This window comes from Pseudomonas turukhanskensis (assembly GCF_027922365.1).
Lineage (GTDB): Bacteria > Pseudomonadota > Gammaproteobacteria > Pseudomonadales > Pseudomonadaceae > Aquipseudomonas > Aquipseudomonas turukhanskensis.
In genome coordinates, this window is the sequence record NZ_BSFN01000027.1 from 1 (window position 1) to 42,631 (window position 42,631).

The following is a 42,631-nucleotide window of genomic DNA, read 5'->3' on the forward strand; positions in this document are numbered from 1 at the left end:
ATGGCCTAAGGGTGTGCCCGGCTTTCAAACCCTCCCCCGATGATCAGTCGGAGACTATCTCCTCTTTCGAGGAGGAGTCGAGATACAAGGGTGTGCTCTGCGCACCGAGCGATCCGGCTGATATCGCAACGGTGCGCGGAGCACACCCTACTGAATAGGTTTATAGGGCGTTGTCATCTTCCGGGGTGTCGTCATCGGCGTCCGCGTTATCGGCATTGATCCCGGCCAGCGCTTTCAACTCATGGCTGCCTTTGTCGTCGCTGATGGCCCAGCTGTCGGTCGCGACGTTGTGCTGGGCCGCTGCAATCTGTTCCAGGCTGAACTGCCATTTGCGCAATTCGCGGCCGTCCATGCATTCGATACGCAGCGCCGGGCCCACATGGGCCGGGTCGCTGTGCAGTTCGAATTGCCAGGCATACAAGCCGTTGATTTCCAGCATGTCGGCGGTTTGCAGGACGGTCAGCAGGGTCATGGATTCTCTCGGGTAATAACGAAACAAGCGGCCATAGTGGCCGCTTGTTTATTGATAGACAACGGTTAGCGGCCCAGACGCCGCAGTTCGTCCGACTCGACAATACGCACGCCTTCACCTTCCTCCAGCGCCAGGCGCCACAGTGCGCGCGCCAGGGTGCAGGCGGGAATGCCGCGGTACTTGCCCGGCACCCAGCGCATGATCGGCGCCAGCAGGCGTTCGCCGAAGCGCGGTTCTAGGCGGTCGCCAATCAGCAACGATGGGCGGGCGATGGTGAGTTGCGGCCAGTTCTGCGCGATCAATGCCTGTTCCACTTCACCCTTGACCCGGTTGTAGAACACCGAGGATTTGGGGTTGGCGCCCATGGCGCTGATCAGCAGGAAATGCCGCGCACCCAAGTCCCGCGCGCGTTGGCTGACGGCCAGCACCATGTCGTAGTCCACGGCGCGAAAGGCTTCCTGGGAGCCGGCCTGCTTGATGGTGGTGCCCAGGCAGCAGAAGGCGATGTCCTGTTTGCCGCCCAGCATGGGCAGCAGCGTCAGCAAGTCGCCTTGCGGGTTATCCAGGTGGGTGTGTTCGGCCAGGGCCCGGCGCGTGGGTGCCAGCACACGCTGCACCGTCGGTTCGCTGAGCAAGCGGTCGAGCAGGTGTTCACCGGTCAGGCCGGTGGCGCCGGTCAGCAGGATATTTTGCGGGGTCAAATACATGGCTGTAGTCCCTCCTGGAGTCACAACAACCTGAGTTTAGTTGCTGCTGGCTGCTTTGTTGCCAGCACTTGCCGTCAACGCCCGCTTGGCCTGGCTCTCACGAAACGTGCGCCACTGCGTGAGCACGCCCTTGGGCGCCCATATCTGCGGTTCGGATGGCTCGAAGTCATCTTCCTGCTCGCGTTTGGCCACGCTGGCCTTGGCTTGCTCGAAGGCGCGTTCGAGATCGTCCGTGGTGCTCAATGCTTCAGCGAACAGGGCGCGACCGAAGTAGGTGAAGTCCGCCTCATCGGAGCAGCCGAACGAGGTGCGGTCGCTACGGGCCGCGGTCATCACCAACGTCTTGTCATCCTTGAGCTGCGGGATAAACCCGCCGGAGAAGCACGCCGATACCACTACCACTTTGTAGTGACTCTTTAGTGGCAAAAGCAGTTCCGCCAATTCGCTGGCTGGCATATTGGCAAGCTCGAGGCCCGGCTGCACCAGGCTTAATTGATGGTCGCGCGAGCCGTGGCTGGTGAGGTAGACGAACACCATGTCTTCGGGGCCAGCGCGTTCGGCCAGCACCTTCGCCGCGCGGCGCAGGTTTTCGCGGGTGGCCAGCGGGCGATCGAGCATATGGTCGCGGTGGTTCACCAGGGTGATCTGGCCGTGGGCGCCGAAGCGTTCGCGCAGCAGGGTGGTGACGTAATCGGCCTCGCGCAGGAATACGCTTTGTTCACCGTCGCCGGCCAGGGTCAGGGTGTAGAGCTCCACCGCCGGCGTGGAGGCGGGAACGGCGGCCAGAGCCTGGTCGAGCAGTTTGCCTTGTTCCAGCAGGCCAACTTCCAGAGGGTCGGGCAGGGCGTTGCCCTGGGCGTCACGCACTAGCGCGCCCTTTTTCCACGTGCCGGTTTTTACACTGCCGTCGGCGGCGGTCAGCGTACCGATGCCGTCGTATTCGCCGTGGGCAAAGTGACCTTGGTAGTGGCTGCCGTCGGCGAGCTTCAGCAGCCCTTCGCCGTGGTAGCGCCAGTAGCGGAAGTCGCCTTCGTAGTGGCTGCCGTCGGCACGGTCGAGCTGCCCTTTGCCGGTGAGGCTGCCTTTACTGAACTGGCCCAGCCAGGTGTCGCCATCTGCCGTCTGGTAACGGCCTTTGCCGTCGAAGTTGGAGTTTTTGTAGGTGCCGACGTAACTGTCGCCATCGTTGCTTTTATAGGTGCCTTCGCCGTCCAGTTTGCCCTTTTTGAATGTGCCGCTGAGCTGGTTGCCATTCTCGTCGGTGGTGGTACCAAAGCCCTGTGGCTCGCCCTTGCTGAAACTGCCTTCAAAACTGCTGCCATCGGCGCGCTGCAATTTGCCGATGCCGTGGTAGAGGTCGGCCTTGAATTCGCCCTGGTAGGTATCACCGCCTTTGATCTGCAGCTTGCCGACGCCGTCTTTGAGCCCCGCCTTGAAGCCGCCCTCATAGCGGCTGCCTTCGCTGTAGGTCAGTGTGCCCTGGCCGCCGAAGTCGCCGGCGGCAAAGCTGCCGACGTAGTGTGTGCCGTCGGCGTGGTGCAACTCGCCCTGGCCTTCCATCTGCCCATCTTTGAACGAGCCCTCGTACCAACTGCCATTGGGGTAATCGATGCGACCTTTGCCTTGCAGCAGACCGTCGACCACCTCGCCGCGGAAGCGGCCACCGTCTGGAAGCACGGCGTTGGGCGGGGTGATGGGTTCGCCCTTGCCGCAGGCGGCGAGCAGAAGGGCCAGGGCGAGGAGAGAGAGGCGGCGCATGGGAACGTCCATGTTGAATGTGGCTTTGGGCGGAGTATGCCTTTACGCCAAAGGCTTCGCGAGCAAGCTCGCTCCTACAAAAGCGTGCAACCCGTAGCTGCGAGCTTGCTCGCGAAAATACAAAGGGCGCCGAAGCGCCCTTTGTATACCCAAGCAACTGATCAGACGAAGTACAGGCTCAGCGATTCAGCGATATACGCCGGCTTGGCCTGGCCTTCGATTTCCAGGGTGACCTTGGCCTTGAGCAGCCACTGCCCCGGGTTTTTCTCGGTGACATCCATCACGCTGGCGGATACGCGAACGCGGGAGTTGACCTTCACCGGCTGAATAAAACGCAGGCTGTCGAGGCCGTAGTTCACCGCCATTTTCAGGCCTTCGGGCGCCAGCGCGATCTGTTCCATCAGCACTGGAATCAGCGACAGCGACAGAAAGCCGTGGGCGATGGTGGTGCCGAATGGCGTCTTGGCGGCTTTTTCCGGGTCGACGTGGATGAACTGGTGGTCGCCGGTGCATTCGGCGAACTGGTTGATGCGGTTCTGGTCGATGGTCAGCCACTCGGAGTGGCCAAGTTCTTTGCCGATGTAGGATTTCAGGTCAGCGACGGGTACCAATGGCATATGTCCTCCTTGAGGAGACGGGTTTTGTTTTTGTTGAAACGTCCATTGACGCTAGATCATCACGCACGGTTTGGTCGGTCAACCCTGCATCGCTAGCGCGAATAACACGGCATACAGCGAGCGCACCGGTCTGGTTGGGGCGTTTTGCTTAGCATGCTTATAATGGCCACCGCTGTTTTTGCCTGGGTGCCTATCGCGCGCCCGGTCCGGATTGGAGAACTCCATGCTGTTACGTGGCCTGACCTGGTTGGTGGTTTTCCAACTGCTTGGCACGGTGTTGAACGTGCTGTTCCTGCATATGCTGCCGGGGCCGATCATTGGCCTGGTACTGCTCCTGGTTTACCTGATCTGGCAGGGCGAAGTGGCTGAGTCGATCTCTGTGGCTTCCAGCAGCCTGCTGCGTTACCTGCCCCTGCTGCTGGTGCCGGCCGCCGTCGGCGTGATGGTGTATGCCAAGGCCATTGCTGCAGATTTCTGGGCGGTGGGCGGCTCTCTGGTGTTGTCGGTGCTGCTCTCGATGCTGTTCGCCGGCTGGCTCATGCAGAAGCTGATCGACCGCCAACAGCGCAAGCGGGGTGAGGCCGATGTTTGATGTTGCCGGCGCCTGGCAGGCGCTGATCCACCATCCGCTGTTTGGTGTGGGCGTCACCCTCGGTGCCTATCAGTTGGCCCTGGCCGCCTACGAGAAAACCCGCTGGTTTTTCCTGCAACCGGTGCTGGTATCGATGCTGGCGGTAATCGGTGTGCTGGTGGCTTGCGGCCTCAGCTATGAGGAATACAAGGTGAGCGCCCAAGCCCTGACCATCTTCCTGGGCCCTGCCACCGTGGCCTTGGCGGTGCCGCTGTTTCTCAACCTCAAACGCATTCGCCAACTGTTCTGGCCGACCTTGCTGACGCTGCTGGTCGGCGGGGTGGTGGCAACCGGCATGGGCGTGCTGCTGGCCTGGTGGTTCGGTGCCGACCATATGATGCTGATGAGCATGGCGCCCAAATCGGTGACCTCGCCGATTGCCATGCTGGTTGCCGATCAGATTGGCGGCATTGCCGCGTTGGCGGCGGTGTTCGTGCTGATCACCGGGGTGATCGGCGCCATCCTTGGCCCCGAGTTGCTACGACGCATTGGCGTACGTCACCCGGCAGCGCAAGGACTGGCAATGGGCATGACCGCCCATGCGGTCGGCACCTCAAGGGCGTTGCAGGAAGGTGAGGAATGCGGCGCCTTTGCCGCGTTGGCCATGAGCCTGATGGGCGTGGGCACCGCCGTTGCGTTGCCGCTGGTGGTGGCACTTTTCAGCTGATCATCCACGCTTGAGCGTTGTCACAGCTTGGTAGCTGACCCAGGAGCAAAAAAAGATGGTGCCGTTGTTTCCCCTCAATGTGGTGTTGTTTCCCGGCAGCGTGCTCGACCTGCAGATTTTCGAGGCCCGCTATCTGGACATGATCAGCGCCTGCATGAAGCGCGACGAAGGCTTTGGCGTGGTGTGCATTCTCGACGGCGCGGAAGTCGGTGAGGCGGCGGGCGACTTTGCCCCAATCGGTTGTGAGGCGGTGATTCGCGATTGGAAACAGCAAGCCAATGGATTGCTCGGCATTCGCGTGGAAGGCACCCGGCGGTTTCAGGTGCAGCGCTCGGAGGTGCAGCGCGACCAACTGACCACGGCCGAGATTGCCTGGTGCGATGAGCCGGCGGATTTACCGCTGCTGCCGGAGCATGCCGATTTGGCGGCGCTGTTGCAGGCGCTGGCGCAGCACCCGATGGTGTCCGAGCTGGGCATGGGGGATGAGGCGGTCAGCCAGCAGAGCCTGGGCTATCAGCTGGCTTATCTGTTGCCGTTTGATACTGAGCAGAAGCTGAAGCTGTTGGCGGTGGATGATCCGTTGGAGCGGTTGGATCTGATTCAGGCGATGCTTGATGACTTGCAGGGTGAGATGACTGCTTAACGGGTTCTGTCGTTCTTTTCACCGCGTGTGCGGGGAGATTTTGTTTCGCGCCTTACGTGCAAGTTTCTTTTTCCAGTCAGGTTTTTCACTGCATGAAAACTCCCCCTCGCTAAAGGGGCGGGTAGATCAAATCAAAAGCCCCTCACCCCAACCCTCTCCCGCACGCGGGAGAGGGGGCCGCTTTTCGCAGAAGCCAGGGGGCGGCCATCCGATTGCTGGCGAACCCTGGGAAAGGTGATTCGCGGCCTGCGTTTGCAGGATTCGCCAGCAAGCTGGCTCCTACGGGATCGAGACCAAACGTCACCCCTCGCCCGCGCGTGCGGGGCTGTTGATCTGGCTTTTGATCTACCGCTTGTGATCTACCCGCCCCTTTAGCGCCAGGCCGAGTGGAGTCGTTGCGTAAGGGGTCGTAGCGGCCGGGAGCCGCGCAGAGGGATGAGGGCCATGGATGGCCCTTCAGCCCGGCCCCTGGAGCGACGACGCAGCGAGGGAACCCGAAGCGCAGCGTAGGGCCCAGGTAGGGGCAAGCCCTTTTGGTTTCTTTTATGGCGACTGATAAAAGAAACTCGCGCGTAAGGCGCGAAACAAAACGCCCAGCACACGCGGTAAAGAAGAAAATCACCGCCCGCCAGGAAACCGAAAAAGGTGCGCGGACCAGCCAAAAAACCTCAATACCGATACCGCTCCAACGCCTGCGGCAACGCCCAACTCGCATAAAACCCCAACACCGCCACACACGCCGGCACAATCAACCACCACACCCTCGGCGACATTGCCGGCAACGGCTCGCGCCATTGCGAAACTGTCAGGCTGATCGCGCACGCCGTGGCCGCCAGCAGTGCGCCGGCAATGATATCGGTCGGCCAATGCACGCCCAGGTACACCCGCGACAAGGCAATCGACAACGCCGGAATCACCGCCAGCAACAGCCAGGTCAGCCTCATCCGCACCGGCTGCCCACGTGCCGCCAGTACTGCCAACGTCAGGAAAAACGCGAACGCCGCCGAGCTATGGCCGCTGGGCATGCTGAAGCTGTGCAGCGGTTCCAGCAGGATTTCCGGCCGGGCACGACCAAACAGCAGCTTGAGAAAATGATTGGCGATAGCGCAGCCCAGCAGCGTGCCGGTGGCAAAGAAAAAGGCGCGGTATTGGCGCGCTACCAGCAGCATCAGGCACAGCATGACGCCGACCGTGACCTGGGTACGGAAGTCGCCCAGGCGCGTGATGATGGTGACGACACCGTCCATGGCCGGTTGCCGCTGTTCTTGCACCAGCGCCATCAGGCCCTGGTCCAGCTGCGCCAATAGTGGGTAGCCGATCAGCAAGGCAATCAGCAGCACCGCGCCAAGCCCGGCCATGATCGCCGTGGCCCAGCGTTGCTGGCGCCAGCTGGCTTGCAGGCTCACGCCAATGAGTACCGCCAGGCCTGCGGCCACCACGGCGGCCTGGCCCCAGAAGCCTTCTGGCAACGGCAGGCGCATGGCCGCGCCGGTGGCCCAGCCGGGCAGCAGATACGCCACCGACCAGCCGGCTGCGGCAATCACGCTGACGATGATAAAGCGCGGCAGCGGCATGTCGAGCATGCCCGCCACCATCGGCAGCATGGGCCGCAGCGGGCCGATGTAGCGACCCACCAGTAGGCTGATGACGCCGTAGCGCTGAAAATAGTTTTCCGCACCGGCCAACCACTCCGGGTGGCTGCGCAGGCCCGGAAGGCGGCGGATGTTCTGGTGAAAGCGCCGGCCAAGGCCGTAAGAAAGTGCATCGCCGAGCAGGCCGCCGGTGTAGCCCAGCAGTAGAGTTTCACCGAGGGTCAGCGCACCGCTGCCGGCCAATACGGCGATGGCGAACAGCAGCACGGTGCCCGGCACGATGATGCCGGCAATGGCCAGGCATTCGACGCAGGCCACGACAAAAATGGCGATGCCCAGCCATTGGGGGTTGGCGCTGAGCCAGCCGGTAAGTTGGTTGAGCCACTCGGTCATGGGGCAAGGTCCTGTTGCAGACGCATAAGGTAGAAGTCCTGATTTTCCAGTTGCCCGCGTCGCAGCGGATTGCGCGTGCAGTGGCGGGCGTAAGCAGCATCGACAAAGCGGTAGAGCAAATGTTCATCCCGGCCCGGTGGAATACCTAAACGGGTGGTTTGAATTACCTGCTCGGGGGTGTAGCCAACGTCCTCGACAAACAGCCGCTCGGGGTCGAAGCGCTGGGCATCCCAGGCCGGCACTTTAAGGCCGAGGGCGCGGCAGAGCAGGGTCTGACCGTTACAGAGTTTTTCCAGGGGGCGGGGTTGGCCGAGGCTATCGGGGTTGTTGGTGCGCAGTTGCGCGAGGCTTTGCGGGCCGCTGTGGGCGTCGGTGTACGGGAACGCCGATTTGATCAGCACCGCATTGCCCGGCCCGTGGGCGCTGAAGTTCAGCGAGTCGCCGCCACGGGCGTAGTACATATAAATGTGCCCGCCATCGAGAAACAGCGCCCGGCGTTTCTCGGTGTAGCCCAGGGAGGCATGGCTGCCTTTTTCGGCGAAGTAATAGGCCTCGGTTTCGATGATGCGTGCGGCCAGCCACAGGCCGTCGACCTTGTGGCGGATGACTTTGCCCAGCAGTGCCTGGGCCAGCACTTGGGCGTCGCGGTCGAAGAAACTGTCCGGCAGTGCACGACCTTCAGGCCAGTCAGACAAACTAAGGGTGGGTTCACTCGGCATGGGCTGTTATCGCAACGGGGCAGGGCTTAGGCTCGGGCGATCATAACAATAAGAGCTTTGGCCATGTCCGACCGCAGCCGTGCCGACAGTGCCCATATCAGCCCCAGCGCCCATTACACCGGGTACGTCTGGTACCGCCACCACCTCAGTGATGCCGCCTTTGCTACCCCCTTTGGGCGTTGGGTGCATGGCCTGCTCACGCCCATTGCCTGGGGCGCGCGCGTGGGCTTCGGGCTGGATATCGAACACCTGCTGTTGCAACGCCATCTGCTGCTGGATGCGCGGCTGACGGCAGCCATCGAAGAGCGCGGTGTGCGTCAGGTGGTGGAGATTGCCTGCGGGCTGTCGCCTCGGGGCCGGCGCTTTTGCCAGCGCTATCCCGAGCTGCGTTACCTGGAGGCCGACCTGCCGGGCATGGCGGTGCGCAAGCGGCTGCTGCTGCACAGCGAGGGTTGGCTTAACGGCCGCCATCAAGTGCGGTCGGTGGATATTCTCGCCGAGCAGAGTCTGGAGGCTCTGTTCGCCGGGCTGGACCGCACCGAGCCGGTGCTGGTGATCACCGAGGGGCTGGTGAACTACTTTGAGCGGCCGGTGATTGAAGGTTTCTGGACCGTGTTGGCGGCGCAGTTGAAAGCGTTTCCACAGGCGACGTACCTGACCGATCTGTACCCGGACCTCAAAGAGCACCCCCGCTACCGGCAGTTGCGCTGGGGTGTGGATATCGTCGGACGGCTGACGCGGGGCAATTACCCGCTGCATTACCGTAATGCTGGCGAAATTGTTGAGGCGTTTGCGCGGTGTGGGTTTGCGCGAACACAGGTGTTGGACCCTGCGCTGCATAGTCAGGGCTTACCGCCAATTACGCAGGCGACCTTGGTGCGGGTGATTGAGGCCTCAACCTGAATGTAGGGCGAATATCCGCTCTGCGGATATTCGCCTTGCGGTCTCGAGGCGATCGCCACGGCGGATATCGCCTGCGGCGATATTCGCCCTACAGCGTTGCGCCAACGCCGCGCTCCCGGCCGCATCGGTATGCGCAAACACCCACGCCAGCTCCGAGCTGCTATTGCGCAGCGGCAAAATCGCCAACGCCGGCATATCCATCATCTGCAATTGCCAGCCACGCTGCGGCACCTGGCTCGGCAAGTCGCCATGCAGTAGGCCCCCAAAAAAGCCCAACTCGCTAACGTCCACGGTCAGTTCGCCAACCTCGGCGTGCTGCAACCGCGCTCGACTGTGCAGCGGTGCATGGCGTGGCTCGTGGCGTTTTTCCAGTTGCAACCACTGGCTGCGTGGCAGGTGCGTACTGCCGGGGCTGATCAATGGAAGCGGTTCGCTGCGTAGAAATGGGGTGTACAGGCTGGCACAGGCAGTGCGTTGTTCGAAGTTCGCCAGGTGGTCGGCGTTGTGGATAAGGGCGCATTCGGCCGCCGCACAGGAACTGGCGAACAGGGTGTGTTCCCAGGGCTGGGTGAAGTGGTCGTATTCGCCAGCCAGCACCAGGGTCGGGCAGCTGGGGTGCTGGCGGAAGCCTTCGAAGTCGAGCAGGCGCTGGCTGTTTTGCCGGTAGCGCTCGATTTCGCTGGGCGACAGCCGCTGCAATTGGCGCAGCAGGGCCTTGCGAAAAATCGGAGCCACGCCGGTTTCCTGGGCGCGGGTAGGGTTGAGCAGCCCCGTGACTGCGCCGTGGGCAAATTCGGCGGCGCGACCTTCGGCGAGCAGCGCCAGGCTTTCTTCCAGCAACACCCGCGCGCCACGCCGGCCAAAGGCGGTGATACCGGCCAGCAGTAGGCGAGAACAATGCTGTGGGTGGCGCGCCGCGAACAGCGCGGCCAGCGCCGAGCCGTAGGAGAGGCCGATGGGCATCAGCGGCGGCAGGTTCAGCTCCTGGGCAAACGCAGCGATCAGGTCCGCCAGCGCGGGCAGGTTCAGCTCGGGGGCCAGTTGCAGGTTGCTGCCCTGGCTCGGCAAGTCGAGCAGGATTACCGGGTGATCGGCCAGCAGTTCTTCGACTTCGCTGGCGAACGAGCGAAAGCATTGGAACGCACCGCCGAGAAATAGCACGGGGTGACGCGCGTCTTCGGCGCGGGTGGAGTAGGCCTGGTAGTGCAGGTGCCACTCGCCCAGTTGCAGGTGTTGGCTGGTGTCGCCGAGCAGGGCCGAACTGTAGTCGGTGTGATAGCGCATGGCCGCTTCTCCTTGTTGTTGTGGGCGCCCGTCCTTGGGGTGGGCGGTTGGCTATGCCTGCAAGGTAGACATCTGCGGCCTGTTTGTTTACCTAACCTTCGGGCGGGCAATGGCTGGCCTGAGCGGGCAAGTGTCACCGTCTCCCGGCAAGCCCCGGCCGCTGCGCTTGCGAGTGTTACCGGGGCAGGAGTTGTAACGCCCTGTTTACCACCCGCCAGACGCCGCTGGGCGTGGGCCCGTCGCGCCGCTATAATCAGCCGCTTTCCCCACTGCCAGACCACCGAGACCATGACTGAGTCCGTGCTCGACTATATGACCCGCCTGGGTCGCACTGCCCGCGAAGCCTCCCGTGTGGTGGCCCGCGCCAGTACCGCGCAGAAGAACCGTGCCCTGCACGCGGCCGCCGCCGCCCTCGACGCTGCGCGCGCCGAGCTGGTTGCCGCCAATGAACAAGACCTCGCCAATGGCCGCGCCAATGGCCTGGAGCCGGCCCTGCTGGACCGCCTGGCCCTGACCCCCGCGCGCGTCGACGAAATGATCGAGGGCTTGCGTCAGGTGGCCACCCTGCCGGACCCAATCGGTGAAATCCGCGACATGCGTTACCTGCCCTCGGGCATTCAGGTCGGCAAGATGCGCGTGCCGCTGGGTGTGATCGGCATCATTTACGAGTCGCGTCCTAACGTGACCATCGACGCCGCCAGCCTGTGCCTCAAGTCCGGCAACGCCACCATCCTGCGCGGCGGCTCGGAAGCAATTAATTCCAACCGCGCCATCGCTGCCTGCATTCAGCAAGGTTTGGCCGAGGCCGGTTTGCCTGCGGCTGCCGTGCAAGTGGTGGAAACCACCGACCGCGCCGCCGTCGGCGCGCTGATCACCATGCCCGAGTACGTGGATGTGATTGTGCCGCGGGGTGGCAAAAGCCTGATTGAGCGCATCAGTCGCGATGCCAAAGTGCCGGTGATCAAACACCTGGACGGCATCTGCCACGTGTACATCGACGTGGCGGCCGACATCGACAAAGCCATCCGCATTGCCGACAACGCCAAAACCCAGCGCTACTCGCCGTGCAACACCATGGAAACCTTGCTGGTGCACGCCGGTATTGCCGAGCGCGTATTGCCGCCGCTGGCTGCCATTTACCGCGACAAGAGCGTTGAGCTGCGCGGCTGCGAACGCACCCGTGCGCTGCTGGGCAACGATGTGCTGCAAGCCACCGAAGAAGACTGGCGCACCGAGTACCTTGCGCCGATTCTGTCGATCCGAATCGTCGACAGCCTCGACGAGGCCATCGAGCACATCACCAAATACAGCTCGCAGCACACCGACTCCATCGTCACTGAAAACTTCACCAGTGGCCGTCGCTTTATCACCGAGGTGGATTCGGCCTCGGTGATGATCAACGCCTCGACGCGCTTTGCCGATGGTTTCGAATATGGCCTGGGCGCGGAAATCGGTATTTCCACCGACAAACTGCACGCCCGTGGCCCGGTTGGCCTGGAAGGGCTGACCAGTGAGAAGTATGTGGTGTTCGGCGACGGTCATATCCGTACTTGAGCACCGAGCAGACATCCGTGGGCAAGCGCATCGGCATCCTGGGCGGGACTTTCAACCCGGTGCATGTCGGCCATTTGCGCAGCGCCCTGGAAGTGGCCGAACAGCTTGATCTGGACGAGCTGCGTTTGATTCCCAACGCTCGCCCGCCGCACCGGGAAGCGCCGCAGGTGTCGGCGCAGGACCGTTTGGCGATGGTCGAGCAGGCCGTTGCCGGGGTGCCCTTGCTGACGGTGGACGACCGCGAACTCAAACGCGACCGGCCGTCCTACAGCATCGACACCCTGGAGTCGTTGCGCGCTGAACTGGCGGTTGAGGATCAACTGTTTTTAGTGTTGGGGTGGGACGCCTTTTGTGGCCTGCCAACCTGGCATCGCTGGGAATCACTGCTGGACCATTGCCACATCCTGGTATTGCAACGCCCGGATGCCGACAGCGAAGCGCCGCAAGCGCTGCGTGATGTTCTGGCGGCCCGCAGTGTCAGCGACCCGCAGGCCCTGGCAGGGCCGAGCGGCCAGATTGCTTTTGTCTGGCAGACGCCGCTCGCGGTGTCTGCTACCCAGATCCGGAATCTGCTGGCCAGCGGAAAGTCGGTGCGTTTTCTGGTGCCCGATGCGGTGCTGGCCTACATCAATGCACGCGGACTGTACCGCGCGCAGAACTGAACACGAGAAAGAGTCAATTATGAGCAAGCCTGTAATGCCGAGCGAAGACCTGGTCAAACTGGCCGTCTTTGCCCTCGAAGACGTCAAAGCCCAAGACATCACCACCATCGATGTGCGCGGCAAAACCAGCATCACCGATTTCATGGTGATCGCCAGCGGCACCTCCAACCGCCACGTCAAATCCCTGGTGGATAACGTGCTGGAAAAGGTCAAGGAAAAGGGCGTGCGCCCACTGGGCAGCGAAGGCCTGGACACTGGCGAATGGGCCTTGCTGGACCTGGGCGATATCGTCGTGCACGTGATGTTGCCGACCGCTCGCCAGTTCTACGACCTCGAGCGTCTGTGGCAGGGCGCCGAGCAGAGCCGCGCGCAGAACCAGAACAGCCCGGAACAGTTCAGCAACGACGGCGAGTAAGGCTTCCCTTGCGTATACGTCTGATCGCTGTCGGTTCGCGCATGCCGCGCTGGGTGGAGGACGGTTGGCAGGAATATGCCAAGCGTCTGCCGGCCGAGCTGCCGCTGGACCTGGTGGAAATCCCCCTCAACACCCGCGGCAAGAACGCCGATGTGGCGCGCCTGATCCGTCAGGAAGGCGAGGCCATGCTGGCCAAGGTGCAACCGGGGGAGAAGATCGTCACGCTTGAGGTAACCGGCAAACCGTGGAGCACCGAGCAGTTGGCGGTGGAACTGGAGCGCTGGCGCCTGGATGCGCGCACCATCAATTTGATGGTCGGCGGCCCGGAAGGGCTGGCGCCTGAGGTGCAGGCACGCAGTGAGCAGCGCTGGTCGCTGTCGCCGCTGACCTTGCCGCACCCGCTGGTGCGGATTCTGATTGGTGAACAGATTTATCGCGCCTGGACCGTGTTGTCCGGGCACCCTTATCACAAATAAGCCCTCGTAATGCCGCAGCCGATCCGCCTCAAGGACCACGAGAAAGACGCCCGCCAAGTTCGCAATCGCGTGGTGGTGGGGGCGGTCGCCATCTGTTTGCTGATTATCGTGCTGATCGCACGCCTGTATTTTCTGCAGGTGATTCAGTACGAGTACCACTCGACCCTTTCCGAAAACAACCGCGTGCATGTGCAGCCGATTCCGCCCACCCGTGGGCTGATCTTCGACCGCAATGGCGTGGTGGTAGCCGACAACCGGCCCAGTTTCAGCCTGAGCATGACCCGCGAGCGGGCCGGCGATTGGGAGCAGGTGCTGGATGTCATCGTCGAAGTGCTGGAGCTGAGCCAGGAAGACCGCACCCTGTTCGAGCGGCGCATGCGCCAGGGCCGCCGGCCTTTCGAGCCGGTGCCGATTCTGTTCGAGCTCAGTGAAGAGCAGATCGCCCGCATTGCAGTAAACCAGTTCCGCCTGCCCGGCGTGGAAGTGGTGGCGCAGTTGGTGCGGCATTACCCGCAGGGCGAGCACTTTGCTCACTCGGTGGGGTATGTGGGGCGCATCAACGAGGCCGAGTTGAAAGTGCTCGACCCGGTCAATTACAGCGGCACTCACCATATCGGCAAAACCGGCATCGAGCGCTTCTACGAACCGCAGCTGCACGGGCAGGTGGGGTACGAGGAAGTAGAAACCAACGCCCGAGGCCGCGTGCTGCGGGTGCTCAAGCGCACCGACCCGGTGCCTGGCGCCGATATTGTGCTGAGCATGGACATTCGCCTGCAGGAAGCGGCAGAGGCGGCGCTGGGCGGGCGCCGTGGTTCCATCGTGGCGCTGGACCCCAATACCGGTGAAGTGCTGGCGATGGTCAGCCAGCCGAGCTTCGACCCCAACCTGTTCGTCACCGGTATCGGCTTCAAAGCCTATTCCGAACTGCGCGACTCGCCGGACCGTCCGCTGTTCAACCGCGTGCTGCGCGGCCTCTACCCGCCGGGTTCGACCATCAAACCGGCGGTGGCCATTGCCGGGCTGGACAGCGGTGTAGTGACGCCGAGCACGCGGGTGTACGACCCGGGCTTTTATCAGTTGCCCAACTACGAGCACAAATACCGCAACTGGAACCGCTCCGGCGATGGCTCGGTGGATCTGCAAGCCGCGATCATGCGTTCCAACGACACCTACTTTTATGACCTGGCCCACAAACTGGGCATCGACCGCCTGGGCAATTACCTGAGCCGTTTTGGCATCGGGCAGAAAGTCTCGCTGGATATGTTCGAAGAGTCCCCCGGCTTGATGCCGTCGCGCGAGTGGAAGCGGGCGCGCTATCGCCAAGCCTGGTTCCCGGGCGAAACGCTGATTCTCGGGATTGGCCAGGGCTACATGCAGACCACGCCGTTGCAATTGGCGCAGGTGTCGGCGCTGGTGGCCAACCACGGCAAATGGATTCGCCCGCACCTGGCCAAGACCGTGGACGGCGTTCCGCCGGTAGACCCCAACCCCATGCCCGATATCGTGCTGCGCAACCCCGGTGACTGGGCGCAAGTGAGCGCCGGTATGCAGCAGGTGATGCACAACCCGCGCGGTACGGCGCACAAGGTTGGTGACACGTCCAGCTACCGCATCGCCGGCAAAAGCGGTACCGCGCAGGTGGTGGCGATCAAACAGGGCGAGAAATACGACCGCTCCAAGCTTGATGAGCGCCATCGCGACCACGCCCTGTTTATTGCCTTCGCCCCGGCCGAGGCGCCGAAGATTGCCGTGGCGGTGATGATCGAGAACGGTGAGGGCGGTTCCAGCGTCGCCGCGCCCGTGGCCAAGGCGGTGATGGATGCCTGGCTGCTGGGCGAAAACGGTCAGCTCAAAACCCAGTACGCACCCCCTGTAACGGCCGAGGCGCCTGCACGTGAGTAACAACTTCGACCGCTCAATCTCCGACGAAGACGTGATGCGCCGGCGCGCCAGCCTGCTGCAGCGCCTGCATATCGATGGCCAGCTGTTTCTGCTGCTGACTGTGCTCGCGGCCGGCAGCCTGTTCGTGCTGTATTCGGCCAGCGGCAAGAATGTCGACCTGCTGCTCAAGCAAGCCACCTCCTTCGGCCTGGGTGCCGTGGCCATGTGCGTCATCGCCCAGTTCGAGCCGCGCTTTCTCGCGCGCTGGGTGCCGCTCGGTTACCTGGCGGGTGTGGGGCTGCTGATCGTGGTGGACGTCATGGGCCATAACGCCATGGGCGCCACGCGCTGGATCAACATTCCCGGCATCATCCGTTTCCAGCCGGCCGAGTTTATGAAGATCCTGATGCCGGCCACCATCGCCTGGTACATGGCTCGACACAATTTGCCGCCACGGCTCAAACACATCGCCATCAGCCTGGCGCTGATCGGCATTCCGTTTGTGCTGGTGGTGCGCCAACCGGACCTTGGCACCGCGCTGCTGGTGCTCGCCTCCGGCGCGTTCGTATTGTTTATGGCGGGCCTGCAATGGCGCTGGATCCTAGGCGCAGTCACGGCTGTAGTGCCGGTGGCGGTCGCCATGTGGTTCTTTGTGATGCACGACTATCAGAAGCAGCGGGTACTCACTTTCCTCGATCCGGAGAGTGATCCGCTGGGTACCGGCTGGAACATTATTCAGTCCAAAGCGGCCATTGGTTCGGGCGGCGTTTTCGGCAAAGGCTGGTTATTGGGCACCCAATCGCACCTGGATTTTTTGCCGGAAAGCCATACGGACTTTATCATCGCGGTTTTGGGCGAAGAGTTCGGTCTGGTCGGCATCTGTCTGTTGTTGCTGGTGTATGCGTTGCTGATTGCGCGCGGCCTGGTAATTACTGTCCAAGCGCAGACGCTGTTCGGTAAGCTGCTTGCCGGCAGCCTGACAATGACCTTCTTTGTTTACGTCTTCGTCAATATCGGCATGGTCAGTGGCCTGTTGCCGGTGGTTGGGGTGCCGCTTCCTTTCATTAGCTACGGCGGAACTTCGCTGGTGACGCTGATGTCAGGGTTTGGGCTTTTAATGGCTATCCACACGCACCGTAAGTGGATTGCTCAGGTTTGATTGGGGTGAGGGATTTAATGCTAGGTTTGCGTCGCTGGGCCACGCGCACGGCACATTTGGCCAGCCTTGCTGGTATCTGCGGTTTCGCCCAGCAGGCGCCTGCCGCTGGTTACGAAGGGTCGCCGCAAGTTGCCGAATTCGTTGCCGAGATGACCCGCGACTATGGCTTTGCCGGTGAGCAACTGGTGAACCTGTTCCGCGAAGTGGAGCGCAAGCAGTCGATTCTCGACGCCATTTCCCGCCCGGCCGAAAAGGTTAAAACCTGGGCTGAATACCGTCCCATCTTTATCACCGACCGCCGTATCAACCAGGGCGTCGAGTTCTGGAAACAGCACGAAGCGGCTTTGGCCCGTGCCGAAAAGGAATACGGCGTGCCCGCTCAGGTGATCGTTGCCATCATCGGCGTCGAAACGTCCTATGGCGCCAACACTGGCAGCTACCGGGTCATCGACGCGTTGTCGACCCTGGGCTTCGACTACCCGCCGCGCGCCGATTTCTTCCGCAAGGAACTCAAGCAGTTCCTGTTGCTGGCGCGTGAACAGCAGGTCGACCCGCTGACCCTCAAAGGCTCCTACGCCGGCGCCATGGGCATGCCGCAGTTTATGCCGAGCAGCTTTCGCGCCTATGCCGTGGATTTTGACGGCGACGGCCATATCAATATCTGGAACGACCCGGACGACGCCATAGGCAGCGTTGCCAGCTACTTCAAACGCCATGGCTGGGTAACCGGCGAGGCCGTGGTGAGCGTTGCGCAAATCAGCGGCGAGCAGGCCGAAGAAGGGCTGACAGTTGGCCTGGACCCGGTGAAGACCATAGGCGAGCTGCGTGCCATGGGCTGGTCGAGCCATGAAGCGGTGCGCGATGATGTGTCCGTGATTGCCTTTCGTCTGGATGGTGAAGCCGGCCCGGAATATTGGTTAGGCTTACCCAATTTTTATGTCATCACTCGTTACAATCGCAGCGCGATGTACGCCATGGCGGTGCATCAGCTGTCCGATTTGATTGTTCAGGCCCGGGGCACCAAGTAAATGCAGGCAACGCCGTTCAAGCTCTTCGCCTTTGGCGCTCTGGCCGTGATGTTGGCCAGTTGCTCCAGCAGCCGCGCGCCCCAGCCTACGCAAAGCACTGCTATTTCCGGTCCCGGTGATTTTGCCCGCCCGCATCGCGACGGCGCGCCGTGGTGGGATGTGGATATCTCCAAAGTGCCGGACGCCGTGCCGATGCCGCACTACGGCGCTTACAAGGCAAACCCCTACACCGTGCTGGGTAAAACCTATTACCCGATGCCCGATGCCAAGCGCTACCTGGCCACCGGCACCGCCTCCTGGTACGGCACCAAGTTTCATGGTCAGGCCACGGCCAACGGCGAGAAGTACGACCTGTACGGCATGAGTGCCGCGCACAAGACCTTGCCGCTGCCCAGCTACGTGCGCGTGACCAACCTGGAAAACGGCAAGAGCGTGATTCTGCGGGTCAACGACCGCGGCCCGTTCTATTCCGACCGCATTATCGACCTGTCTTTCGCCGCGGCGAAAAAGCTCGGCTACGCCGAAGTCGGTACCGCGCGGGTAAAAGTTGAAGGCATCGACCCGGCCGAGTGGTGGGCGAAACAAGGCCGCCCGGTGCCCATGGTATTGGCCCAGCCGCAGATGGCCGCCGTGCAACCGGCCAAGCCGGCGCTGGCGCAGACCATGGCGCAGCCCGTTGAACAATACACCCCGCCGCCAGCGCAGCACGCCGCCGTCGTCGTGCCCGCGCAGGTGCAGATCGACGCAAAAAAAAACGCTTCACTCGAGCCATCTGGCCTGTATCTCCAGGTCGCAGCCTTCGCCAATCCGGACGCTGCGCAACTCCTGAAGGACAAGCTGAGCACGATGGTGAGTGCCCCGGTGTTTATCAGCTCGGTGGTGCGCAACCAGCAGACCTTCCACCGCGTGCGGATGGGGCCGGTAAGCACGCAGGGTGAAGCGACACAACTACAGAACAGCGTGCGGCTGGCCAACCTGGGCCAACCGACATTAGTGAAGCCCGAATAGCTGCCCCTATTACGGCTTCGACCGACTTGCTCGCCAGAGCCTGTTTGCCATTAGTAACTTGAGAGACTGATGAATATCACCGCCTTTACCCGTCGTCTGAGTCTGTTCGCCCTCCTGATCACCGCCCCGGCTACCTGGGCCGCCGAGACTGCCGTACCGGCCGCACCCGAGCTGGCTGCCAAAGCCTATGTGCTGATGGACGCCGCCAGCGGCAACGTGCTGGTGGAAAACAACGGTGACCAGCGCCTGCCACCGGCCAGCCTGACCAAGCTGATGACCGCGTACATCGCCACCCTGGAAATCCGCCGTGGCCAGATCAGCGAAACCGACAAGGTGATGGTCAGCGAGCACGCCTGGCGCACCGGCGGTTCGCGCATGTTTATCAAGGTTGGCACCGAGGTCGCCCTGGGTGACCTGCTGCACGGCATCATCATTCAGTCCGGCAACGACGCCAGCGTCGCCACCGCCGAGCACATTGCCGGTAGCGAAGACGCGTTCGCCGACATGATGAACACCACCGCCGAAAAACTCGGCATGACCGGCAGCCACTTCATGAACGCCACCGGCTTGCCTAACCCGGAGCACTACTCCACCGCGCACGACATGGCGCGCCTGGCCCGGGCGATCATCTACGAAGACCCAGCGCACTACGCCATCTACTCGCAGAAAGAGTTCTTCTGGAACAATATCAAGCAGCCCAACCGCAACCTGCTGCTGTGGCGTGACAAGACTGTCGATGGCCTGAAAACTGGCCACACCGACGAAGCCGGCTACTGCCTGGTGGCCTCGGCCGTACGCGACGGCATGCGCTTGATCGCCGTGGTGTTCGGCACCAACAGCGAGCAGGCCCGTGCTGCCGAAACCCAGAAGCTTCTGACCTACGGTTTCCGTTTCTTCGAAACCCAGACCTTCTATCAGAAGGGCACCGAGCTGGCCCAGGGCACCGTATGGAAAGGTGCCACTCGCCAGGTCAAAGCCGGTCTGGCCGAAGACCTGACCATGACCATGCCGCGTGGCCAGCTGAAAAAGCTCAGCGCCAACATGACCATGAACCCGCAGCTGGTCGCGCCGATCAAGCAAGGCGACGTGATTGGTAAAGTGGAAGTGAAACTGGAAGACAAGGTGGTGCACAGCGCCGACCTGATCGCGCTCGAGACCGTTGACGAGGGTGGCTTCTTCCGTCGCGTGTGGGATAGCATCCGTCTATTCTTCTTCGGCCTGTTCAACTGACCGAGCGCTTTTCCGATAGCCCCAGACGCCGCCTCCTGGCTCCAAAAGAGCCGGCCGGCGTCTGATTCCGCGGACCACAAGTCCGCCGAGACCACCATGACAGACGCCACCTCCGTAACCATCGAGTTTCCCTGCGAGCGCTACCCGATCAAAGTGATTGGCGATGCGGGCGAGGGGTTTACCGAACTGGTCATCGATATTCTCAAGCGCCACGCGCCCGATCTGGACGTGGGCACCCTGGTGCAACGCGACAGCCGCAACGGTAAGTACCTCACCGTGCAACTGCTGATTACCGCCACCGGCATCGAACAACTGCAAGACATCAACAGCGACCTGCGCGCCACCGGCCGCGTACACATGGTGCTCTGATGACCCAGCGCCTGGGCTTTCGCGAGCTCGGCCAGGTTCCTTACGAACCGACCTGGCATGCCATGCAGCACTTTACCTATTCGCGGGCGGCGGATACGCCTGACGAAATCTGGCTGCTTGAGCACCCGCCGGTGTTTACCCAAGGCCAGGCCGGCAAGGCCGAACATGTGTTGTTTCCGGGTGATATTCCGGTGGTCAAAGTCGACCGCGGCGGCCAGGTGACCTATCACGGTCCCGGCCAGTTGGTGGCTTACCTGATGCTGGACGTGCGCCGCTCGAGTCTGGGCGTGCGTGAGCTGGTCAGCCGTATCGAGCTGAGCCTTATCGAGCTGCTCGCCAGTTATGGCGTGCAGGCCGAGGCCAAGCCGGATGCGCCTGGCGTGTATGTAGACGGGGCGAAGATTGCCTCGCTGGGTCTGCGCATTCGCAACGGTCGGTCCTTTCATGGCCTGGCGTTGAATGTGGACATGGACCTGCAACCCTTCCAGCGCATCAACCCCTGTGGGTATGCCGGGATGGCCATGACCCAACTGCGTGACCAGGTGGGGCCAATTGAATTTGCCGAAGTAAGTGCCCGGCTGCGTGCGCAGCTCGTCACACACCTCGACTACGCTGAACAGACGACCCTGACGGGCGGAATTGAATCGCTATGAGCATTGAAGTAGCTGGCAACGAAGCAACCGGCACCGCTGTGAAAGCCCCACCGGCCAAGGTGGAAATGGGCGTGAAGCTGCGCGGCGCCGAAAAGATGGCGCGTATTCCGGTGAAGATCATTCCTACCGAAGAGCTGCCGCGCAAACCGGACTGGATTCGCGTGCGCGTACCGGTTTCGCCGGAAGTCGACCGCATCAAGCAGCTGCTGCGCAAACACAAACTGCACAGCGTCTGCGAAGAAGCCTCGTGCCCCAACCTGGGTGAATGCTTCTCCGGTGGCACGGCCACCTTCATGATCATGGGCGACATCTGCACCCGTCGCTGCCCGTTCTGCGACGTCGGCCACGGCCGACCAAAACCGCTGGACGCTGATGAGCCGATGAACCTGGCCGTGGCCATTGCCGACCTGCGTTTGAAATACGTGGTGATCACCTCGGTAGACCGCGACGACCTGCGCGACGGTGGCGCCCAGCACTTTGTCGACTGCCTGCGGGAAATTCGCAAGCTGTCGCCGGGCGTTCAGTTGGAAACCCTGGTGCCGGACTACCGCGGCCGCATGGACGTGGCGCTGGCCATCACCGAGCAAGAGCCGCCAGATGTGTTCAACCACAACCTGGAAACCGTACCGCGCCTTTACAAGGCCGCGCGTCCTGGCTCGGACTTCGAGTGGTCGCTGGACCTGCTGGAAAACTTCAAGAAACGTGTACCGCACGTGCCGACCAAATCGGGCCTGATGCTGGGCCTGGGCGAAACCGACGAAGAAGTGATCGAAGTGATGAAGCGCATGCGCGAACATGACATCGACATGCTCACCCTCGGCCAGTACCTGCAACCTTCGCGCAACCACCTGCCGGTGCAGCGCTTCGTGCACCCGGATACCTTTGCCTGGTTTGCTGAAGAAGGCACCAGGATGGGCTTCAAGAACGTCGCTTCTGGCCCTCTGGTTCGCTCTTCCTACCACGCGGATCAGCAAGCGCACGAGGCGAAGAAAGGCTAAGCCATTCAGCGCAAAAAAAGGGCGGCCCATAGGTCGCCCTTTTTGTTTGTGTGAATCGTCGAACCGTAGGATGGGGGAGGAATAGCCGATACCCATCGTGATTTGCGCTGGTAACGCATTGATGGGTTTCGCCTGTGGCTCCACCCATCCAACACGCCGTTGCTGGTCTTACTGGCTGCGTAAGCGGTTTAACAAGCTGTGATCCGGATAGCCATCGGCGGGCAGATTCAACTGCTGCTGGTAAGCCCGCACAGCCTTGCGGGTGTTGGCGCCGATAATGCCGTCGGCGCCGCCTGGCTCGAAGCCATGTGCTGCCAGCAATTGCTGCAATTCAATGCGCTCGCTGCGGCCCAACTGCGGGTCGTCGCGCGGCCAGTCGGCGATTACCGCCGCGTTGGCGCCACGGATGCCATCGGACAGCAAGCCAACCGCCAGCGCATAGGACGATGAGTTGTTGTACTTGAGGATGCTGCGGAAGTTGCTCAGCAACAAGAACGCCGGGCCGCGATGGCCGGCGGGCAACAGCAGCGTGGCCGATTCACCGGACAGCGTCGGCGCCAGTGCTTTGCCGCTGGCGGGCATTACCCCCAGAGCGGTCCACTCGGCCACGCTCTTGCGGGTTTCCGGGTCGGCCAGGGCGTAGTCGAACCCTGTGGGCAGGCGCACTTCAAAGCCCCAGGGTTTGCCCAGTTGCCAGCCGGATTGCTGCAGGTAGTGAGCGGCCGAGGCCAGGGCGTCGGCCGAGGAGTACCAGACGTCCCGGCGGCCATCGCCGTCAAAGTCCACTGCGTGCTGGTTATAGGTGGTGGGCATGAACTGCGTCTGGCCCATGGCGCCGGCCCAGGAGCCCACCAAGCGCTCGGGCGCGATATCGCCGTGCTGGAGAATCTGCAAGGCCGCAATCAGCTGTTCACGCCAGAATGCGGCGCGTCGGCCTTCGTAGGCGAGCGTCGCCAGCGAGCGAATCACGCTGTTGCTGCCGATGTTGTTGCCATAGGCGCTTTCCATGCCCCACACCGCCACCAGTACTTCGGCCTGCACGCCATACCGTTGCTCGATGCGGCTCAAGGTTGCCTGCTGCTGGGCGTACTGCGCCTGGCCATTGGCGATGCGCCGGGCCGACACGGCGCCGTCGAGGTATTCCCACACGGGGCGGGTGAATTCGGGTTGGCTGCTGTCGGCGGCGACCACGGCAGGGTCGAGAGTGACGTTGGCGAAGGCGCGATCAAACAGTGCGGCACTGATGCCGGCATTGAGCGCGTCACTGCGCAGTTGGCTGCGCCATTGTTCGAATGTCTGGGTTGGCAATGGGGCGGCGGGCTGGGGCGCAGCACCGGCAGCGGTAGCGGCAGTCGCGGTGGTCGGAGCCGGGGAGGCAACAGGTTGCGGCGCTTGTGGGGACTCGGCGCAGGCAGTGAGCAGGTTGAAGTGAAAGCTCAGTACGGCGCAGGCCAGGGTGCGCGATGACAGGTTGAACATCAGCAGGTCTCAAAGCGGTAAACAGCGGCCACCTTAACACGCTGACGACAGGGAAACCCTTCAGGCCGCTGCAAAGGCTGTCGGGAAATCGCCAAGCCCCATAAAGACAGAAGCCCCCCAGTTTTGCTGGGAGGCTTCGCGGCGGTAGCTGCCTTTGCCTTTTTTCGGCTGTTCCTGGCGGCTGCGGAACAGGGGCTGGGCGATGATGGATTTGGCTTTATTGGGGCGTTTCTTCGATGTGGCCATTACAGTCCTCGGGCGGGGCGGGTGGCTGAGCGCTGGTAAGTGGCGCGGCCCCGCGGCGCGGATCATCGGCCTGTGCCGGGCCGCTGTCCAGTGCCGTTTATCACTCCTGGGGAAGCGACAGACGTTGCCCTGCGAGCATCAGCGTCAGGCGGCTGATGTCCAGCCACGGATCGCCCGCTGCCTGGCCTTTGATCTGCGCGTCGATGCGTTGGGCGTCTTGCAGCATCTTGTTCCAGCGCGCGGCGGGGTGACGTTGTAGCGCTTTGCTCACGAGTGGGCGGCGTTTGTCCCACACCGGCGGGCGTGCCTGGCTGAAGGCTTTTTCCAGCGGGATGCCTTGGCCATATTGCTGGGCAATGTTAGCCAGCAGGCGCAGTTCGCGGGCCAGTGCCCAGAGCACCACCGTGCTGTCGACACCTTCACCGCGCAGCCCTTCCAGGGTGCGTAACGCATGGGTGGCTTCGCCATTGAGGGCGGCATCGATAAGGCCGAATACATCGTAACGGGCGCTGTCTGCCACTGCAGCCTGCACGGTGCCGGCGTCGATCTGATTGCCCTCGGCCAGCAGCTTGAGCTTCTCGATTTCCTGGGCGGCCGCCAGCAAGTTGCCTTCCACGCGGGCGGCGATGAGGTCGACCGCTTCCTGAGTGGCGGTCATGCCCGCCTGGCTCATGCGTTGACGTATCCACTGCGGCAGCTGATGAACTTCCACCGGCCAGATCTGCACGAACTGCGCATTGGGACCATCGATAACCGCCTTGGCCCACTTGGTTTTCTGCGTGCTGCCGTCCAACTTGGGCAGGCTGATCAGCAGCAGCGTGTCTTCCGGTGGGCGCGCCAGGTATTCGAGCAACGCTGCCGTGCCTTTATCACCCGGCTTGCCGTTGGGAATGCGCAACTCCAGCACGCGCTTTTCGGCGAACAGCGAAAGGCTGTTTCCGGCCTGCAGCAGCGTGCCCCAGTCGAAGCTGGCATCGGCGTTGAACACCTGTCGTTCAGGAAACCCTTGGCTACGGGTGGCAGCACGAATGGCGTCGGCCGCCTCCTGGCACAGCAACGGGTCATCGCCGCTGATGGCGTACACCGGGGCGAGGCTGCTTTGCAGGTGTTTGGCGAGTTGCGCGGGGGCGAGCTTCATAGGCGGGAATGCCGGGCCGCTAGCGCGGCCCGAACGGTCTTACTGGGTTTGGATCGGCAGTTGCAGCGGCGATTGCTGCGGCGTTTCGGCCTCAGCCTTGCGTGCTGCTTCAATGGCGTCCGCTTCGGCTTGCGCTTTGGCATCGGCTGCCGCTTGCAACTCTTCCAATTGGGCCGGGGTGATCAGTTGAAGGCGTTGGGCCAACTGGGTCACCAGTTCGTGGCGCAGCTCGTCTTCAAGTTGCAGCGACTCTTGTTCGGAACCGATCAGGTTGTTTTCGTCGTGGACGTAGGTGTTTTGCACGTCGACGGTATTGGTCAGCAACACGGTGTTTTTGGCGCCGCGCAGCTCATAGGTCACTTCCATCGTGGTCTGGTATTCGGCGCTACGCGCGCTACCGGTGTAGCTGACGGTGCGGCGGGTTCTGGTTTCCCGGTTTAGAGCCACGGTGTAAGGCGCGCCGGGGTGTACATTGACGTCGTTATTGATCAGCGTCTGGCGCAGGTCTTTTACCAGCGGGCCGTAGGCGTCACGGGCGGTGACATTGACTTCCTTGAGGGCGAAGGCCATGTCGCCGGTGCCGCGCAGCTGGAAACCGCAAGCGCTGAGCAGGGTTGCCAGGCCGACTACCATCAGATTCCGTTTGATCATCTGTTATCCCCTTAAACCATCTGTAGCGCTGCCCATGGTGCAGCGCCAACTCAAATAGGTGTTCGCGGCGCCAGCGGCTACCGCGATACGTCATCAGCTCGCGACGATATTGACCAGCTTGCCCGGCACCACGATGACCTTGCGAATGGTCAGGCCATCAAGGAAGCGCAGGACGTTTTCGTTGACCCGCGCTGCCGCCTCGACCTCTTCGCGGCTGGCAGTAGCCGGCACGTCGATTTGGCCGCGCAGCTTGCCGTTCACTTGAACCACCAGTTGCAAGTTGTCCTGCACTAGGGCGCTTTCATCCAGCACTGGCCACTGGGCGTCGATAACCGCGCTTTCGTGGCCCAGTTCCAGCCACAGCTCGTGGCTGATGTGCGGAGTGATCGGCGCCAGCAGCAGGGCCACGGTTTCCAGGCCTTCTTGCAGCAGGGCGCGATCGGAATCGCTGTGCTGCGCGGCTTTTTCCAGCACGTTCATCAGCGTCATCACCTGGGCAATGGCGGTGTTGAATTTGTGGTGTTGGCCAATGTCCTGGCTGGCTTGCTTGATGGCCAGGTGAATGGCACGGCGCACGTCTTTCTGCGCGTCGCTCAGGCCAGCAACATCGAGGCTGCCAGGTACGCCACGTGCCACATGGGCCTGGGCCAGACGCCAGACGCGCTTGAGGAAGCGGTGCGCGCCCTCGACGCCGGAGTCGGACCACTCCAGGCTCATGTCGGGCGGCGAGGCGAACATCATGAACAGGCGGCAGGTGTCGGCGCCGTACTGGTCGATCATCGACTGCGGGTCAACGCCGTTGTTCTTGGACTTGGCCATCTTCTCGGTGCCACCGATTTCCACCGGCAAGCCGTCGGTCTTCAGGGTGGCGCCAATGATCTTGGCTTTGGCGTCGCGCTCGATTTCAACGTCGGCTGGGTTGAACCAGGTTTTGCTGCCGTTGGCTTCAACGCGGTAGTAGGTCTCGGCAATCACCATGCCCTGGGTGAGCAGGTTCTTGAACGGCTCATTCGAGTCGAGCAGGCCTTCGTCACGCATCAGCTTATGGAAGAAGCGCGCATAGAGCAGGTGCAGAATCGCGTGTTCGATACCGCCGATGTACTGGTCTACCGGCAACCAGTGGTTCGCGGCAGCCGGGTCGACCATGCCCTTGGTGTAGTTGGGCGATGCGTAGCGGGCGAAGTACCAGGACGATTCCACGAAGGTGTCCATGGTGTCGGTTTCGCGCTTGGCCTGGGCGCCGCATTTCGGGCAGGTGCAGCTGTAGAAGTCGGGCATACGCGCCAGCGGGCTGCCCGCGCCATCGGGCACGACGTCTTCTGGCAGCACTACTGGCAGTTGGGCTTCCGGCACCGGCACATCACCGCAGGTATCGCAGTGAATAATCGGAATCGGGCAACCCCAGTAGCGTTGACGGCTAATGCCCCAGTCACGCAGACGGAACTGGGTGCGAGCCTGGCCGAGGGCTTTCTTTTGCAAGGCCACTTCAATGGCATCGAAGGCGCCGGAAAAATCCAGACCGTCGAATTCACCGGAGTTGATCAGTTGGCCGTGCTCGCCGTAGGCGGCCTGCCAAGGCGCCGGGTTTTCGTCGCCGGCACTGGTGCGCACCACCGATTTGATCGGCAGGCTGTACTTGTGGGCGAATTCGAAGTCGCGTTCGTCGTGCGCCGGCACGGCCATTACCGCGCCGTCGCCGTAGTGCATCAGCACATAGTTGGCGACCCACACCGGCAGCTTCTCGCCGGTCAATGGATGTTCAACAAAGAGCCCGGTCGCCAGGCCTTTCTTTTCCTGGGTGGCGATATCGGCTTCGGCCACGCCGCCGCGTTTGCATTCGTCGATAAAGGCTTGCAGCTCGGCGGCTTTGTCAGCCGGCAGCTTTTGCAGGGCAATGCTGGCTAGCGGGTGTTCGGCGGCCACGGCCACATAGGTGGCGCCCATCAGCGTGTCGGCGCGGGTGGTGAACACGTTCAGCTTGCCGGCCTGGCCGATGGAGGCCTGGTCGTACGGGAAGCTGACTTCCATGCCACGGGATTTGCCAATCCAGTTGCGCTGCATGGTCTTGACCTGTTCAGGCCAGCCCGGCAGGTCATCGAGGCTGGTCAACAGCTCATCGGCGTAGGCGGTGATCTTGAAGTAGTACATCGGGATTTCGCGCTTTTCGATCAGCGCGCCGGAACGCCAGCCACGGCCGTCGATAACCTGCTCGTTGGCCAGCACGGTCTGGTCGATCGGGTCCCAGTTTACGGTGCCGTTCTTACGGTAGATCACGCCCTTTTCGAACAGGCGGGTGAACAGCCATTGTTCCCAGCGGTAGTAGTCCGGCTTGCAGGTGGTGACTTCGCGCGTCCAATCCACCGCCAGGCCCAGGCTTTTGAGCTGGTTCTTCATGTAGGCGATGTTTTCGTACGTCCATTTGGCCGGCGCGACGTTGTTTTTCATCGCCGCGTTTTCCGCTGGCATACCGAACGCATCCCAGCCCATGGGCTGCAGAACGTTTTTGCCTTGCATGCGCTGATAGCGGGCAATCACATCGCCAATGGTGTAGTTGCGCACATGGCCCATGTGCAGCTTGCCGCTGGGGTAGGGGAACATCGACAGGCAATAGAAGGTGTCTTTGCCTGGTTGTTCACTGACTACGAAGGACTTCTGCTCGTCCCAGTAGGTTTGCGCGGCGGCTTCGGTTTCACGGGGCTGATAGTGTTCGTGCATGGCTACTTTTGGACTGGAAAATGGACGTTGCGAAGAACGCCGTAGCATACATGACCCACGTAGGAGCAGGGAAACCCTGATTGCTCTGCCTGCCAGGGGTACGCCCGTCGGCTGGGGCCTCGCCGTTGGTCGCGGCAGCCGGCTCGTTGCACCGCTGAAACTATGCTTGCAGGAACATCAATGACACGGAGCTGGCGAGGTTGCAGATGGCTGAGTTACGGCACGAAGAGGCACAGGGCGGTCTGTACGAGCGCCTGTTGCATCGGCTTGCCATAGCGCTGGATGAGGCCGACAGCGACAGCCGATGGCACAACAAAACCCCGCAGGAACTTGAACTCAGAGGTCTGAGCCCGGCCGAGCTGGAGCTGATTCGCGCCTACCTGGATCGTGACCTGCACTGGCTGCGCGGCTGGCATGCCGCCGCCAAGGAGCTGGCGCTGATCGAGCAAAGCCCTGCGCCCACCATCAAAGCGCCGCGCCCTGTGCATATCGCCAAAGTGGCCAAGCCCAAGGGGCTGATGCGTAATCGGCAAAAACTGCTGTGCGCCTTGTGCGGCACCGCCGCGTTCTGGCGTCCCGGTGAAGGCATTCAGGCGTGCAGCGCCTGTGGTTCGCAGTTGTTCCGAGCCTCAAAACCCCGGTAGGCTTCGGGCACCCTGGGAGGTGCTCGATGGTCCTGCGTTATTTCTTCAAACAACTTCTATTGCTGCCCGGCTGCCTGTTTCTGCTGCTATTGCTGGCCTGGTTTCTGCGTCGGCGCATGCCGCGGTTGGCCGCGTGCTGTTTCGCTGTGGGGCTGGGCGGGCTGTGGCTGAGCAGCGCGCCGGTGGCGGTTGAGCAATTGGCGCGGCTGGTTGAGCGCGAACCGGCGCTGGCGCACCAGCAGTGGGCCGGTTTGGCGACACAGGCCGATGCCATTGTGGTGCTGGGCGCGGGGCGCGAGCGCGACGATCCAGCCTGGGGCGGCGACCAAGCCAGTCAGCTGGCGGTAGAACGGCTGCGCTATGCCGCGCGGCTCGCCAAGGCCTCCGGCTTGCCCGTGTTGATCAGCGGCGGTTCGCCCTTCGGTGAGCCGGTGAGTGAAGCGGCGCTTATGGCGGACGTCATGAGCCAGGATTTCGGCGTACCCGTGCGCTGGCAGGAAGGCCAGAGCAAAACCACTTGGGAAAACGCCCAGCTCAGCGCCAGCATCCTGCACGCTGCCGGCATCCAGCGTGTGGTGCTGGTCACCCAGGCCGCGCATATGCCGCGCTCGCGGTGGTGCTTCGAACAGGCCGGCTTGCAGGTGGTAAGCGCGCCGGTGGGATTTATCAGCGTGCCCAATCAGCGGCCATTGGGCGGCTGGCTGCCCGAAAGCAAAAGCGTGTGGCAGACCGGCCTATTGCTTAACGAAGTGGCAGGGCAGATCGCTTATCCGCTGTTTTATCGGTAACCCGCGGCCTTCCGACTGTATCGCCGTCGTCCCCGCGCAGGCGGGGACCCAGAACTTCGAACGGTACGCAAACCCGCGCACGAGGCGAGACTCTGGATTGCCGCCTTCGCGGGAATGACGAAACGAATGAGTCAAACCGTCTTGGCAATCCGACCCGCCAACAGCGCCCAGCCAAACAGCACAAAACACACAATCACCAGCGGCCATGAGCGCCACTGCAGGTACGGCGTCAGCTTCTGCATCGGCACCACTTCGCCGTACAGCACACCCTGCTCAAACTGGGGAATCTGCGTGGTGATATGGCCGAACGGGTCGATCAACCCGGTCACACCATTGTTGGTGGCGCGAATCATCCATCGGCCGGCTTCCAGCGCGCGCATCTGCGCCATCTGCAAATGCTGTAACGGGCCGATGGAAGTGCCGAACCAGGTGTCGTTGCTCACCGTTAGCAGCAGCTGGCTTTGTGCCGACAGGCCGGCGGCGAATTCCGGGTACACCACTTCGTAGCAGATAAAGGGCGCGATCTTGTAGCCCTTGGCATCCAACAGCGTCTGATCGGCCGGGCCGCGGGCGAAGTCGGACATCGGCAAATCGAAGAAGGCGATCAGGCCGCGCAGCACATCCTGCAGCGGCACGTATTCGCCGAACGGCACCAGCTTCTGTTTCAGGTACGTGCCGCTGCCCTGGCCGACAACGGTGATGCCGTTGTAATACCGTTTTTCGCCCTGGGCATTGGTTTCGCGCACCGGCACGCCGGTGATCAGTGTGGCCTGGCGGTCATTGGCGAAGCGGCCCATGACATTCAGGTACCCCTCAGCAAACTCTTTGAGAATCGGCACTGCTGTTTCCGGCCAGACGATCAGGTCCACTGGCTTGGCGCTGAAGGTCATGTCGCGGTACAGGCCCAGTTGCGCATTCAGGTGCTCGGGGTTCCACTTCATTTCCTGGGCCACGTTGCCCTGAATGGCCGCCACTTTCAGCGGTGCGCCGGCGGGTTCGGTCCAGGCATGGGTTTTCAGGCCCAGGGCAATGGCCCACGGCGCGATCAGCAGCACCACGCCCACGGCCAGAAACGCTTTGCGCTGGCCCAGGCGCGGCAGGTTGATCAGCAGCGCTGCAGTCAGTGCCAGTACAAAGGAAATCAGCCACATGCCGCCCACCGGCGCCAGGCCGCTCAGCGGCCCGTCGAGCTGGCTGTAGCCGGCATACAACCAAGGGAAACCGGTGAGGAACCAGCCGCGAAACGCCTCCTGCGCCAACCACAGGGCGGCGAACGCCAAAGCATCAGCCAAAGGCGCTTCAACGCGGCGCAGCCAGCGCGCCCATGCAAAAGCCGGGAGGGCAAAAAACCAGGCAATGCACGCACAGAAGCCGACAGTGAGGAACGCCGCCAGTGGCGCCGAGGCACCACCGTAGTCATGGATGCTGACGTAGATCCAGCTGGTGCCGGCCACGAACAGGCCAAAACCAAAGCACCAGCCACGGCCCATGGCCTGGCGTGGCGTAAGGTCGCGCAGGCCGAGGTAAAACAGGGCGATGGACAGCAGGGCCAGAGGCCAGATATCGAAGGGGGCGAGGGCGAGGGTGGTGATGGCGCCGGCGGCGAGGGCGACGAGATTGCCGACCCAGCCGGCGCGAGAAATCCAGTTCATTGTTTTCCTGTTGTCGGTAGGTCGGTCTGGACGTGTGTCCGAACTGTTGGGCTTCGCCTGCGGCTCAACCCAACCTACACATCGGGTGGAGGCGTGTCAGCGGTCGATCCGGGTCAGGCGCAGCAGGTGAATGCGGCGGCTGTCGGCGCTCAGTACGCGGAAACGGAAGTCGCCGATCTCGGCAATTTCGTTGCGCTTGGGCAGATGGCCGAACGCGCTCATCACCAGGCCGCCGACGGTATGGAATTCATCGTCGGTGAATTCACTGTCGAACGACTCGTTGAAGGCGTCGATAGGCGTCAGCGCCTTGATCAGGAAGTCGCCGCTGGGCAGCGGCTTGATATAGCTGTCTTCCTCGACGTCGTGCTCGTCTTCGATGTCGCCGACGATCTGTTCCAGCACGTCTTCGATGGTCACCAGGCCCGCCACTCCGCCGTACTCGTCGATGACGATGGCCATGTGGTTGTGGTTGGCGCGAAATTCACGCAGCAGCACGTTGAGGCGCTTGGACTCGGGCACGAAGGTGGCCGGGCGCAGCATGTCTTTGATGTTGAATGCCTGGCCTTCGTCGTGCAGCACCAAGGGCAGCAGGTCTTTGGCCAGCAGCACGCCGATCACGTCATCGAGGCTTTCACCGACGACCGGGTAGCGCGAGTGGGCGGATTCGATAATGGCCGGAATCAGCTCCCTGGGCGTCAGGCCAGCCTTGATGCTGACCATCTGCGAGCGCGGCACCATGATGTCGCGAACCTGCAGGTCGGCAACCTGAATGGCGCCTTCGACAATGGCCAGCGCTTCGCTGTCCAGGAGTTTGTTCTGATGGGCTTCGCGCAGCAGCTCCAAGAGCTCCTGGCGGTTTTTCGGCTCATGGGCAAAAGCCTGGGTAATTTTGCCTAACCAGGATTTTTGCCCGCTGCTCGATCGGTCTTCGCTCATGCTGTTTACTCAGTGTTCCTTTCTGGTGCCTGGGAGCCAGGCTATTCGTCGCCTGCATAGGGGTCAGGGTGACCCAGTTCAGCGAGCAATTGTTGTTCCAAGGTTTCCATTTCGACGGCTTCGTCATCGTCGATATGGTCGTAACCCAGCAGATGCAGGCAGCCGTGAATCACCAGGTGGGCCCAATGGGCCTCCAGGCTTTTGCCTTGTTCGGCGGCTTCACGGGCCACTACCTGCACGCAGATCACCAGATCGCCCAAAAGCGGGATATCCAGCAACTCATCGGGCACGTCGGCGGGAAAAGACAGCACGTTGGTGGCGTAGTCTTTCTGCCGGTAGGTGTGGTTGAGTTCGCGCGCTTCGGCTTCGTCGACCAGGCGAATGGTCAACTCCGAATCGGCCGTGCGCTGGCGCAGCGCCAGTTCACACCACTGGCGGAACTGCGCTTCGCTTGGGCTGGCGGCGCTGCTGGCGTTCTGCAGGTCAAGCTCAAGCATTGCCGCGATCTGCCTCGGGTGCCTTCTTGTTTGCAGAGGCTGCGCTTTCGGCGGCCACTTCGAAGCGCTCATAGGCTTCGACGATGCGCTGTACCAGGGGGTGGCGCACCACGTCCTTGGACAGGAAGTGGGTAAAGGAGATGCCCGGCACGTCCTTCAGCACTTCAATCACGTGGGTCAGGCCCGACTTGGTGCCACGCGGCAGGTCGACCTGGGTGATGTCGCCGGTGATCACAGCGGTGGAGCCAAAGCCGATACGGGTGAGGAACATCTTCATCTGCTCGAGAGTGGTGTTCTGACTCTCGTCCAGAATGATGAAGCTGTTATTAAGGGTGCGGCCTCGCATGTACGCCAGCGGAGCCACCTCGATCACCTGTTTCTCGATCAGCTTGGCCACTTGCTCGAAGCCGAGCATTTCGTACAGCGCGTCGTAGAGCGGGCGCAGGTACGGGTCGATCTTCTGCGACAGGTCGCCCGGCAGGAAACCGAGTTTCTCGCCAGCCTCGACCGCCGGGCGCACCAGCAGAATGCGGCGGATCTGCTCGCGCTCCAGGGCGTCCACGGCGCACGCCACGGCCAGGTAGGTTTTACCCGTACCGGCCGGGCCGATGCCGAAGTTGATGTCGTGGTTGAGGATCGACTTCACATAGCGCTGCTGATTGACGCCGCGCGGGCGAATCATGCCTTTGCGGGTGCGCAGGGCCACGCTGGGTTCCACCGTGTTGCTGGCCAACTCTTCAACCGCAGATTCCTGCAGGAACAGATGGACAATATCGGGGGACAGCTGGGTCGCGTTGGTTTCCCGGTACAGGCGGCGCAGCAGTTGCTCGGCGGCCTGAGTGGTTTCGGGAGCGCCCACCAGTTCGAACTGGTTGCCGCGGTTGCGGATCTCGATGGCCAGGCGCTGTTCGATCAAGCGCAGGTGCTCGTCGAATTGCCCGCACAGGTTGGCGAAGCGGCGAGCTTCAAAGGGTTCGAGGATAAAACGATGCGGTTCTATGGGTGCGTTCAAGGTCGTGTGTAGCCGCCACTCGGCAAGTAAGGTGAGGCGAAGGATAACCCCGGATGCCCGAGCGGGAAAGCTCGGGCATCTGCGGCTTTAGTGGCAGTCGGCCACTGCTTCGTCTTCTGTGACCAGACTACCGCGTAGGGAATGCGGTCTGGCCTCGTCTATCCGTACGTCGGCGAATTGCCCGATCAGGCGCGGGTTGTCGCAGCGGAAATTGACGATACGGTTGTTCTCAGTGCGCCCGGTGAGTTGGCCGGGGTCGCGCTTGGAGAAGTCATTGACCAGCACGCGCTGAATACTGCCGACCATCTTGCGGCTGATTTCAAAGCCTTGCTGGTCCAGGCGGTGTTGCAGGCGTGCCAGGCGTTCGCGATTGGTTTCGGCTGGTATGTCGTCCGGCAAATCCGCTGCGGGTGTACCCGGGCGGGCGCTGTAAACGAACGAATAGGAGAAGTCGAAACCGACGTCGGCCACCAACTGCATGGTGTTCTCGAAGTCTTTTTCGGTTTCGCCGGGAAAACCGACGATAAAGTCCGACGTGATGCTGATATCCGGCACGGCGGCCTTGAGCTTGCGGATCTTGGACTTGTATTCCAGCACCGTATGGTTGCGCTTCATCGCCGCCAGAATACGGTCGGAGCCTGCCTGTACTGGCAGGTGCAGGTGTTTGACCAGCTCCGGCACTTCGGCGTGGGCACGAATCAGGCTGTCGGAAAACTCCAACGGGTGCGAGGTGGTGTAGCGAATGCGGTCGATGCCGTCGATGGCGGCGACCACGCGGATCAGCTCGGCCAGGTCGGCCGTGCGGCCGTCATGGGTCACGCCACGGAAGCCGTTGACGTTCTGGCCCAGCAGGGTCACTTCACGCACGCCGTGTTCGGCCAGGTGAATAACCTCGGCCAGCACGTCGTCGAATGGTCGGCTGACTTCTTCGCCGCGGGTGTAGGGCACCACGCAGAAGGTGCAGTACTTGCTGCAACCTTCCATGATCGATACGTAGGCGCTCGGGCCGTCGATACGCGGCTCGGGCAGGCGGTCGAATTTTTCGATTTCCGGAAAGCTCACATCCACCTGGGGCAGGCGGGTAACGCGCGCGGCGTCGATCATTTCCGGCAGGCGGTGCAGGGTTTGCGGGCCGAAGACCACGTCCACATAGGGCGCTCGGTCGCGAATCGCCGCGCCTTCCTGGCTGGCCACGCAACCGCCAACGGCAATCACCATGTCCGGCTTGGCGAGTTTCAGTTCGCGCCAGCGGCCCAGCTGCGAATACACCCGGTCCTGCGCGCGCTCACGAATCGAGCAGGTATTGAGCAGAATGACATCGGCGTCTTCGGCACGGGCCGTGACTTCCAGGGCCTGATGTTCGCCCAGCAGGTCGATCATGCGCGAGCTGTCGTACTCGTTCATCTGGCAACCGTGGGTTTCGATATACAGCTTCTTGCTCATGCGCGTTCAGGATCTCAAAGAGATGGGGTGTCGTGTGAATCGCGCATTATAGGGACGCCGACCCAAGAGGCCTAGCATTGCCTGCCGGGAGGCTATGCTATGATCCCGCCCCCAAAATTTTCCACGGTTTTTCTCCCTCCCATGAGCAAGCGTGAACCTATCTATAAGGTGATCTTCCTCAACCAAGGCCAGGTGTTCGAGATGTACGCCAAGCAGATCTATCAAAGCGATCTGTGGGGCTTTCTCGAGGTGGAGGAGTTTGTCTTTGGCGAGCGCACGCAGGTGGTCGTCGACCCGAGTGAAGAGAAACTCAAAGCGCAGTTCGAGGGCGTTGTGCGCAGTTTTGTGCCGATGCATGCGATTGTGCGGATTGATGAGGTGGAGCGATTGGGCACGCCGAAGATTAGTGAGGCGCGGGGTGGGGTGGGGAATGTGATGCCGTTTCCGATGCCTATGCCGGATAAGTAATTCCGCGCTTTTGCGCACCGGGCGATCTTCGGCTGAAGGTGTTCTTCTTCGTTACCGCGTGTGCTGAACGTTTTGTTTCGCGCCTTACGCGCGAGTTTCTTTTTCCAATCGATGAAAAAGAAACCAAAAAATCTTGCCCCCACCTTGGGTCTACGCTGCGCTTCGACTTCCCTCGTTACATCGCCGCTCCGGGGGCACGCCACGACGGGCCGTCCCTGGCCCATCGCGCCTCTCGTGGCATCCATGCCGCTCAACCCCCTCCACGACGATTCCACTCGGCCTGCGCTCAAGGGGCGGGCAGATCAAGATCAAAAGCAGATCAAAAGCAGATCAAAAGCAGATCAAAAGCAGATCAAAAGCTCCTCTGCCTGAGGGAGAGGGGGCCCGATTGCTGGGCACGAGCGCCGATGGGTTCCCCTCTCCCGCGTGCGGGAGAGGGGCTAGGGGTGAGGGCCGGGCCAAACGCAGATTCTTCATGTAGGAGCCAGCTTGCTGGCGAACCCTGCAACCCTCAGTCTCGAACCCGTCTCCAGGATGCGCCACAAGCTGTACACCCAATCCCATCCCCCGCTGTGCCTGTTCGCTTCCCCGCCGTAGCTCCTACACTCCCTCTCTTGCCTGCCTTTCGCCGAGCCTTCCATGCGTCCGCGTTTTCCCTTGCTCTTGATCGCTGCCTTCGCTGCTCTGTACATCATCTGGGGCTCCACCTATCTGGCAATTCGCATCGGCGTCGAAACCTGGCCGCCTTTGTTGATGGCGGCGGCGCGTTTTCTGATTGCCGGTAGCCTTATGTATGGCTATCTGCGCCTGCGCGGCACGCCGGCACCCACCTGGCGTGAGTGGCGCGCGGCAATCCTGGTGGGCACGTTGTTGCTGGCGTTTGGCAATGGTGGGGTGACGCTGGCGGAGCACGCGGGGGTGGCTTCGGGGGTGGCGGCGTTGGCGGTGGCCACGGTGCCGCTGTTTACCTTGCTGTTCAGTCGCTGGTTCGGCCACAGCAATTCAAAACTGGAGTGGGCGGGCATCGCCCTGGGCATGACCGGCATTGCGTTGCTCAATGTCGGCTCCAACTTGCAGGCAAGCCCAGCCGGAGCGGCGTTGATACTGTTTGCCGCCGCCAGTTGGGCGTTCGGTTCGGTTTGGAGTAAAACCCAGCCGCTGCCGGCGGGGCCCATGGCTAGCGCCACCGAGATGCTTGGCGGCGGCGCAGTGATGCTGCTGGGCAGTGTGCTCAGCGGTGAGCGCATGACACAAATGCCCAGCGCCGCCGGCTGGGGCGCGTTTTTGTATCTGATTTTCTTCGGCTCGATCATCGCCTTCAGCTCCTACGTCTACCTGCTCAAGCACGTGCGCCCGGCTGCGGCCACCAGCTATGCCTACGTCAACCCGGTGGTGGCGGTGTTGCTCGGTATCCTGTTTGCCAACGAGCAGATCGGCGGCGAGGAGTGGCTGGCGATGCTGGTGATCATCAGCGCGGTGGTGTTGATCGGACTGCCCCAATGGCGCCGCCAGCCTGATCAGTAGTGGCGCTGCCCGCCTGCCCGGTAGTAGCGTCGGCAGTCAGGCTGGCTAAGCTAGCTGAGCAAGCTCACGCAAGGGAGGCAGTATGGGTGGTTGCAAGGCATGGCTGGTGGGCCTGCTGCTGGCAGTGGTTGGCACGCAGGTGCCCGCGGCGCCGCTGAACCTCACGACCGAGGAGCGCGCCTGGGTGGCGGCCCATCCAGTGGTGCGCGTCGGTGTGCAGCGCGGCGGCTGGGAGCCTTTCGATGTGTTTGGCGAGCAGGGCCAGCACACGGGGATTTCCGGCGACTACCTGGCCTTGCTCGGCCAACGCCTGGGCATTCGCTTCGAAACGGTGCAACTGGCTGACTGGGCTGCCGTGCAGGAGGCCTTGCGCGCGGGCCAGATAGACCTCTTGCCCTCGGTGGCGAAAACCGAAGCGCGGCTAGCGCGCATGACCTTCACCGAATCGTACCTCACCAGCAATAGCCTGATTTTTACCCGCCACGAACTGCCTATTCACCGCACCGAAGACCTGGTGGGCAAGCGCGTGGCCATCGAGCGCGGCTATGTCACCGAAGACCTGCTGCGCGCTGCCGTGCCGCAGGCGCAAGTGATAGAGGTGACCAGCGCCGAAGAGGCCTTGCGCGCCGTGTCGTCCGGCGGTGCCGATGCCTATATCGGCAATATGATTGTGGCCAGTTACCTGGTGCGCAAACTCAGCCTGGCCAATATCGAAACTCGTGGCGAGTCGGGTTTGCTGCGCAGCGAACTGCATTTCTCCGTGCGCCGCGATTGGCCGCTGCTGGTCACGGTGCTCAACAAAGGGCTGGACAGCCTGGAGCGCGAAGAGCGCGAACAGATTCTGGACCGCTGGCTGCCGCCGCTCGCCGTCTTCAACTGGCAAAGCCTGTTTATCGTCGGTTGGCCTTACATGCTTGGCGTGCTGGCGGCGCTGGTTGTGGTGGTGCTGTGGAACCGCCACCTGCGTACCCAGATCCGCCAGCGCCGCCTGGCCGAAGCCGAGGTGGTGCGTCAGCGCAGTACCTTGCTGGCGATCATCAATGCCATTCCCGACCCGATCTGGTTCAAGGATATCCAGGGGCGTTACCTGGGTATCAACCAGGCCTGTGCCGAGCTGTTCGGGCACAACAGCGAACAGGTGCTGGGCAAGCGCGACCATGAATTGCTCAACCTCGAGTGGGCGGCCAAGCGCGAGGAGCACGACTACACCGCCATCACCCGCGACGGCACTTACGAAAGCGAAGGCAAGGTGCGTTATCCCGATGGACACTGGGTGGTGTTTGACACCCTGCGCACCATCTTTCGCGACGACCGCGGCGTGCCGCTGGGGCTGGTGGGGGTAAGCCGTGACATCACGGCGCGCAAGCAGGCCGAGGCGGCCATGGCCGATGCCAAGGAGCTGGCCGAAGAAGCGGCGCGGCTCAAGTCCGACTTTCTGGCCAATATGAGCCACGAAATCCGCACGCCCATGAACGCCATTATCGGCATGGCCCACCTGGCGCAGAAAACCGAGCTGCAGCCGCGCCAGCGTGACTATGTCGACAAGATTCAACAGGCCAGCCAGCACCTGCTGGGGGTGATCAACGACATTCTCGATTTCTCCAAGATCGAAGCCGGCAAGCTGGGCATCGAGCACATCGACTTCAACCTGCAACAGGTGCTGGAAAACGTCGCCAACCTGATTGGTGAAAAGGTCGCCGGCAAACACCTCGAACTGGTGTTTAACCTCGACCCCAAGCTGCCCTTGCAACTGGTGGGCGACCCGCTGCGAATTGGTCAAATTCTGATCAATTACGCCAATAACGCAGTGAAGTTCACCGAGCGCGGCGAGATCGAACTGCTTATTCGGGCTGAACAGCAGAATGCCGAACAGGTGCAGGTTTACTTCGCCGTGCGGGATACCGGCATCGGCATCAGCCACGAGCAACTGGAGCGTCTGTTCGAGTCCTTCCAGCAGGCCGACAGCTCCACCACGCGCAAATACGGGGGGACGGGGCTGGGCTTGGCGATTTGCAAGCGCCTGGCCGAAGCCATGGGCGGGCGCGTGGGGGTGCAGAGCCAGGCCGGGCGCGGGAGTCTGTTCTGGTGCCGGCTGCCACTGGGCATTTCTACCGAGCGCCAGCAGGTATTGCAGGCTCAGCCGAGCCTGCGCGGGCGCAAGGTGCTGGTGGTGGACGACAACGACAGTGCGCGCCGGGTGCTGCACGATATGCTGGTGGGCATGAGCTTTCGGGTGGAAACCGCGATTTCCGGTGCGGCCGCCCTGCGTCAGGTGCAACTGGCCGACCAGGGCCGGCCGTTCGACCTGGTGTTGCTCGACTGGCAGATGCCGGAAATGGATGGCATCGAAACCGCGCGCCAGTTGCAGGACCTGGCCTTGCAGGCGCAGCCGCGTCTGCTGATGGTCACAGCCCATGGCCGTGAAGAAGTGCTGCACGAGGCCCGCCAGGCGGGTGTCGACGATGTACTGCTCAAACCGCTAAACGCGTCGGTGTTGCTGGACGCGGTGGTCAGTACCCTGGCCAGCCATAACGGCGAGGCCGCCGCTGCGCCGCGCGCGGCCCTGGCGACGGGCCTGCCCAACCTCGCCGGCAAGCGCGTGCTGCTGGTGGAAGACAACGAATTGAACCGCGAAGTGGCCTGCGGCCTGCTGGAGGAAAGTGGCCTGCAGATCGAACAGGCCGAGCATGGCGGCGAGGCGGTGGAAATATTGCTGGCCAGGGGCGGCGGTTATTTTGACCTAGTGCTGATGGATATGCAGATGCCAGTACTCGATGGCATTGCCGCCACCCGCCGGCTGCGCGCCGAACACCAGTTTGCCCAGTTGCCCATTATCGCCATGACTGCCAACGCCATGCCGGCCGACCGTGAACGGTGCCTGGAGGCCGGCATGGACGACCACCTGGGCAAACCGCTGGACCCCGACCAGCTATGGCGCACGCTGGCCCACTGGTTGCGGGTGGACGCACCAGCCGAGTCGCCCGTGACCAACGAGCCACCGGCCTGGGCGCTGCCCGGCGTGGACCTGGCCAGCGGCTTGCGGCGGGTGTTGGGCAAACCCGAGCTGTACCAGCGGCTACTGCTGAAATTTGCCGCCAGCCAGAAAAATTTCACCGCACAACTGCGTTTGGCTTTGAACCAAGGCGAGGGCGAAGCTGCCGAACGTCTGGCCCATAGCCTCAAGGGCCTGGCTGGCAACCTCGGCGCGGTGGATTTGCAGACCCAGGTGGCCTTGCTGGAAAACGCCCTCAAGGACCACCACGCCGGCGACGAACTGGCGCCCTTGATCCGCGATGTGAACCAGAGCCTCGACTCGTTGGTGCAAGCCATCGAGGCGTTATGGCCGGCCACGACGCAAGAGACCGTGGCGGTAGACCCCCAGCAGCTAGCAGTCGTCTGCCAGCAGTTGGCCGGGCTTTTCGCCCACGACGACCCGCGGGCGGGCAAGGTATTTGAAGCGCAGGCCGGTTTGCTGCGCAGCGCCTTCGACAGTGATTACCCGCCGTTGGCCGAGGCGGTTCGCTGCTACGATTTTGAACAGGCCCTGACGTTATTGCGGCAAACCAGTGAACAGCGCGGTTTGAGCCTTTAGTGCTCAGCCTTTTAGGACAGGAGAGGGTGAAATGGACGGGATACTCGACCGACCCGAGCAGGCGCTGGTGCTGGTGGTGGACGACACGCCGGAAAATCTGGAACTGATGAGCGAGTTGCTGCTGCCCAGCTACCGGGTCAAGGTGGCCAGTTCCGGGCTCAAGGCCCTGCGCATTGCCATCAGCAGCCCGCCGCCGGATCTGATTCTGCTGGATATCATGATGCCGCTGATGGACGGCTACGAAGTGTGCAAACGCCTCAAGGCCGATCCGCAAACCCGCGATATTCCGGTGATCTTCCTCACCGCCAAAACAGAAGTGGCCGATGAGCAGCATGGCTTCAACCTCGGCGCCGTGGACTACATCACCAAGCCCATCAGCCCGCCGCTGGTTCTGGCGCGGGTAAAAGCCCACTTGCAGGTAAAGGCCAGCGCCGATTTTCTGCGCGACAAGAGCGAATACCTGGAACTGGAAGTACGCCGCCGCACGCGAGATATCGAAAAACTGCAGGAAGTCACCATGGAAGCCATGGCCAACCTCGCCCGTATGCGGGAAAACCCGGGCGGTGGGCACCTGGCGCGGATTGAGCCGTATATGGTGGAACTGGCGTCTACGCTGGCCCGCCAGCAACCCGCGCTGACTGACGAACTGACACCGGCGCGTATTGCTCGTCTGGGCAAGTCGGCGCTGCTGCATGGCATTGGCCGGCTGACGCTGCCGGACCGCATTCTGCACAGCCTGGTGCCGTTGGAGCCGGCAGACGTGGCCATGCTGCACCGCCATGCTGAGGCGGGGTTTGCCGCCTTGCAGGCTGCCGAAGACAAATTGGGCAGCACAGAAACATTTTTGACTGACGCCAAACATATCGTCCACAGCCAGCACGAGTGCTGGGACGGCAGTGGTTATCCACAGGGCCTGCGCGGCGAGCAGATCCCGCTGCCGGCGCGCCTGATGGCTGTGGTCGGCCGTTATGAAGAACTGACCGCCCACCATCCCTACCGGCAAACCGCCAGCCACGCGGAGGCAGTGGAGCGCATAAGCGCTGGCAGCGGCACGGAGTTCGACCCCTTGGTGGTGATGGCGTTTTTGGGGGCGGCGGACGAGTTCTGCAGCCTGGCGCTGGGGTTGGCCGATGATGCGCAAGCCATTCATTCCGACTTGCAGCGCTTGGATGAATCGTTTGGCGAGACCATTGAGTTGACGTTGCCGCAGGAACCGGCGTGAGGTTTGTGTTGCCTTCGCAAAACTGGATTCCGGCCTACGCCGGAATGACGGTGAAAGGCGCAAAAAAACCTGTCATTGCGGCGCAGGCCGCAATCCGGAGTGTTGGGGCTGACGTTTAATTCGCGTCGTAAACTGCCGCCGTAACTGCTTGCCCCGCAGGTTTATGTTGCCTTTGCGAGCCTGGATTCCGGCCTACGCCGGAATGACTGGGAAAGGTGCAAAAACCTCCGTCATTGCGGCGCAGGCCGGAATCCGGAGTGTTGGGGCTGACGTTTAATTCGCGTCGTAAACTGCCGCCGTAACTGCTTGCCCCGCAGGTTTATGTTGCCTTTGCGAGTCTGGATTCCGGCCTGCGCCGGAATGACTGGGAAAGGTGCAAAAACCTCCGTCATTGCGGCGCAGGCCGGAATCCGGAGTGTTGGGGCTGACGTTTAATTCGCGTCGTAAACTACTTCCGTAACTACTTGCCCGGCAGGTTTATGTTGCCTTCGCGAGTCTGGATTCCGGCCTACGCCGGAATGACGGTGAAAGGTGCAAAAACCTCCGTCATTGCGGCGCAGGCCGGAATCCGGAGTGTTGGGGCTGACGTTTAATTCGCGTCGTAAACTGCTGCCGTAACTGCTTGCCTGGCAGGTTTATGTTGCGTTTGCGAGCCTGGATTCCGGCCTACGCCGGAATGACGGGGAAAGGTGCAAAAACCTCCGTCATTCCGGCGCAGGCCGGAAACCAGAGTATTGGGGCTGACGTTTAATCGCGTCGTAAACTGCCGCCGTAACTGCTTGCCCCGCAGGTTTATGTTGCCTTT

Annotated in this window: 39 protein-coding genes; 22 read left to right on the forward strand and 17 right to left on the reverse strand. The window is 62.2% G+C overall.

All coding sequences use genetic code 11. The annotated features are described in order from the left end of the window. Nucleotides 1-160 precede the first annotated feature (160 nt). From PKE98_RS24600 to PKE98_RS24615, 4 genes are all read right to left on the reverse strand, one after another. Nucleotides 161-472, reverse strand: a complete 312-nt coding sequence (locus PKE98_RS24600; RefSeq protein ID WP_271198080.1) for a DUF5629 family protein — start codon at nucleotides 470-472, stop codon at nucleotides 161-163. Between the two features lie 65 nt (nucleotides 473-537). Then, nucleotides 538-1,179, reverse strand: coding sequence for an oxidoreductase (locus tag PKE98_RS24605; RefSeq protein WP_271198081.1), 642 nt, complete (start codon nucleotides 1,177-1,179; stop codon nucleotides 538-540). Nucleotides 1,180-1,215: 36 nt separating this feature from the next. Then, entirely contained in the window at nucleotides 1,216-2,937 is a 1,722-nt protein-coding gene (locus PKE98_RS24610; RefSeq protein ID WP_271198083.1) for a C13 family peptidase, read from the reverse strand. Nucleotides 2,938-3,098: 161 nt separating this feature from the next. Beyond that, complete coding sequence (locus PKE98_RS24615) at nucleotides 3,099-3,554, reverse strand: MaoC family dehydratase (RefSeq protein WP_271198084.1); 456 nt, start codon at nucleotides 3,552-3,554, stop codon at nucleotides 3,099-3,101. Between the two features lie 223 nt (nucleotides 3,555-3,777). Between PKE98_RS24615 and PKE98_RS24620 the strand changes: the two genes are divergently transcribed. The 3 genes from PKE98_RS24620 to PKE98_RS24630 are packed head-to-tail and all read left to right on the forward strand — an operon-like array spanning nucleotide 3,778 to nucleotide 5,495. After that, nucleotides 3,778-4,146, forward strand: a complete 369-nt coding sequence (locus tag PKE98_RS24620) for a CidA/LrgA family protein (protein WP_271198085.1) — start codon at nucleotides 3,778-3,780, stop codon at nucleotides 4,144-4,146. After that, nucleotides 4,139-4,852 carry an LrgB family protein gene (locus PKE98_RS24625; protein ID WP_271198086.1) on the forward strand — a complete coding sequence of 238 codons (714 nt, stop codon included), beginning with the start codon at nucleotides 4,139-4,141 and terminating at the stop codon, nucleotides 4,850-4,852. The genes PKE98_RS24620 and PKE98_RS24625 overlap by 8 nt, the downstream gene beginning before the upstream one ends. A gap of 55 nt (nucleotides 4,853-4,907) precedes the next feature. Continuing rightward, nucleotides 4,908-5,495: an LON peptidase substrate-binding domain-containing protein gene (locus tag PKE98_RS24630; RefSeq protein ID WP_271198088.1), complete on the forward strand. Its 588-nt coding sequence runs from the start codon at nucleotides 4,908-4,910 to the stop codon at nucleotides 5,493-5,495. Between the two features lie 668 nt (nucleotides 5,496-6,163). Here the strand turns inward: PKE98_RS24630 and PKE98_RS24635 are convergent. Continuing rightward, nucleotides 6,164-7,480, reverse strand: coding sequence for a bifunctional DedA family/phosphatase PAP2 family protein (locus PKE98_RS24635; RefSeq protein ID WP_271198089.1), 1,317 nt, complete (start codon nucleotides 7,478-7,480; stop codon nucleotides 6,164-6,166). After that, nucleotides 7,477-8,199: a DNA-3-methyladenine glycosylase gene (locus PKE98_RS24640; protein ID WP_271198090.1), complete on the reverse strand. Its 723-nt coding sequence runs from the start codon at nucleotides 8,197-8,199 to the stop codon at nucleotides 7,477-7,479. Before PKE98_RS24640 ends, PKE98_RS24635 begins: the two co-directional genes overlap by 4 nt. Nucleotides 8,200-8,262: 63 nt before the next feature. Here PKE98_RS24640 and PKE98_RS24645 point away from each other — a divergent pair, with 63 nt between their 5' ends. Next, nucleotides 8,263-9,102 carry a class I SAM-dependent methyltransferase gene (locus tag PKE98_RS24645; RefSeq protein ID WP_271198091.1) on the forward strand — a complete coding sequence of 280 codons (840 nt, stop codon included), beginning with the start codon at nucleotides 8,263-8,265 and terminating at the stop codon, nucleotides 9,100-9,102. Here the strand turns inward: PKE98_RS24645 and PKE98_RS24650 are convergent. Next, a complete protein-coding gene (locus PKE98_RS24650) occupies nucleotides 9,094-10,386 on the reverse strand; it encodes an alpha/beta fold hydrolase (RefSeq protein ID WP_271198092.1) in 1,293 nt (430 codons plus the stop codon). The genes PKE98_RS24645 and PKE98_RS24650 overlap by 9 nt on opposite strands. Nucleotides 10,387-10,674: 288 nt before the next feature. Between PKE98_RS24650 and PKE98_RS24655 the strand changes: the two genes are divergently transcribed. From PKE98_RS24655 to lipA, 12 genes are all read left to right on the forward strand, one after another. Beyond that, a complete protein-coding gene (locus PKE98_RS24655) occupies nucleotides 10,675-11,940 on the forward strand; it encodes a glutamate-5-semialdehyde dehydrogenase (protein ID WP_271198093.1) in 1,266 nt (421 codons plus the stop codon). Nucleotides 11,941-11,957: 17 nt separating this feature from the next. Next, on the forward strand, nucleotides 11,958-12,602 hold the full coding sequence (gene nadD, locus PKE98_RS24660) for a nicotinate-nucleotide adenylyltransferase (RefSeq protein ID WP_271198095.1): 645 nt from the start codon (nucleotides 11,958-11,960) through the stop codon (nucleotides 12,600-12,602). A gap of 34 nt (nucleotides 12,603-12,636) precedes the next feature. Next, entirely contained in the window at nucleotides 12,637-13,017 is a 381-nt protein-coding gene (gene rsfS / locus PKE98_RS24665) for a ribosome silencing factor (RefSeq protein ID WP_271198122.1), read from the forward strand. 8 nt (nucleotides 13,018-13,025) lie between these two features. Then, complete coding sequence (rlmH, locus tag PKE98_RS24670) at nucleotides 13,026-13,493, forward strand: 23S rRNA (pseudouridine(1915)-N(3))-methyltransferase RlmH (protein ID WP_122450698.1); 468 nt, start codon at nucleotides 13,026-13,028, stop codon at nucleotides 13,491-13,493. Between the two features lie 9 nt (nucleotides 13,494-13,502). Beyond that, the gene (mrdA, locus tag PKE98_RS24675; RefSeq protein WP_271198096.1) at nucleotides 13,503-15,395 is read left to right on the forward strand and encodes a penicillin-binding protein 2; all 1,893 of its coding nucleotides are present in this window, start codon (nucleotides 13,503-13,505) and stop codon (nucleotides 15,393-15,395) included. A gap of 34 nt (nucleotides 15,396-15,429) precedes the next feature. Beyond that, nucleotides 15,430-16,533, forward strand: coding sequence for a rod shape-determining protein RodA (rodA, locus tag PKE98_RS24680; protein WP_271198123.1), 1,104 nt, complete (start codon nucleotides 15,430-15,432; stop codon nucleotides 16,531-16,533). A 17-nt stretch (nucleotides 16,534-16,550) separates the two neighbouring features. Next, nucleotides 16,551-17,561 carry a lytic murein transglycosylase B gene (gene mltB, locus PKE98_RS24685; protein WP_271198097.1) on the forward strand — a complete coding sequence of 337 codons (1,011 nt, stop codon included), beginning with the start codon at nucleotides 16,551-16,553 and terminating at the stop codon, nucleotides 17,559-17,561. After that, nucleotides 17,562-18,569: a septal ring lytic transglycosylase RlpA family protein gene (locus PKE98_RS24690; RefSeq protein ID WP_271198098.1), complete on the forward strand. Its 1,008-nt coding sequence runs from the start codon at nucleotides 17,562-17,564 to the stop codon at nucleotides 18,567-18,569. A gap of 69 nt (nucleotides 18,570-18,638) precedes the next feature. Further along, nucleotides 18,639-19,799: a D-alanyl-D-alanine carboxypeptidase family protein gene (locus PKE98_RS24695; RefSeq protein WP_271198099.1), complete on the forward strand. Its 1,161-nt coding sequence runs from the start codon at nucleotides 18,639-18,641 to the stop codon at nucleotides 19,797-19,799. Nucleotides 19,800-19,895: 96 nt separating this feature from the next. Further along, nucleotides 19,896-20,168, forward strand: coding sequence for a DUF493 domain-containing protein (locus tag PKE98_RS24700; RefSeq protein ID WP_271198100.1), 273 nt, complete (start codon nucleotides 19,896-19,898; stop codon nucleotides 20,166-20,168). After that, on the forward strand, nucleotides 20,168-20,821 hold the full coding sequence (lipB, locus tag PKE98_RS24705) for a lipoyl(octanoyl) transferase LipB (protein WP_271198101.1): 654 nt from the start codon (nucleotides 20,168-20,170) through the stop codon (nucleotides 20,819-20,821). Before PKE98_RS24700 ends, lipB begins: the two co-directional genes overlap by 1 nt. Further along, nucleotides 20,818-21,819 carry a lipoyl synthase gene (gene lipA, locus PKE98_RS24710; protein WP_271198102.1) on the forward strand — a complete coding sequence of 334 codons (1,002 nt, stop codon included), beginning with the start codon at nucleotides 20,818-20,820 and terminating at the stop codon, nucleotides 21,817-21,819. Before lipB ends, lipA begins: the two co-directional genes overlap by 4 nt. A gap of 168 nt (nucleotides 21,820-21,987) precedes the next feature. Here lipA and PKE98_RS24715 read toward each other — a convergent pair whose 3' ends face one another. The 5 genes from PKE98_RS24715 to leuS all read right to left on the reverse strand — a co-directional run bounded on the left by PKE98_RS24715 (nucleotide 21,988) and on the right by leuS (nucleotide 28,048). After that, nucleotides 21,988-23,298 (reverse strand): lytic murein transglycosylase, encoded by a 1,311-nt coding sequence (locus PKE98_RS24715; protein WP_271198103.1) that lies wholly within the window; start codon nucleotides 23,296-23,298, stop codon nucleotides 21,988-21,990. A gap of 60 nt (nucleotides 23,299-23,358) precedes the next feature. After that, the gene (gene arfA, locus PKE98_RS24720) at nucleotides 23,359-23,544 is read right to left on the reverse strand and encodes an alternative ribosome rescue factor ArfA (protein ID WP_271198104.1); all 186 of its coding nucleotides are present in this window, start codon (nucleotides 23,542-23,544) and stop codon (nucleotides 23,359-23,361) included. A 100-nt stretch (nucleotides 23,545-23,644) separates the two neighbouring features. Further along, nucleotides 23,645-24,682 (reverse strand): DNA polymerase III subunit delta, encoded by a 1,038-nt coding sequence (gene holA / locus PKE98_RS24725; protein ID WP_271198105.1) that lies wholly within the window; start codon nucleotides 24,680-24,682, stop codon nucleotides 23,645-23,647. Between the two features lie 39 nt (nucleotides 24,683-24,721). Continuing rightward, nucleotides 24,722-25,333 (reverse strand): LPS-assembly lipoprotein LptE, encoded by a 612-nt coding sequence (locus PKE98_RS24730; RefSeq protein WP_271198107.1) that lies wholly within the window; start codon nucleotides 25,331-25,333, stop codon nucleotides 24,722-24,724. Nucleotides 25,334-25,426: 93 nt separating this feature from the next. After that, the gene (gene leuS, locus PKE98_RS24735) at nucleotides 25,427-28,048 is read right to left on the reverse strand and encodes a leucine--tRNA ligase (RefSeq protein WP_271198108.1); all 2,622 of its coding nucleotides are present in this window, start codon (nucleotides 28,046-28,048) and stop codon (nucleotides 25,427-25,429) included. Nucleotides 28,049-28,254: 206 nt separating this feature from the next. Here leuS and PKE98_RS24740 point away from each other — a divergent pair, with 206 nt between their 5' ends. Together PKE98_RS24740 and PKE98_RS24745 are read left to right on the forward strand one after the other, a co-directional pair. After that, the gene (locus PKE98_RS24740; RefSeq protein WP_271198109.1) at nucleotides 28,255-28,692 is read left to right on the forward strand and encodes a hypothetical protein; all 438 of its coding nucleotides are present in this window, start codon (nucleotides 28,255-28,257) and stop codon (nucleotides 28,690-28,692) included. A gap of 26 nt (nucleotides 28,693-28,718) precedes the next feature. Continuing rightward, entirely contained in the window at nucleotides 28,719-29,480 is a 762-nt protein-coding gene (locus tag PKE98_RS24745; protein ID WP_271198110.1) for a YdcF family protein, read from the forward strand. A gap of 131 nt (nucleotides 29,481-29,611) precedes the next feature. Here PKE98_RS24745 and lnt read toward each other — a convergent pair whose 3' ends face one another. From lnt to miaB, 5 genes are all read right to left on the reverse strand, one after another. Next, entirely contained in the window at nucleotides 29,612-31,132 is a 1,521-nt protein-coding gene (lnt, locus tag PKE98_RS24750; protein WP_271198111.1) for an apolipoprotein N-acyltransferase, read from the reverse strand. Nucleotides 31,133-31,228: 96 nt separating this feature from the next. Next, the gene (locus PKE98_RS24755; protein ID WP_271198112.1) at nucleotides 31,229-32,068 is read right to left on the reverse strand and encodes a CorC family transporter; all 840 of its coding nucleotides are present in this window, start codon (nucleotides 32,066-32,068) and stop codon (nucleotides 31,229-31,231) included. Between the two features lie 41 nt (nucleotides 32,069-32,109). Next, entirely contained in the window at nucleotides 32,110-32,565 is a 456-nt protein-coding gene (gene ybeY / locus PKE98_RS24760; RefSeq protein ID WP_271198114.1) for an rRNA maturation RNase YbeY, read from the reverse strand. Then, nucleotides 32,558-33,577 carry a PhoH family protein gene (locus tag PKE98_RS24765; RefSeq protein WP_271198115.1) on the reverse strand — a complete coding sequence of 340 codons (1,020 nt, stop codon included), beginning with the start codon at nucleotides 33,575-33,577 and terminating at the stop codon, nucleotides 32,558-32,560. Before PKE98_RS24765 ends, ybeY begins: the two co-directional genes overlap by 8 nt. Before the next feature lie 87 nt (nucleotides 33,578-33,664). Then, on the reverse strand, nucleotides 33,665-35,020 hold the full coding sequence (gene miaB / locus PKE98_RS24770; protein WP_271198117.1) for a tRNA (N6-isopentenyl adenosine(37)-C2)-methylthiotransferase MiaB: 1,356 nt from the start codon (nucleotides 35,018-35,020) through the stop codon (nucleotides 33,665-33,667). 141 nt (nucleotides 35,021-35,161) lie between these two features. Here miaB and PKE98_RS24775 point away from each other — a divergent pair, with 141 nt between their 5' ends. From PKE98_RS24775 to PKE98_RS24790, 4 genes are all read left to right on the forward strand, one after another. Then, nucleotides 35,162-35,488, forward strand: a complete 327-nt coding sequence (locus tag PKE98_RS24775) for a DUF1820 family protein (RefSeq protein ID WP_271198118.1) — start codon at nucleotides 35,162-35,164, stop codon at nucleotides 35,486-35,488. A gap of 639 nt (nucleotides 35,489-36,127) precedes the next feature. Continuing rightward, a complete protein-coding gene (yedA, locus tag PKE98_RS24780) occupies nucleotides 36,128-37,012 on the forward strand; it encodes a drug/metabolite exporter YedA (protein ID WP_271198119.1) in 885 nt (294 codons plus the stop codon). 82 nt (nucleotides 37,013-37,094) lie between these two features. Next, on the forward strand, nucleotides 37,095-40,604 hold the full coding sequence (locus tag PKE98_RS24785; RefSeq protein WP_271198120.1) for a response regulator: 3,510 nt from the start codon (nucleotides 37,095-37,097) through the stop codon (nucleotides 40,602-40,604). 31 nt (nucleotides 40,605-40,635) lie between these two features. Further along, nucleotides 40,636-41,826 carry an HD domain-containing phosphohydrolase gene (locus tag PKE98_RS24790; RefSeq protein WP_271198121.1) on the forward strand — a complete coding sequence of 397 codons (1,191 nt, stop codon included), beginning with the start codon at nucleotides 40,636-40,638 and terminating at the stop codon, nucleotides 41,824-41,826. Nucleotides 41,827-42,631 lie beyond the last annotated feature (805 nt).

Coding starts and splice junctions, on each gene's coding strand:
- PKE98_RS24600 (WP_271198080.1), bottom strand. CDS start 472: ATGACCCTGCTGACCGTCCTGCAAACCGCCGACATGCTGGAAATCAAC.
- PKE98_RS24605 (WP_271198081.1), bottom strand. CDS start 1,179: ATGTATTTGACCCCGCAAAATATCCTGCTGACCGGCGCCACCGGCCTG.
- PKE98_RS24610 (WP_271198083.1), bottom strand. CDS start 2,937: ATGCGCCGCCTCTCTCTCCTCGCCCTGGCCCTTCTGCTCGCCGCCTGC.
- PKE98_RS24615 (WP_271198084.1), bottom strand. CDS start 3,554: ATGCCATTGGTACCCGTCGCTGACCTGAAATCCTACATCGGCAAAGAA.
- PKE98_RS24620 (WP_271198085.1), top strand. CDS start 3,778: ATGCTGTTACGTGGCCTGACCTGGTTGGTGGTTTTCCAACTGCTTGGC.
- PKE98_RS24625 (WP_271198086.1), top strand. CDS start 4,139: ATGTTTGATGTTGCCGGCGCCTGGCAGGCGCTGATCCACCATCCGCTG.
- PKE98_RS24630 (WP_271198088.1), top strand. CDS start 4,908: ATGGTGCCGTTGTTTCCCCTCAATGTGGTGTTGTTTCCCGGCAGCGTG.
- PKE98_RS24635 (WP_271198089.1), bottom strand. CDS start 7,480: ATGACCGAGTGGCTCAACCAACTTACCGGCTGGCTCAGCGCCAACCCC.
- PKE98_RS24640 (WP_271198090.1), bottom strand. CDS start 8,199: ATGCCGAGTGAACCCACCCTTAGTTTGTCTGACTGGCCTGAAGGTCGT.
- PKE98_RS24645 (WP_271198091.1), top strand. CDS start 8,263: ATGTCCGACCGCAGCCGTGCCGACAGTGCCCATATCAGCCCCAGCGCC.
- PKE98_RS24650 (WP_271198092.1), bottom strand. CDS start 10,386: ATGCGCTATCACACCGACTACAGTTCGGCCCTGCTCGGCGACACCAGC.
- PKE98_RS24655 (WP_271198093.1), top strand. CDS start 10,675: ATGACTGAGTCCGTGCTCGACTATATGACCCGCCTGGGTCGCACTGCC.
- rsfS (WP_271198122.1), top strand. CDS start 12,637: ATGCCGAGCGAAGACCTGGTCAAACTGGCCGTCTTTGCCCTCGAAGAC.
- mrdA (WP_271198096.1), top strand. CDS start 13,503: ATGCCGCAGCCGATCCGCCTCAAGGACCACGAGAAAGACGCCCGCCAA.
- rodA (WP_271198123.1), top strand. CDS start 15,430: ATGCGCCGGCGCGCCAGCCTGCTGCAGCGCCTGCATATCGATGGCCAG.
- mltB (WP_271198097.1), top strand. CDS start 16,551: ATGCTAGGTTTGCGTCGCTGGGCCACGCGCACGGCACATTTGGCCAGC.
- PKE98_RS24690 (WP_271198098.1), top strand. CDS start 17,562: ATGCAGGCAACGCCGTTCAAGCTCTTCGCCTTTGGCGCTCTGGCCGTG.
- PKE98_RS24695 (WP_271198099.1), top strand. CDS start 18,639: ATGAATATCACCGCCTTTACCCGTCGTCTGAGTCTGTTCGCCCTCCTG.
- PKE98_RS24700 (WP_271198100.1), top strand. CDS start 19,896: ATGACAGACGCCACCTCCGTAACCATCGAGTTTCCCTGCGAGCGCTAC.
- lipB (WP_271198101.1), top strand. CDS start 20,168: ATGACCCAGCGCCTGGGCTTTCGCGAGCTCGGCCAGGTTCCTTACGAA.
- lipA (WP_271198102.1), top strand. CDS start 20,818: ATGAGCATTGAAGTAGCTGGCAACGAAGCAACCGGCACCGCTGTGAAA.
- PKE98_RS24715 (WP_271198103.1), bottom strand. CDS start 23,298: ATGTTCAACCTGTCATCGCGCACCCTGGCCTGCGCCGTACTGAGCTTT.
- arfA (WP_271198104.1), bottom strand. CDS start 23,544: ATGGCCACATCGAAGAAACGCCCCAATAAAGCCAAATCCATCATCGCC.
- holA (WP_271198105.1), bottom strand. CDS start 24,682: ATGAAGCTCGCCCCCGCGCAACTCGCCAAACACCTGCAAAGCAGCCTC.
- PKE98_RS24730 (WP_271198107.1), bottom strand. CDS start 25,333: ATGATCAAACGGAATCTGATGGTAGTCGGCCTGGCAACCCTGCTCAGC.
- leuS (WP_271198108.1), bottom strand. CDS start 28,048: ATGCACGAACACTATCAGCCCCGTGAAACCGAAGCCGCCGCGCAAACC.
- PKE98_RS24740 (WP_271198109.1), top strand. CDS start 28,255: ATGGCTGAGTTACGGCACGAAGAGGCACAGGGCGGTCTGTACGAGCGC.
- PKE98_RS24745 (WP_271198110.1), top strand. CDS start 28,719: ATGGTCCTGCGTTATTTCTTCAAACAACTTCTATTGCTGCCCGGCTGC.
- lnt (WP_271198111.1), bottom strand. CDS start 31,132: ATGAACTGGATTTCTCGCGCCGGCTGGGTCGGCAATCTCGTCGCCCTC.
- PKE98_RS24755 (WP_271198112.1), bottom strand. CDS start 32,068: ATGAGCGAAGACCGATCGAGCAGCGGGCAAAAATCCTGGTTAGGCAAA.
- ybeY (WP_271198114.1), bottom strand. CDS start 32,565: ATGCTTGAGCTTGACCTGCAGAACGCCAGCAGCGCCGCCAGCCCAAGC.
- miaB (WP_271198117.1), bottom strand. CDS start 35,020: ATGAGCAAGAAGCTGTATATCGAAACCCACGGTTGCCAGATGAACGAG.
- PKE98_RS24775 (WP_271198118.1), top strand. CDS start 35,162: ATGAGCAAGCGTGAACCTATCTATAAGGTGATCTTCCTCAACCAAGGC.
- yedA (WP_271198119.1), top strand. CDS start 36,128: ATGCGTCCGCGTTTTCCCTTGCTCTTGATCGCTGCCTTCGCTGCTCTG.
- PKE98_RS24785 (WP_271198120.1), top strand. CDS start 37,095: ATGGGTGGTTGCAAGGCATGGCTGGTGGGCCTGCTGCTGGCAGTGGTT.
- PKE98_RS24790 (WP_271198121.1), top strand. CDS start 40,636: ATGGACGGGATACTCGACCGACCCGAGCAGGCGCTGGTGCTGGTGGTG.